We start from the raw sequence: 57,671 nt of genomic DNA, 5'->3' as shown, positions 1-57,671 counted from the left end.
TTATTTCAACATCCATTGGATTTCCATCAATGTTCTTAACTGCCGTGAGTCTGGACACTAAAGCGTCTATTTCAGACTGTTCTATTCTCCGGGCAAAACTTTCCGTTAAAACACATGACATCGTTACACCTCATTATTGATTATTGGTACTTTAATTTCACGCACACCTATTCATTTCAATATGATCCGTTAACAAAAGTATGCAAATAGAATCCCTCTCAATAATACATCATTTTAAAATTTTTTAAAAATAAAGTATATTAAAGCATGCTACATTCATAATGGAATAAACAATATTAATGCAGAAGAAATCATTTCTATGAAGTTAAAAACACTTCTAAACTATCGTATGGCTTATGCAAGTGATGTTGATCCGAATAATAAAGAAGAACAAGTCATTATTATTTGGATCAACTTGTTCTTCCTTCATGAATGGGATTTTATTTCCCCCTCTTAATTCAACTTTTCACATGCTGTCTTCGGTACCAGTTCTTGAATGCAACGGATTTGTACTGACCTTCTCCTGTTTGTCGGGAATAAAAATAATGGTAGCAATAAAAAGACCAATCACAATCATAAACAAACAAATACCAAGCAATCCTAGATTATAAATGGGTTGAAATTCTATAGATAACCCTAACGTAATCAATAAACTTACACACAATGCATAGTAGCCTTTTTTTGCATTGGAAAATAGATAACTAACTTGATATGTTCCGGCTGTTTGTACTAGGGTAACCAGTACAATTGTCGCTATATTTGCAGACATACCAATCCACACGGGATGAATATTCAAGTAGAATTCGTCCGGTTTCCAACCACCAAGCTGATACCAGAGCGTACCGGAGACAAATCCCGCGATCATCGAAGCAATGACAGCTTCTTTTGTTGCCAATCGCCAAAATAACACGGCAACAACTGGAGCAAACGTGGCGGAATTTCGCATCGTCCACGCCAATACGTTCCACCAGGCAGATTGTTCGGTTCGCAACATTCCGAATGTAATCATTAAGCCGGTTAACACAAGTAACGATACCTTCGTATACGTGATCAATTGCTTAGGGGACGCGCTGGGATGTAGTGCACTGCCAACATCTTTTCCTAAACTTGTCGCACCAGAAAATTGACATGGTGCTCCCCAGCTTAATGCACAAGCCCATATCCCCAAGAAAAACAGGCCAACAAGCGGTGCGGGAAGAACTTCCATTAAATACTGAGGTAAAGCGACTAGCCCCAAGGTTTGTCCAGGGACAACAATCGCCGCTGATATTCCAAACAATGTTCCACATACAATGAATGGAAGCCCAAATATAACTGCGAGTTTTAAACCTTTTTGCCCCTCTTTAGGCGTACGGCAAGACAACGCCATTTGGAAAGCTGCCTGTGCCAGAATAACATTAACTAAGAATGTACCAAACCAAGCAACAATTACTTGAATGCCGACACCGTCGAATTGAAACATGTTCGGATTGGAAGAAGCGAATGAAGCTAGTCCATCTATACCTGGGTTAATGAAAAATGCAGTGATGCCGATGATAAACATTACGATAAACAAACCAAAATTGACTGTTTGAGTAAAGGCAATTGACCACATACCGCCTGCTTGTAAATATAAATATAAGAGAATCGCTGTAAATGCCACCGACATTGTTAAAGAAAAACCAGTGAATACATGCACGGCTGATGCAAATGCAATGGCAGTTGCAACCGACCACATTGGGAAAGTAAATGCAGTAATGGCACCGCCAATACCTAGTGCCTTCCTGCCAAAGCGATCACCGATTAAGCCAGTAACAGTCACCACGAGCTTTTCCCGAAATGGACCAATGATAACAAAGGCAATAATTAATATTTGTGTTGTTTCCGCAACCCCATACCAAATTGCCGATATCCCCGACAAGTATGACAATTCTACAATCGATATAAAGGTAGATCCGGAAAACAATCCAGTGATGCAAAATGCGACAATCCATTTGTTGAACGAGCGACCACCAATGAAATACCCTGTATCTTTATTCGCCCGTTTTCTAGATATATTGCCAATAAGTATTAACCCCAGTGTATAGATAATCGCAAACACGATTAGCCACCAACCATATGACGTCATAATAGTACCTCCAGTTTTTTGTTAGTTAATGCGAAACTATATAAGTAAAGTAATATGATCAATTTAATATGTTTTATGCCAATAAAAAACCTCCCCCCATTAATGAGAGAAGAATTTAAGGATACGTCCATTCTTCATCTCATCTTCAGAATACATCGTATTCTTCTGAAATTAGCACCGCGCCATATGCCGGTTGCTGAGACATCGCAGGGTCAGTCCCTCCGTCTCTCTGGATAAGATAAAAGCAATATAAAGTTGTTGTTATTATAAATGGCTAAATCATAATTGTCAATACAATCCGAAATATTTGCTTTTAAATATTCCAATCTGGTTAATCAGGAATAAATATTTCATGTTGTTCATGATTTTGATTTTGAAGGAAAAAAAGTATAGGACCATGACCATATAAAATCAACAATAAAAACTATCCCCCAAATCATCCCGATTGAATAAATTGTTTCGTTCGGATAAGGTGATTGTTCTGCAGTTCCTGCTTCGATCCATGAAAGATCACGAATATATTTGATCATTTCTTCCAGGCTACCCGTTCCATACATCCAAAACACGGATTGTACACCGACAAATACCACCAAATGTGCTATGGATGTCCAGCGGTATTTTTTTGCCAAATATTTCGGATTCTTATTTCTCTCCAAAATTTGGCGATCCTTTTCTGTCAACAGTTCTTTACCACGCCAGCCCCCAATTATCTTACGCATCCAGCGATCAAGCTTTTTGAAGTCAGCAATTCCAAATGTACATGCATAAATCACAAAAATGCTAATAATAATCTGGAAGGTGGAAATCTCTCCTGTTCTCTGATAGATCAAAACTGCGAGCAGTGCTTCGATAGCGATTAAGACAAGAAAAACAGCGATAAATAATGTGCTTGCCTTTTTCTTATCAAGAAAATACCGCACAACACCGAATAATAGAAGCGCCACCATGGATAACACTTCGATACTAATAAATATTTCCCATTGATACGTAAGAATGAACTCCATCAACCCACCGTTCCCCTTCCAATACAATAATAATCATAAGATTGCTGGTTGGCTTGTTTGCTAATTTTACCTCTTGATTTGTATATTTACTACTATCAATATAACGTATCAATCTTGAATAGTGAATAGAACTTGGAACTTTTTTCTGTTCTCTTGATAAAAGCATAGAAAAGAGGCTTTATGACGTGAAAAAGGAGCTCTCCTATCAAACGTTTAAATTTGACAGAAGTTCTCCTTTTCCTTGCATGCGTAACTATTATTCCAAGAAAACTGAACATGGAAATATAGCCTTTCGATTTGCTATAATTCAATTTATCAGCAGTTTGAACATTTTTATCAGCGATTTCTTCCAGTTTATCAGCGATTCACTATTTCAGTAAATCCTGATCTGTTCCCCTGTCCCGAATTAATCTTTTTCCTGTTTGATGGATGCTGTTGCACCTGGATGTTCCGGCCGTTTAAAGCCTTTGTCCAATCTTCCAGCATTTTCAATGTCTCCGGAAGCTTTATAGCCTGCAATTTCCATATTGGATGTTGTGCCATAGAAACCCATTCCACCAAGCTCTACATTCACATTTTCCTGTGTTGCTTCGGTTTGATTTTTTTCATCATTTTTATTTGCCATCATGCGCACTTCCTATACGGCTCATTGTCGTTTCTTCGTCTTTTTATTGTTGTACTTTTCCGTTGCGGTTAACGGTTCATTTGCAAATTCATGGTCAAAATCAGTTGATAAATTCTTCCTAACTGCCTGCTCATCACTCATGGCACCTGTGTTTTTATTTTTCTTCTCAGTCAATTTCTTTACACCTCCACCCATAGTTTTTTCAAAAACAAGGTGATTATCCATTTTGTTTATTTAACTGATCGATCGAGATGAACTTAAGGCACGATTTCAAAACGATGGGAAATTTGATTCAAGAAAGAATGCTGAGCTATCGAACGAATGATCTTTTCTTCGTTCGGCAGTTCACCCTCTTTCCGGATGACTATGTTAAGCTACTTCTCCGCGTTCAGTCTGGCGTGTTGCAAGCATAAAAAATACCACAGTGAAATTACTGTGGCAAAGATACACGTGATCATTATTTTTTATAAAGTTTCTTCCCAGCCAATCGCTCAATCAAGCTTGGGAACAACTGATACAGCTTTGCTCCAAATGCCATCCAGTGTGGTAAGTTAATCTCCCGCTTCTTTTGAAATAAATGCTTTATCACTTTTTTGGCTACCTTATCCGGATCAAGCATATAACGGGAGACATTTTTCTGGTATGAACCGGTTGGGTCTGCCTGCGTAAAAAAGTCCGTTTTAACCGGACCCAGATTAACTGCCGTAACGTAAATCTTTTTCCTTTCAACCTCTAAACGTAATACATTGGTAAAGCCCAAAACAGCGTGCTTCGTTGCCGCGTAAACCGCCGACTTTGGTGTCGCCACTTTCCCAGCAAGCGAGGCGATGTTGACAATATGACAAATTCGCCGGTTAGCCGAAAAATGCGGCAGCAGCTGTTTTGTACCATTAATAAGGCCAAAGACATTCAGCTGAAACATTCGCTCCAAATCGTCCCATTGAATCTCCTCGACAGCGGCAAACACACCTGCCCCTGCGTTATTAATCAGTCCGTAAATTTGCTGATGGTCTGCTACAATTTGTGCTAATACATCACTATATGCTTCATGATCGGTTACATCTGTTTGGTAAATGTAGGCCTTAACAGCAAACTCACCTTTCAGCTTTTCTTGCAATTTTTCCAGTTTATCACCGGAACGGGCGATCATAATCGGGATGCCGCCATGTTTAGCAATATGCCAGCAAAGATGCTCCCCGATCCCGCTTGATGCACCGGTAACAATAATACGTTTATTCTTTAGTATCTGTTGGTTCACTGACATCACCTATATTGTTTGATAGAAAAGTATGCCATCCCGCTTCGTTGCTTGCACTTTTCCCTCGTTTTCCAGAAAATCCAGCTGACCAATGGTCTCGGACATCGTTAAATCCAATTGTTTAGCAAATTGTTTTGGGAATAGCTGCTGGCAAATGTCAAATGGCGATTGTTCTTTCATACGCAGCATACTAAGCACCTTGGTCGCCCGCTGTTCTTGTTTCGCGCGTTGGGCAGGAATTAATTCTTCTATATTGTGAAACACCTCGCCATGACCAGGGTAAACAGTTTGAATCCCAAGCTGCTGGCATTTCTCTACATTATTTCGATACTGTAACAATGGCTTTGGCCGTTCCTTTTCCCCATAGTGCGGCGGTTCTAAAATTGGATTCGGTGTGATATGGCTGAGCAAGTGATCACCACCGATGAATGCTCCGTCACTTTCTCGGAAGAAGGATAAATGACTTTGAGCATGTCCTTTCGTCTCGATAACCTGCCATTCGTCATGACCCGGCAGCACATCTCCTTCATCAATAAAATCGGTTATTTTCCCGTCACCAAATAATGTCAACTCTGATTTCATTTTCTCCAAATGCTCTAAATATACGTCCGGTACACCAAATAATGCAAAATAATCTTTAAAAAATTGCTCATATTGCTTAAAAAACGTTTCATCCTTCATTAGCCAGGGGTTATTAAAGGCGTGCCCCACAATCGATTGGGCCCGTGGGAATTCTCCAATTAACCCGATATGATCCGGGTGATGATGGGTTAAAATATGTTGCTCAATATCATTTGGCGAATAGCCTAATTCTTTTAATTGAAATACAAGTGCTTCCCATGCCTCTTTCGTCTTCACTCCTGCATCGACAAGGGATAAGACGTCTCCTTTTAAGAGATAAACGTGTACATCTCCTACCGCAAATGGGGTGGGAACGGTTAGTTGATGAATGGTATCCTGTAATACTTTCATGTATATGCCTCCAAGTGAATGCTCATTCAGTTTCTATCTCTATTTTACCCTTTTTCACCATTTTTGTCACACCTATTACACTATTTGGAAGGATGCCAATCACCCATATCTTGTTTCATTCCTTAAATCCCCATGTATTCGACTATACCCTGAATTCATGATTCACTAACCTTCCATTATTTTAGGAATCGCCCAAGCACGTTTCCGATGGAAGCCGTATCATGGTAGTCAGTGTTGTGTGGATACCACAACACTGCAAAATAGAATAGCCAGATTTTTTACAAATTTCCTTTTACCCGAGAATTGACTTTTGGTTACATTTGCAAGACAATCAAAGTGAGGTGAAGCTTTTGACGACGAAAATATTTGCACATCGCGGAGCAAGTATGCATGCACCGGAAAATACGATGCCTGCTTTCCAATTAGCATATGAGCATGGTGCCGATGGAATTGAAACAGATGTGCAGCTGACCAAAGATAATATTCCCGTCTTAATTCACGACGAACAGGTCAAACGGACAACAAATGGAAGCGGATTTGTTAAGGATCTGACATTACATGAACTAAAACAATTAGATCTCGGTGCTTGGTTTTCCCCGGACTATCGCGGAACAACCATTCTTTCTCTGGAAGAATTCCTGCAATGGATCGAGCCTAAGTCGTTATACTTAAACATTGAGTTGAAAAATACTAAGATAAACTATAAGAACTTGGAGTCGATTGTACACGGTATGCTATCACGCTATCAATTATTAGATCGGACAACACTATCGACATTTAACCCTGTTAGTATCAGGCGGTTGCGCGAACATTATCATGATCTCGACATTGCCTTTTTAACATCCCGAAGAAATCGCAAGCTTGTTCGTAATACGAGGATACTTGGAGCAAATGCCCTGCATGTAAAATATCGGTTACTTCGTCCATCGCTCGTCGACGCCTGCCGTCAAACAAACATGGAATTACGCGTGTATACTGTAAATCGAGCCGTTCAAATGCATCGGTGCTTTACACTAAGAACGGATGGAATCATTACCGATGTGCCAGATCTTGCCGTACAACAACGAAAAATATACCAATCAGAGCAAACAAACTAGGAGGTTCATCATGGAGAAACTATTTACACCAATAACATTTCGGGGGATGGAACTAAAAAACCGTATTGTTATGTCACCGATGTGCATGTACTCATGCTACAACCAGGATGGAATGATTACGCCATTTCACTTCACACATTTAGTCAGTCGAGCTGTTGGTCAGGTTGGGCTGGTTATCACGGAAGCAACAGCCGTGCAACCGGAGGGTCGTATTTCCCCGCAAGATTTAGGGATCTGGGATGATAGGCATGTTGAAGGATTAACCAAGCTGAACGAGCAGCTGCATGCCTATGGTGCTAAAACAGGGATTCAACTGGCACATGCAGGAAGAAAAGCTGTTTTAGAGTCTGACATTTTTGCACCGTCTGCCATTGCGTTTGACGACACGTATAAGGTTCCAACCGAAATGTCCATTAAAGATATCGAACAAACGGTTAAGGCATTTAAACAGGCAGCGCGTCGTGCCAAAGCAGCCGGTTTTGATCTCATAGAAATTCATGGCGCACACGGCTACTTGATCAATGAGTTTTTATCCCCGTTGACAAATAAACGGACAGATCAATACGGCGGGACACAGAAAAATCGCTATCGTTTCCTTTCTGAAATTATTGATGCGGTTAAAACCGAATGGAACGGTCCAATATTTGTCCGAATATCAACTGATGAATATCATGAGGACGGCAATACGCTTGACAATATGCTTTATTTCACCAACGAAATGAAGAAACAACGCATTGATCTCATAGATTGCAGCTCGGGCGGTGTTGTTCATGCAAAAATCAACACATATCCCGGATATCAAGTACCGCGTTGTGAAGCGATCAAACGTGAGACGGCGATTGCTACTGGTGCCGTGGGCTTAATTACAACTGGCAAACAAGCGGAAGAAATCCTGCAAAATGAGCGAGCTGATATCGTCATAATTGGACGAGCCTTACTAAGAAATCCTTATTGGGCCAAAGCAGCAGCCGATGAACTTGGCTATGCCATCAACGCACCAACTCAATACAAACGCGGCTGGCGATAGGAGGCATGTAAAAATGGAATTAATCTTCCTTGGCACCGGTGCAGGTGTTCCATCAACCGAACGCAATGTGACTGCGATCGCGCTGGCCATGCAACAAGAAGCAAACAGCATCTGGTTATTTGATTGTGGAGAAGCAACCCAGCACCAAATCCTTAAAACATCGATCAAACCGCGTAAGATAACGAAGATCTTCATTACACATATGCATGGCGATCATATTTATGGGTTACCCGGTTTTCTGAGCAGTCGGTCGTTTCAGGGTGGTGACGAACTATTGACGGTCTATGGGCCAGCTGGAATCAAGGAATTTATCGAAACTAGCTTAAGAACTAGTGAAACTCGTCTGGCATATCGGCTTGAAATTGTGGAAATAGCAGAAGGACAAGTATTTGAAGATGACACATTCCTTGTTTATTGCAAAAAATTACAACATGGGATCCCCTGTTATGGATTTCGCGTGGAAGAAAAGGATAAACAAGGTGAGCTCATGCCTGAAAAACTAAAAGCAGTTGGTATCCAGCCTGGACCTATTTATCAGCAAATTAAAGCAAATCCAACGGTAACAACTGACGATGGAAAAGTGATTAAACGACTAGATTTTATTGGTCCCGATAAGCCCGGCCGAATTGTTTCCATTCTTGGCGATACTCGTTATCCTGAGCAAAATAAAGGATTTGTCAAACATTCCGATTGTCTTGTACATGAGGCAACCTTCGAGCAGGAAAAAGCCGATCTAGCCAGGGACTATTTCCATTCCACAACAGCGCAGGCCGCCCAACTTGCTAAGGATGCAGGTGTTAAACAGCTTATTTTAACGCATATTTCGTCACGTTACCAAAAGACGGATAATGCTCGATTACGTAATGAAGCATGTAAAATTTTTCCTAACACAGAAATTGCCAATGATTTTTTTCGTACGACCATTAACCCCAAACATTCGAGGAGTGATTAAATGGAAACAATGGAACGATTAGTCAATGAGCAACGGAATCTCTTTTTACGTAATGAGACACGATCTTATGCATTTCGGAAAGAACAGCTTAAAAAGCTGAAACGCATGTTAAAAAGCAGGGAAGCTGCTATCTATCAAGCGTTAAAGACCGATTTAAACAAGTCCAAACATGAGGCACTCACGACTGAACTTGGTATTCTGTATTCCGAAATCGATGTTGCGTTAAAAAATGTTAAGAGCTGGATGGAGCCGGAAAAAGTAGATGCTCCGGTCACACATAAGGGAACTAAAAATTATATTATGTCCGAACCATATGGGGTAACAGTGATTATTTCTCCATGGAATTATCCAGTTCACCTTGCATTGGCACCTGCAATTGGTGCGATTGCAGCCGGGAATACAGTTATCCTTAAGCCATCCGAATTTACAGAGAATACATCGGCATTGCTTACAGACATGATCAGTAAAACGTTTGATCGTGATTATTTTGCCGTTGTGGAGGGTGATAAAGATGTCAGCGAACAATTAGTCAAACAAGCTGTCGACTACATCTTTTTCACCGGAAGTTCGAATGTCGGCAAAATAATTATGCGTGAGGCCAGTGATAACCTTACCCCTGTTACGTTGGAATTAGGCGGTAAAAGTCCTGTGATCGTGAATCAGGATGCGGATATCAATCTAGCGGCAAAACGGATCGTCTGGGGTAAATTTACCAATGCCGGTCAGACCTGTGTCGCCCCTGATTATTTATATGTGCATGAAAATATAAAACCGAAACTGCTAAAGGCCATCCAAAAACACATAAAATCATTTTACGGAAAGAAACCGTTAAGAAATAACGATTACGTTCATATTGTAAACAAAAGACATTTTACTAGATTACAAGCTTTCCTATCCAATGGAAAAGTTGTTCATGGTGGAAATAGTGATCCATCGGTAAATGCCATCGAACCAACGATTCTGGATCATGTTACATGGGAGGATCCAGTGATGCAGGAAGAGATTTTTGGACCGATCCTGCCCATCCTGACATTCACCGATTTGGAGACAGTCATTAACAAGCTGCAGCAAATGGGAAAACCGCTCGCCCTGTACTACTTTGGCGAAAATGAGGCAGATCAGCAAAACGTCTTGCAGCAAGTCTCTTTTGGCGGCGGCTGTATCAATGATACGCTTTATCATCTTGCCAATCCCCACCTGCCATTTGGTGGCGTCGGAACCAGCGGAATGGGAGGTTATCACGGGAAATACAGCTTTGATACCTTCTCCCACAAAAAAAGCATTATGAAACAAACAACCAAATTTGATATGCCGTTTCGCTATCCAGGAAGTAAGTTTGCACATGCAGTGGTCAAGCGGATTATGAAATAGAAAAGTTAAAAACGCTTGGAGGATTTGTCCTTCAAGCGTTTTTGGTAAAACCTGTGACGGTGGACTTCGACCGAATTTCGCGAACATCAACCAAATTCGTGGAAACATTGACCGAAAACTACGAACATCAACCAAATTCAAGGAAACATCGACTTGTATCCGACAGCCGCAATCGCGAGACGATAAGAATCAATAAAATATTAGACGTATTCAGATTAACGCCTTCGCCTGACCCAACTGTTCACGTACCTGACTTTCCGCAGTACCGCCCATACTTTGTCGGGCATCCACCACATGCTTTGGTTCAAGGAAGGTAAACACATCCGCCTCAAATAACATACTAAATGATTGAAACTCGTCTAATGACAGCCCGAGCAAATACTTTTTTTGTTCGATCGCATACAGCACGACTTTTCCAATAATTTCATGGGCTTCACGAAACGGCATCCCTTTTGCTGCTAAGTAATCAGCAATATCTGTGGCATTGGAATAATCCTGATCAACAGCATGAAACATGTTCTCCTTGTTCACTTGCATTGTATCAATCATTGGTGCCAATAAACGCAACGATCCGTCAAGGGTTGTAACAGTATCCAGCAACCCTTCCTTATCCTCTTGCATATCTTTGTTGTAAGCAAGCGGCAGCCCTTTTAATACGGTCAATAAGCTAAACAAATTTCCATGCACACGACCCGTTTTCCCACGAAGAAGCTCTGGTACATCCGGGTTTTTCTTTTGTGGCATTATACTGGAGCCAGTGCAAAACGAATCATCGAGTTCAATAAAATTAAATTCCTGGCTTGACCAGATGATAAGCTCTTCCGAAAGTCGGGATAGATGGGTCATCAAAATGGAGGCAATCGATAAAAACTCCAGCACGAAATCACGATCACTTACTGCATCCAAGCTATTCGGATATATGGTGTTGAAGCCAAGTAATTCGGCCGTACGTTTGCGGTTGGTTGGAAACGTTGTCCCTGCTAGAGCACCCGCGCCTAGTGGGGACCAATCAACCCGTTTTAAACTATCAATCAATCGTTGTTTATCCCGTTCCAGCATCCAGAAATAAGCAAGCATATGATGGGAAAACAAAATTGGCTGCGCTCGCTGTAAGTGCGTGTATCCTGGCATGATAACATCGATATTAGTTTCTGCCTGATGAACAAATGCTTGCTGAACAGTGGTAATCAAATCAATCATGTCGTTTGTTTTTTTCTTCACATATAGGTGTATATCCGTTGCCACTTGATCATTACGACTTCTCCCCGTATGTAGCTTACCAGCAACGGGACCGATTTCCTCGATAAGCATCCTTTCAATATTCATGTGAATATCTTCATCTTCTACGGTATAATCAACCATTCCAGATTTGATTTTCACTTCAATGGTTTGTAGTCCGGCAATAATTTGCTGTGCTTCATCATTGGTAATGATTGAACATTCCGCAAGCATCGTGACGTGGGCAATGCTTCCTTCGATATCCTCCAGCGCAAACTGCTGATCAAATTCGATGGATGCGGTGAATGATTCCACCAGCTGATTGGTTGATTTAGTAAAACGTCCGCCCCAGAGTTTTGACATACGTGTCCCTCTCCTTTTATGTATGAACTTGCGGAAGCTCAAAAGAACTTCCGCAGCTGTTTATTTATATACTTTCTCTTTTTTATGAATTTCTGCATGCACTTTTGTTGGCAGTCCCCACAGCTTAATAAAGCCGACGGCCGCATTGTGGTCAAACATATCCCCTTTTTCATAAGTAGCCAACTCTTCATTATACAAGCTGTAATCGGATTGACGGGCAATCACCGTATGGTTCCCTTTAAATAATTTTACCCGGACTTTTCCAGATACCGTTTGCTGTGTTGCTTCTACAAATGCATCAATTGCCGAGCGCAATGGTGAATACCACAGTCCATCATAGATCATCTGTGCAAATTTCTGGTCGATGGTTTTCTTAAACTGTGTCACTTCCCGTGTATGGGTCAAAAACTCCATCTCCTGGTGCGCCTGGATTAGAATCAAGGCAGCAGGGTTTTCGTAAACTTCTCGGGATTTAATCCCAACTAACCGGTTTTCAATATGATCAATCCGGCCAACTCCATGTTTACCGCCTTCTGCATTCAGTGTTTCAATAATCGATACTAAATTCATTGGCTGGTCATTTAAGGCTACTGGAATCCCTTCGTCAAACGAAATATCCACATATTCTGCTTCATCCGGGGTTGCTTCTACTGGATTCGTCCAGGCAAAAGCCGCTTCAGGCGCGACATTCCATGGGTTTTCCAGGACGCCTGCTTCACAGGCTCTGCCCCAAATATTCGCATCGATCGAAAATGGATTATCCAGATCAACCGGAACCGGGATCCCTTTTTGGGCCGCATAGGCAAGCTCTTCATCTCTGGTCATTCCCCATTCCCGAACGGGTGCAACCACTTGCAAATCAGGATTTAGCGCCTGGATGGAAACCTCAAACCGTATTTGGTCATTTCCTTTACCGGTACAGCCGTGCGCAACAGCTACAGCCCCCTCTTGCTCCGCCACATCCACCAATAGTTTTGAAATTAATGGACGGCTTAAAGCTGACGATAATGGGTATTTCCCTTCATATAACGCATTTGCTTGTAATGCTGGCATTAAATAATCATTGGCCAGCATTTCTTTGGCATCAATCACAATCGCTTTGATTGCTCCTACATCCAAAGCTTTTTGCCGGACTGCTTCTAAATCCTTTTCTTCGCCTAAATCAATCGCCAACGCAATCACATCGTAATTATATTTTTCTTGTAACCATTTAATGGACACCGACGTATCTAATCCGCCGGAATAAGCCAATACAATTTTCCCTTCACTCATCTTTTATCCCTCCGTTTTCTATTTATCCAACAACATCTTCAGCAATGCTTTTTGGGCATGCAGTCGATTTTCTGCTTCATCAAAAACAACCGAATGTTTGCCATCAATAACATCTGCTGTTACTTCCTCACCGCGATGTGCAGGGAGACAATGTAAAAAGATATAATCATTCTTTGCTTTTTGACATAATTCTTGATTTACTTGAAAAGCTTGAAAGTTGCGTTCACTGCTTTCCGCTTCTTTTCCCATGCTTGCCCAGACATCAGTAACAATAATATCTGCATTACTTACAGCTTCAGATGGATTTTTACTACAGGTAAGTATCGTACTATTGTCTGCAGCTTCTTGTTTCATGGCTTGGTAAATCTGTTGATTGGGCTCGAAACCCGTTGGACAAGCAATTGCCATGTCCATACCTGTCTTCACTGCGCCCTCAATCAAAGAATGACACATGTTGTTATTCCCATCACCCAAATATGCCATCTTTAATCCCGCTAATTTCCCCTTATATTCATAGATCGTCAACAAATCAGCAAGCACCTGTGTTGGATGATGCAAGTCAGTTAAGCCATTAATCACCGGGATTGTCGCCTCGTTGGCAAATGTTTCGATAATGTCATGACCAAACGTTCGAATCATGAGTCCATCCACATATCTTGACAATACTTTTGCCGTATCGGTGCTTGATTCACCGCGTCCCAGCTGCATATCCTGTTTGCTTAAAAAGATCGCTTCCCCGCCAAGCTGGAGCATGCCGACTTCAAAGGAGACTCTTGTACGAGTAGATGCCTTTTCAAAAATCATCCCAAGTACCTTTCCCTGTAAATATGGCTTATGAATCCCCGCTTTCGTTTCTTCTTTTATTTTGATGGCTTCATCGAGCAACACCATGATTTCCGAACGACTGAATGTATTTAAGGCTAAAAAATCCTTCTGCTGTAATGTCGGTTGATTTTCCTTTATTGCTGTCAATGAACTTTTCAAATCAACATCTCCTTTTAAACGGTTATATACTGCTGATGATATTCCTGTAGTGATGTAACCGAATCATTTGTCAGATCCATGCAGTCGATGGCCACTTGTAATGTTTCTGCTGCAGTATATAACGCAACCTGATACGTAATGGCTAATGTTCGCATGTGCTGACCGCTTTTTTTCGTTTGTAAGCCATTGGGAATCACCACGGCCCCTGCCAATGGCTGCTTTGAAAATAACTGCTCTAATGTATCCTTCTCTCTATCAATTGGTCGATTCGATATCCCGTTCTCCGTTAAAAATCGGCTTGTTCCTTGAGTTGCCAGTAATGTGAAATACTTACTGGCCTGCTCAAGTATAGACAAGAGTAATGGTTTTTCCCGGTCGGCAATAGAACAAAACAGATACGGCTTTGCTGTTTCCCTTTTTAATCCATTTCCGTTTAGATCGATAGCTTTAGCCAATGCCTCCTGATAATTCGCTGCCAGACCAAGCGCTTCTCCCGTCGATTTCATGACTGGTGCAAGCTGTGGATCCACACCAACTAATTGTGCGGCTGAAAATACAGGTGCTTTTACTGCATAATAACCAATCGATTCAGGGAAACGATTATGTCCCAGCTTTTCCCCAAACTGAACGCGAATCGCTTGCTCGACCATTGGAACACCAGTCACCTTGCTAATCATCGGGATCGTTCGTGATGCTCTTGGGTTTACTTCAAGCACATAGATTTGGTCATCCGCAATCACAAACTGCATATTCACTAGACCGACGATATTGGCTTCGCGACAAATAGCTATCGCATAATCAATCAACTGGGCCTGCTTTGCTTTTGTTAATTGAACTGGTGGCATTACCGCTGTGCTGTCTCCAGAATGAATACCCGCTCGTTCCACATGCTCAGCAATTGCTGGTATCCAGCAATGCGTCCCATCACTAATGACATCCACTTCCGCTTCCAAGCCTAGTGTATATTTATCCACGACAATTGGCCATATCCGCTGGTCTGTATCTGTAAGCATTTGTATATACGTATCAAGCCTTGCTTCCTCATGTAAAATATACATCGATTGTCCGCCAATGACATAGGAGGGTCTGACGAGTACTGGATAACCGATTTTTTCAGCACAAGCCTTAATTTCAGAAGTACTAAACGCCATTTCCCCTTCGATATGCGGAATATCGATTTGTTTCAATAGCTGATAGAAATGCTCTCGATCCTCTAGTAAATCAATGCTTTTCGTCGATGTTCCATAAAGGGTCACCCCTGCTTCGGTCAATTCGTGTGCTAGATTGATCGCCGTTTGCCCACCGAATTGAATCATGACACCTGCTACTTGTTCGTGCTCGATTATCGCCAGTATATCTTCTGTGGTAAGAGCTTCAAAGTATAATCGGTCGGCAACCGCGCTGTCCGTACTAACTGTTTCCGGGTTGTTGTTGACAATAACTGTCGTATAGCCTAATTTTTTCAATGCATAAACAGCATGCACCGAGCTGTAATCAAATTCCATTCCCTGTCCGATTCGTATCGGTCCTGAGCCTAGTATTAAGACCTTTTTCGGATCGTTTTGATCGGCTTCTTCCGGATTCACTTCCTGTTTCCAGGTAGAATAGAAATAAGGGAAGTGATTTTCTGATTGAACGACCTGATAATGAACAATTAAACCGTTATCCTTCTGTAACTCGCGAATTTCTTGTTCCGTCGTACCCAGGAATTTGGCTAACCCCGTATCACTGATTTGCAGTTGTTTAGCTTCTGTTAATTGCTCTATCGTAAGGCTTGCCAATGATTCGTTTGTTAAAGCTTGCTCAACGTTTACAATTGCTGCAATCTCCACTAGAAAAGGCCGGCTAATGGACGTATACTGATAGATTTCCTCGACGCTTTTTCCTTGGCGAAATGCTTCGGCAACCGCAAACAGCCGCAAATCTGTCGGTTGTTGCATATGTTTTTGTAAAACAGCGTAATCCTTTCCAGAAGTAAGCGGATGTTCTAGGGAGTACAAGCCATTATCCAATGAACGAACAGCCTTATTCAGTGCTGCAGCAAAGGTTTTATCAATAGCCATTGTCTCCCCGGTTGCCTTCATTTGTGTACCGAGCTTTCTTTCTGCGTCTGGAAATTTATCAAAAGAAAACCGCGGGATTTTAACGACTGTATAATCAATGCTTAGTTCATGTACCGGCGTTGTCTTCGTTGGAAAATAACGATCCAGGTCCTGACCCAGCGCACATTTGGTGGCGATCTTCGCGATTGGACAGCCGGTTGCTTTTGATGCTAATGCTGATGAACGACTAACCCTTGGATTTACTTCAATAACCGCATAATTATTTGAATCTTGTTCTAAAGCCATTTGGATATTACAAGCACCAATAACACCAAGATTGCGAATAATCGTAACCGCTGCATCACTAAGCATCTTATGTTGCTGTTTGGTCCATGTTTGCGCTGGAGCAACTACGATGGAATCTCCGGTATGGACACCAACAGGGTCAACATTTTCCATACTGCAAACAACCACACAATCATCATAAATATCACGAATCACTTCAAACTCGATTTCCTTCCAGCCTTTGATGCTTTTCTCGACCAGCACCTGGTGGATCGGGCTTAATTTTAACCCATTTATGACAATTGCCTCTAGCTGTTGTCTATTTTCAGCGAAACCGCCGCCCGTACCGCCGAGTGTATATGCCGGGCGGACGATGACCGGGTAACCGATTTTTTCCGCATAAGCTATCGCATCTTCTAGGGTTGTCGTAATATATGAATCCGGAACCGGCTCATGGAGCTGCTTCATAAGTGAGCGGAACTTCTCACGATCCTCACCATTTTGAATCGATTCGATCGACGTACCCAATAATTGCACATGATATTTTTCTAATAGACCCGATTGAACGGCATGTAATGCCAAATTCAGTCCCGTTTGCCCGCCGAGTGTACCAATCATGCCGTCTGGCCGTTCCTTTTGAAAAATCATTTCAAGGCTTGACAGTGTCATTGGTTCCAGATAAATACGATCGGCTACTGCTTCATCCGTCATAATGGTTGCCGGATTATTATTCAGCAAGATAACTTCCATTCCTTCTTCTTTTAAAGCTAAGCACGCTTCTGTTCCAGCGTAGTCAAATTCAGCTGCCTGCCCGATAACAATCGGTCCAGACCCAATAACGAGAACCTTTTGAAGCTTATCGATAACAATCTCCTCCCATACCGGTTACGAAAACACCTTTTCTAATGCGTTGCGAAATTTTTTCTTAAACAACAATATATCTTCCTCTGTAATTGTCAATGGTGGCAACAAGCGGAGCACCGTTGTACCCGCTGTTAGTATCAGTAATTTTTCCTCAATGGCTGCCTTGACTACATCACTTGCTGCATCACCGACATCCATACCAATTAACAGTCCACGGCCGCGAATGGATTTGATTTGCGGAAAGTCTTGTTTTAGTTGCTCCAGGTATGTCATTAATACGTTGCTTTTCTCTACGCCTTTTTTTATCACTGGTGTGTGTAATAATTCATCCAATGTTGCCAATCCAGCTGTTACTGCCAAAGGATTCCCGCCAAACGTGCTGCCATGTGTGCCTGATTGAAATACGTTCGCTACTTCTTTTTTCGCCATCATCGCCCCAATCGGAAAACCGGACCCTAGACCTTTTGCCAGCGTGATAATATCCGGTTCAAATCCGTACTGTTGATAGGCGAATAATGTACCTGTCCGGCCCATTCCTGTTTGTACCTCGTCAACAATTAATAGGATGTCTTCTTCCGTGCAAAGGGTTACTAGTTCTTTGATCCATTGCTGGTCAGCTGGAATCACGCCACCTTCTCCTTGTACGAGTTCAAGCATCACCGCAGCAGGCTTGATTTCTTTCAGTTTACTTAAACTACCCTGGTCATTATAAGTGAGGTACGTAAATCCACTTAATAACGGAGCATAACCGGTCTGAATTTTTTCCTGCCCGGTTGCACTTAGTGTCGCCATCGTCCGGCCATGAAACGATTGCTGGAATGTGACAATTGTTTTTCGTTTTGTCTGATAGAGCCGGGCAAGTTTGATCGCTGCTTCATTCGCCTCGGCCCCACTATTACAAAAAAATGCTTGATCCAAACAGCTATGTTCGGTTAACACTGCTGCTAATTGTTCTTGTTTGTCGATGTGGTAAAGGTTCGAACAATGCCACAGATTTTCCAGCTGTTGTGTCACCTTCTGTTTGACTGTATCTGGCACATGCCCCAAATTACATGTGGCTATCCCTGAGGTGAAATCCAGATATTGCTGGTTAGCTGTATCCCAAACGTAACTGCCCTTTCCCTTCACAAGATGAACCGGAAATCGTTTGTATGTTTCCATTAATGGGGAAATTGCGGTATTGGTTGTCATAGGATCCCTCCTTTTTGTTCGTTCGCCATTGCCTGTTTATCATGTAATGTAATGGATGTGCCAATCTTTTTACCATCAGCCAGATAGAGGAGACTGTCCTTAGTCAGACCATTAAGGATCACAACACGTTCGATCCCTTGTTGCAAACACTGCATCGCCGCCTGTACTTTTGGAATCATTCCACCGTAAATGTCTCCTGATTCAATCATTGACTGCACATCTTCTGCATTTAACTGGTGGATAACATCTCCATTATGTAAAACTCCTGATACATTGGTAATTAAATACAATGGTGCGTTAAGTGCCTTAGCTATTGCAGCAGCAGCTAAGTCGGCATTGATATTCCAGCGCTGCCCGTTGCGATCAGCGGCTATCGGTGAAATTACTGGAATTTGCCCTTGCGCCAGCATTCCTTTCAATAATTTTGTATTAACTGATGTAACTTCCCCAACAAATCCTAGGTGCTGTGTTCCGCTTAAGCGCCGAGCCTCTAGCAATCCTCCATCGACACCACTTAAACCAATGGCATTCCCTTCACTTACTTGGATATTTCGGACAATATGCTTATTCGTTGACCCCGATAAAACCATTTCCACTACGTCCAATACAGGCTCTGTCGTTACACGCATACCGTCAACAAACGATGTTGTAATATCCAAATCTGCAAGTAACGAAGAAACCATCGGACCACCACCATGTACAATAACCGGATCTACATGATAGTCTTTTGCCAATGTTACGATATTTTCATAGAAAGCTTTCGGAAGCTGCTCCAGAACACTTCCCCCACATTTCACAACTAAATATGCCACTGTCTCTCTCCCCTTTTAAGTTCGGTAGGAAGCATTGATTTTTACGTAATCGTAGGAAAGATCGCATCCCCATGCCATTGCTTCCTGTGATCCGCTATTCAAATTGGCCAGAATTGTAATTGTCTCGTGCTGCTGTAAATAATCGTGCACCTTGCTTTCGTCAAAGGCTATGGGTAAGCCTTGATCAATAATCATCGTCTGGCCAAGTGAAATCGATAGTTTACCAGGGTCAAAGGCGGCATCACTGTATCCCATCGCACAAATAATCCTGCCCCAATTGGCGTCTGCTCCAAACACTGCTGTTTTTACAAGGCTAGAGCCAACAATTGCTTTGCCAACTTTGCGCGCATCTTGGGTACTCGCAGCACCTGTAACTTGCACTTCAATTAATTTTGTTGCGCCTTCACCATCTCTGGCAATTTGTTTAGCCAGCGATTGACACACAAAAGTTAGCGCCTCGGTGAACAAAGTAAACGGCTCTTGATCTCCTAATGTGATCGTTTCGTTAGCAGCTAAGCCATTTGCCATCACCATTACCGTATCATTTGTGCTTGTATCGCCATCAATAGTGATGCAATTAAACGTTTGGTTAACAGCCGTTCGTAGTGCCGAGTCTAATGCAACCGGTTCGATCGCTGCGTCTGTTGTGATAAATGACAGCATGGTTGCCATATTGGGATTAATCATTCCTGAGCCCTTCGCTGTTCCGCCAATCGTTATCAGCTGTGAATCTAGTTCCAGTTGCACGCAAGCATGTTTTGTAAAGGTATCCGTCGTCAGAATCGCTTTTGAAAAATCTGCTGAAACTGACTTTTCAAAATCAATTGCGTTTACGCCTGCCTTTAATTTTTCCATCGGCAATTGATCGCCAATGACCCCAGTTGAATTTACTGCCACCAGATGATCGGCTACAGCTAGCTTATCTGCCAGTAAATGGCGCATATCATAAGCATTTTGTAAGCCCTCATCACCGGTACATGCGTTGGCAACTCCGGAATTAACCAGCAGCCCTTGAATTTTCTGTTCCGTGGCAATACTTTCCTTGGTGACTTGCAATGGGGCTGCTTGGAAAACGTTTGTTGTGAATACAGCCGCTGTAGTTGCCGGTACCTCTGAATAGAGCCAGCCAAGGTCATCTCGTTTGTATTTGATACCACAGTGAAGACCCCCGGCATGAAAGCCCTTGGCTGACGTAATACTTCCTTCTACCTCGCTTAACTGCACCAATTGTGTCTCCATATTGCCCTCCTTCTATGGGTAAACCGGAATCATATCAAGTCCTGTCCGTTCATCCCATTTATTTAGTAGATTTAGATTTTGAATTGCCTGCCCGGCTGCACCTTTTACAAGATTATCAATAACGGAAACCACGATTAGCAAGTTCGTTCGTGGATCAACAGCAACACCAATATCACAATAATTTGTGCCATAGACTTCCTTTGTTGTCGGCCATGTTTTTTCCGGTCTAACACGTACAAAGGGTTCATGATGATAGGTTTCTTGATATAACTGTACGATATCATGATCCGTTAAAGATTCACGTAAAGGCAGATATGTTGTACATAAGATCCCACGCGTCATGGGAACGATGTGCGGGGTAAATGTTAGTGATACATCCTTCCCACAAATGTCGGAAACAATTTGTTCGATTTCCGGTGTATGCTGATGACTTGCCAGCTTGTAGGCTTTGGTATTTTCATTGACTTCTGAAAACAGCGTTGCCTGTGCTGGTTTACGTCCCGCACCAGATACCCCAGTTTTTCCATCAATAATGATCGGTCCGTTTTTACGAATGATTCCTGCTTTCAAAGCGGGCATCATCCCAAGTATGGCTGCGGTAGGATAACATCCTGGATTAGCAATAAACGTTTGTCCTTTTATTGCTGGCCGATACAGTTCCGGAAGCCCATAAACCGCCTGCTTTAAATATTCCGGCTCAGCTGGTGACTTTTGGTACCATTGTTCGTATAAACTCCCCTTTTTTAAACGGAAGTCACCGGAGAGATCAATACACGGAATGCCTGCCTTTATAAAGGCGGGGGCGATCTCTTTGGTTACCCCAGAAGGTGTCGCGAAAAACAAACCATCCACTCGTTTTTTAACCTCCTCCTTATCCAGCTTTTCCAGTGGGAGGTCTAAAATGTTATGTATGTGTGGGTACTGATCAGCAATGTTCTGGCCCTGAGTGGAATTAGATACGAGCAATTCCACTGTTACCATGGGATGATTGTGCAAAAGCCGAATTAATTCGGCACCCCCATATCCATTTGCACCTACAATTCCTACCTTCAAATCTGTCAGCCCCTTATTCATTGATTGTGTATTATTATAATTAATATTGTATAAACATGCAATAGGTTTTATGAAAAAAATTCACTTTTTCTAAATGGATGATGTTTTGAAATATAACGAATAACATTATCCATTAAAACGAAGGGTTATTTTCTCATTATTCATTTTCAGCTGGTATTCATAGATTTATGAATTCGTTTTCGCTGTTATATATATCGAGAATAAAAATAGCAGGGAATTTAATTGCATTCCCTGCTATTTTATGTTGAATTTCGATACTAAACTCTAAAAAATCTCGAGTGAAGCTCATCGTCTATAATCATCCAAAAAATCCTTTTGAAAACTGGTACGCGGCTGATCTTCCTTGACCGGAGTACCCAGGTGTTTAAATGGACTTTTCCCATATTTTTTAGTCAATTCATCAATCGCAGTATAAAGCTTTTCTTTCCCTGCTTCCTGCTCATAGGTGAATAAATCAAGCTGGTGGACAATATTATGTTTCTCTTCTACATCCTGCACGGTAATACCAAGCAGACGAATCGGTTCTAAATTCCAATGCTTCTGAAATAGTTCATTCGCGGCATCCAGAATTGCTGCTTTCGTTTCAATATAGAAGGTTAACTTTTTACTTCGCGTTATTGTTTTGCGATCGTGATAGCGAATCATAACTTGTATACTGCTTCCCACCGCTTGCTTACGCTTCATTCGCCGTTCCACATTTTCAGCAAGTGCGTGCATGAGACTGCGGATTTCCGCCTCATCGGTTGTATCAGCCGGCAATGTCTGGGAGCTGCCAATACTCTTGAATTCATTGACCGCATCCGGGTCAACCGGCCTTGAATCCATACCATTGGCCCGGTTTTGTAACCGTTCGCCATTGATACCTAAAATTTGTTTAAGCTGATAAACATCATGGCGGGCCAGGTCTCCAATTGTCACGATATCAATCGCATTTAATTTCTGCGCCGTTTTTTCTCCTATGCCGTACATCTCGCCCACGGAAAGTGGCCATAATTTTTGCTGCAAATCACGCTTACGTAGAATCGTAATTCCCATCGGTTTTTTCATATCTGATGCCATCTTTGCTAAAAATTTGTTCGGAGCAATCCCGATGCTGCATGGCAAATCCAGTTCATCTTTCATTCGTTTTTGCAGATTGTTTGCAATGGTAATTGGATCCCCAATTGCCTCACATGCGGTTATATCCATGTAACCCTCATCAATGGATACCGGCTGCACATATGGTGTAATAGCTGCAAGCATTTTAAACATTTCTGCTGAAGCAGTACGATATCGGTCAAAATTCGGTCGCATGACAATCAAGTCCGGGCATAGTTTTCTTGCTTGCCATAGTGTCATGGTTGTTTTGACTCCTTTTGCGCGGGCCTCATAGCTGCTTGTCACTACGATTCCCTTTCGTTCCTCCGGATTTCCCGCAATTGCCAGTGGCTTCCCTTTTAGTTTAGGATTATAGGCCATTTCAACGGAGGCATAGAAACAATTCATATCAATATGAAAAATCACACGTCCATTTTTCGGATACCATTGCGACATCTTTTTCACCCTTTACGAACGGTTGTTTCTTTTATTATAACACATATAAAGAGGACTGGAATATTCCAGTCCTCTTTATATGTGTTATATTGTCGACATTGCCTACTTCGCTGCCTCTTGCGCAATCGCGGTGATTAGCTCAGCAACTTTCACCAATTCATCAACCGGAATTCGTTCGTTTGTTGTATGAATATCTTCATAACCAACAGCTAAGTTAACGGTTGGAATACCAAAGCCTGCAATGACATTCGCATCACTGCCCCCGCCACTTTGTAACAGGTTACTTTCCCGGCCAATTGTTTTAGCAGCACGGCGTGCAACCTCAACAACCTGGTCTCCGTCTGTTTGTTTAAAACCAGGATACATGACTTTGACATCCACTTGTGCACTGCCCCCGAACTCCGCCGCCGTTGTTTCATACGCATCTTTCATTTTAGCCACTTGTGCCTCCATCTTTTCAGGAACGAGTGAACGTGCCTCGGCCAAGATTTCAACGTAGTCGCAAACAATATTTGTCTGCTTACCGCCTTCGAATCGGCCGATATTTGCAGTTGTCTCGTCATCAATCCGGCCTAGTGGCATTTTGGAAATTGCTTTGGCTGCAAGCGTAATCGCTGATACGCCATTTTCCGGTGCCACACCAGCATGTGCGGTTTTTCCTTTCATCACGGTAAATAGCTTTGCTTGTGTAGGTGCTGCAACAATAATATCCCCAACGGTTCCATTACTATCAATTGCATAACCATATTTCGCTTTCAACATCGATTGATCCAGTGCTTTGGCACCGACTAAACCAGACTCTTCACCCACGGTAATGATAAATTGAATATCACCGTGCACGATCTCATTTTCTTTTAAGACACGAATCATTTCCAAAATGGCAGCTAATCCAGCCTTGTCATCTGAGCCAAGAATAGTCGTACCATCAGAGACGATATACCCATCCTTGATCGATGGTTTAATTCCATTTCCCGGAACAACGGTGTCCATATGAGAGGTAAAATAAATCGTATCCGCACTGTCTTTGTTTCCTTTTAATTCACAGATAAGGTTTCCTGCACCATGTCCGGTCTCCGATTTACTATCATCTTCTACAACGTCCAGACCTAAATCGGTGAATTTCTGCTTCAGCACTTCTGCTATTTTACTTTCGTGACCAGTTTCTGAGTCAATCTGTACCAGTTCCATAAACTCATTGACTAAACGATCCTGATTTACTTGAATCATATGATGATCTCCTTTATCTATCTTCTTTATATGCGTTCGTATCCCTCTTTACAATTTATTTGTAATTAGAGGTTAACATTATTATTTTACCGCGTTTACACTTGTCCTAAGGGCCGTTTAACGATAAAATACAATTAGTATTTGCCAATAAAGGGGGATTAACTATGGCACAAAAAAAACATTCCAAGCAACAGAAACGGTTTAAATTTGTTGTTTACCTCATGATACTAGCGATGCTATTGACATCACTTACAACAGGTCTAGCCTTGTTCCTATAAAGTTGCATGCTTTGCAACAAGAACCTCCTGTCCACACATCATTTTTTCATTGTACCATATCAAGAAGACTGGTTTAACGAGCAGGTTGGTTGACACCGGTCTTCTTATTTTTCTTCACGTCGCTAGCTTTAAATTTCTTTTTCAAAAGTAAATAATCCTCAATATCATGCAGTAAGCGAAACAGATTGGCCCGTGTTTCGAATTCGTCTTGTGTTGTCGGCAGTGGCTCTTCATCAAATTCTTTCTTTAACGAATCCAGTTCATCCAAAAATAGTACCGCAGTGTTGCCAGGGTGGACCGAATCGGATAATTTCTCAAAAAAATGAGCGATTGGTTCCGAAATGGTTACCGTGTTTGGCAGTCTTGTGACAAGTGGCAGCATGCGTTGTAATAATTCGAACTGTTTAGCCCGCATGGTAAAATAATCCTGATATGGGTGTTTTTGCCTTAGTAGGTGATTCTCCATGTCCCGTGCAACGAGATCATTCGCCTCTTGAAGGATTTGCTCTACGCCGGTGAGTTCTTTCCCATCCCACGATTGGTTTTTATCCCGTATGTATAATGCAATCTCTTTTAAAATCGTTTGAAAATTTTCTTCCAATCTCTGTTGCATTCGATGTAACTTATTCTCCAAACTTGGCATGTATAAATTCACCAATAAACCTGTTCCAACCCCTACCAATATTAATAAAAATTCTTCCATAATAAATCGAGTTGAAATATGCCCTGCGCCATACAGTTGTAAAATAATTACAGAACTGGTTGCAATCCCCTGTGATATGTTTAATAGTACCGTTACAGGAATAAAAAGCGCCAGCATGATCCCCACAGATATCGGGTTATACCCAATCGTTTCAAAAAACACAAAAGAAAAAATAATCGCTAGTGTACACGCTAAAAAACGATCCCAGGCACTCAGAACCGATCGCTTTCTGGATGGCTGAATACACAAAATGGTTAAAATTCCTGCTGAAACATAGTTGGTTACACCAAGTAACTGAGCAAGAATAATCGCGATTGGTGTGCCTAATGCAGTTTTAATGGTTCGATAGCCAATTTTCACGGCGGAAATCTCCCTTAATGAAGAACTTTCTACAATTCCTTACCGATTAAAATGAGGCTGACCCGTTGTACATGAGACAGCCCCACCAAATGATGCTTAACTATTTATACTTCTTCACAGTTTTCATCAAAAACATGTTGCAGCTTACCCATTACATCCATCGCTGTAAACCCTTCAATGTCATGACGCTCCAGCATAGTAACAATTTTACCATCCTTTAAAAAAGCAAATGATGGAGAGGAAGGTGGATAGCCTTCAAAATACTCTCTTGCCTTATCTGTAGCTTCCCGATCTTGTCCCGCAAAAACGGTAACTAAATGATCTGGTCGTTTATCATAATGAATGGCGTTTGCTGCAGCTGGACGAGCAACACCGCCGGCACATCCGCATGTAGAGTTAACCATCACCAAGGTTGTCCCTTTACGATTAAGCGCATCGTCGACTTGTTCTGGGCTTGTTAGCTCTTCGTACCCAGCTTCGATGATATCCTTGCGGGCTGCATCGACAACATCATTCATAAAAAGATTAAAATCCATCTGAACATCCATCCCCTTAATTGATTTATTGGTAATTCCTATTCATAGCTTACCAATTTTACCAAAAGATTTCAATTCAAGTGTCTAGAGTTTGTCGGGTTCATTACAAGAAGTCTTTCTCATTCTTTGTATAGATTGTTGAAATCTTGACGGCGGTCCAAAATAGATTCTGCTTTTAATGCGGACCCTTCAGTCTTGGGCCAACATGACGTTGATTATTAAGGCGTTACAACAAAGCTTCGTGTTGTTTAGCCTTCCATCCTTTTTACCCGTTAGGTCTTACACTGGCCACGGTTCTCATTCTACGATGGAAGGCTGCCTAAAGAGCGGGCTTTCCGTTCAGTACGAAAAGGGTATCTGCTGCATCCGTAAAACGTTATCCTTTATCACGATTGTATTCGATAGTCACAAGAAAATGGTAGTTCATCAACTACTCTGCCTTCGCTAATAGACTGAAGTTGTATCCTTATTCATATGCTCCAATATGGCTTTTACTCGTGCCAGGAACCTTCCACACACAAGGCCATCCAGAATTCGATGATCTAGTGATAATGATAGATTTACCATGTCTCTGGCAGCAAACATATCATTAATAATCATCGGGCGTTTTACAATGGACTCCACTTGCAGAATGGCTGCTTGTGGATGGTTAATAACACCCATGGAATGAATGGAACCAAATGAGCCTGTATTATTTACGGTAAATGTACCACCTTGCATATCATCGGCTGTTAGCTTGCCAGTTCGTGCCTTGCCAGCTAACTCGTAAATATCTTTCGCAATGCCTTTGATACTTTTTTCATCCGCATGCTTAATTACAGGGACAAATAACTTATCTTCACTTGCTACCGCGATCGATAAGTGAATATCTTTCTTTTGGATGATCTTGTCGCCAGCCCAGGTACTGTTTAATTGTGGGTATTCTTTTAACCCTTGCGCAACTGCCTTGACAAAAAAGGCAAAAAATGTCAGACCAAAGCCTTCCTTTTGTTTAAAATCATCTTTTATATGATTGCGATACGATACAAGATCCGTTACATCCACTTCCACTGTCATCCAGGCATGCGGTATTTCCTGTTTGGAGCGAACCATGTTTTGTGCGATCGCTTTACGCACCCCGGTAACCGGAATTTCAATATCCCCGGACTGTGGTGTCTTCGCCGACGTTGTTGGCTGCTGATCCGTTTCTTGTGCTGGTTGCTTCGGTTCAGGTTGCGACTGGCTCATTTTTTGTGCTGTACCGACAGAAGCAATCAGTTTTTCTATATCCTTTCTAGTAATCCGACCGCTTTTGCCACTTCCATTCATTTTAGTTAAATCAATATCATGTTCCTGTGCCATCCGCAATACAGCTGGGGAATAGCGAGTTTTCATCGATTGGTCTGTGTCTGAGCCAACTGATTTCCCATCTGGTTTCGCTGGGCTTGTATCCGTTTTAGATTCCTCTTGTTCATTCGCAGACCCGCCTTCCGTGTCAATATAACACATCAGTTCACCAACCTCGATTGTATCTCCTTCTTGAGCAACCAGTTCCTTGATTACCCCGGTAAATGAAGATGGCACTTCCGCGTTTACTTTATCCGTCATTACCTCGGCGATTGGATCGTATTTATTCACCTGATCACCAACACCTACCAGCCAGGAGCTAATCGTACCTTCCGTAACACTTTCTCCCAGCTGTGGCATATTAATTTTTTCAGTGGCCATGTGATCCCTCCTTTATCAACTCTTGCAAAAACACTTGTATTTCATCAAAACTCCGCCAGATCGCGCATTGCTTTTTCTACTTTATCTGGATTGACCATAAAATATTTTTCCATTGTTGGCGCATACGGCATCGCAGGAATATCTGGTCCAGCCAGACGCTTAATCGGCGCATCCAAATCGAACAAACAGTTTTCGGCGATGATGGCAGCAACCTCGCCAATAATACTCCCCTCTTGATTATCCTCCGTAATAAGCAGCACTTTTCCCGTTCGTTTCGCTGCTCCAATGATGGCCTCTTTATCAAGTGGGTAAATCGTCCGCAAATCAACAATATGCGCATCAATTCCCTCTTCAGCAAGTTTTTCAGCTGCTTGCAGGGCAAAATGAACACACAATCCGTACGTAATGATCGTGAGGTCAGAACCTTCTCGCTTCACATCCGCTTTTCCAATTGGCAAGGTATAGTCTTCATCAGGTACCTCTCCTTTAAGCAGCCGATATGCCCGTTTATGTTCAAAAAATAAAACCGGATCGTTACTGCGGATTGATGCTTTTAATAACCCCTTTGCATCATACGGCGTTGATGGCATGACTATCGTTAATCCCGGCTGGTTGGCAAACACCGCCTCAACCGATTGCGAGTGGTATAAGGCCCCATGAACCCCGCCACCATATGGAGCACGGATTGTGATAGGACATTCCCAGTCATTATTGGACCGGTAGCGAATTCGGGATGCTTCGGAAATAATTTGATTGACAGCAGGCATGATAAAATCGGCAAACTGCATCTCTGCCACTGGACGCTTGCCATACATCGCCGCGCCAATTCCCACACCGGCAATAGCTGATTCTGCGAGCGGGGTATCCATCACCCGCATGTCACCAAATTCTTCGTATAACCCTTTCGTGGCACCGAATACACCGCCCTTTTTACCAACGTCTTCTCCCAAGATAAATACTTGTTCATCGCGTTGCATTTCTTCTTTTAAAGCTGATGTTACAGCCTGAATATACGACATTACTGGCATAATAATCTCCCTCCCTACACTTCATAAACAAATTTCAAGGCTTCTTCTGGATCGGCATATGCCGCATTTTCTGCATAGTCGGTTGCGTCATTGACCAATACTGAAATTTCTTCATGAATTTCCTTTTCTAGTTCCTCGGTTAGAATACCTGTTTCTTGTAAATATGCTGCAAACGTTACGATAGAATCTTTTTTTCTTGCTTCTTCCACTTCTTCACTCTCTCGGTACTGCCGGTCATCGTCATCACTCGAATGGGCAGTAAGTCGATACGAAACAGCCTCAATTAATGTTGGTCCTTCTCCATTTAAGGCTCGTTTGCGCGCTTGTGTTACCGCCTCATATACTGCCAAGGGATCATTACCATCCACCGTAACACCTGGCATGCCATAACCTACGGCGCGATCAGATACCTGTTCACAGGCCAATTGGCGCTCAATTGGTACAGAAATTGCATATTTGTTATTTTCCACCATGGTGATAACTGGCAACTTATGTACCCCAGCAAAATTTAATGCTTCATGAAAATCACCTTGGTTGGATGATCCTTCTCCTAAGGTAACAAGGGACACAATATCTTTTTGGTCCATTTTTGCTGCAAGTGCAACACCGACTGCATGTGGAACTTGTGTCGTTACGGGAGATGAGCCAGTAATGATCCTGTTTTTCTTTTGACCAAAATGTCCAGGCATCTGACGTCCACCCGAGTTTGGATCTTCTTTCTTGGCGAATCCGGATAGCATTAAATCTTGTGCCGTCATTCCAAAAGATATAACAACACCCATATCCCGGTAATATGGTGCCACATAATCCTTGTTGCGATCTAATGCAAAAGCTGCACCGACCTGGGCTGCTTCTTGCCCTTGACAGGATATAACAAATGGGATCTTCCCCGCACGATTCAGCAACCACATTCGTTCATCAATTTTCCGGGCCAACAGCATTGTTTTAAACATATTCAATACCTGTTCATCTGAAATTCCTAACGCTTCATGGCGGTTTTTTGACATGAGAAACGCCTCCTTTTACTTACTGTATTCTATTATTTGTTTCGACTAAACGTTTGCCTATATTAAGGGAAGTTTCAGCAAAACTATGAGCCTTGTCGCAACGTATAAAAACCCCAAAATCCTGTAATCTTCCGCCCAGCTTTAACGCTTTTTCTGTTAGCCATGAATTTGCTTTCCATCAACCGCAAGTGCGGCTTCTCCCATTATCTCTGATAAAGTGGGATGCGGGTGAATGCTTTCTGCAATTTCCCATGGTGTTGCATCAAGTACTTTAGCTAGTCCGGCCTCAGAAATCATATCCGTCACATGCGGACCAATCATATGCACACCTAATAGATCATTATTCTGTTTATCGGCAATGATTTTTACGAAGCCATCCGATTCTCCAAAGACGAGTGCCTTGCCAATAGCTTTAAATGGAAACGTGCCGACCTTGATGGATTTTCCTTGTTCAGTCGCCTGCTTTTCGGTCAAACCTACACTAGCTATCTCTGGACTGGCATAAATACAGGTTGGTATCGTGGTGTAGTCAATTGACTGTGGGGTTTGATCCGCCATATGCTCCACGGCAACGATCCCTTCATGTGAAGCAACATGTGCTAACTGCATTCCGCCAATACAATCCCCTATTGCATAAATATGGGACTCTTTCGTTTGATAATAGTGATTAGTCTGAATGACTCCGTTATCTGCCACAATATCCGTATTTTCCAATCCAATATTTGTTGTATTTGCCTTCCGTCCGACAGCAACAAGCATCTTTTCGGCAGCAAAATCCTTCACTGTCCCATTCACATCTGCTTGAATTTGGACACCATTTTCAATGGATAATGAATCGGCTGCTACTTTTGCGCCTGTTACAATCGTGATTCCTTTTTTCTTAAGTAATTTTTCCGCTTCTTTGGCAATCGCTATATCTTCCGTCGGCAGGATGTGCGCTACATATTCCAGTATCGTTACATCTACACCAAAATCAGCAAGCATCGAAGCCCATTCGATGCCAATCACACCACCACCGACAATAATGATCGACTTTGGCAATTCCTGCATTTGCAGTGCCTCATCCGAGCTTATGACATTGTGTCCATCAATCGGTAATCCAGGCAAAGAATTCGGGGATGAACCGGTAGCAATTAAGACATTTTTTGGGATAATCATTGTATTTTCATCCCCGTTTGCATATTCTACGGAAATCGTCCCAGGCATCGGCGAAAAAATACTGGGTCCTAGAATACGGCCGAACCCTGCATAGACATCAATCTTGCCTTTTTTCATCAGCCCTTTTACCCCCTGATGAAGGGTGTGAACAATATCAGCCTTACGATTCTGTACCTTGGCGAAATTCAGTGTGACATCATTGGCTTCAATCCCATACAAATCGGCTTCCTTTGTTTGCCTAAATACCTCTGCACTCCGAAGCAGCGCCTTTGACGGAATGCATCCACGATGAAGGCATGTTCCTCCAAGCTCATCTTTTTCAACGACGGCAACCTTCATTCCTAACTGCGCACCACGAATGGCGGCGACATACCCACCAGTTCCCCCACCGAGAACGGCAAGATCATATTCTTCTGCCATAAACTCCATTCTCCTTTTGCTATATAATAATCTATCTTGGATAAAGTGAAAATTTATTCAGCGGGAGGATTCGACGCACAGGACGTGCTAGTGCAGGCATTGTCACAAGACGTGAAAGTTTTAGCGTGCCCTTTATCCCCCTCACTGAATAGAGGAACAAAGGCTAAGTTTACAAAATTCCTGTTGCAACGCCTTTGTGACCTACGTCCTACAGACCCGAACAGAATTGGACCTTTACGGCGGTTGACCCCCCACTTATCTTTTTTCGTTGCCCCTCAAAATCTTGAAGTGGAGGTCTTACTGCCCGTTAAGGCGGGATATATTTTTGCTGATTCTTCATGGCGCAGCACCCGCAATACGCCCTCATTAAGTGCCTGCAACTCATTTTCTCCTGGGTAAACAAACGTGTCAGCAATCCAATGTACCCGCTGCGAAATCAAGTCAATGAATGATTTCTCATATGCAAGATCACCTGTTAACACAATCGCATCCACCGCACCTTTTAAAACAGTACTCATCGAACCAATCTCTTTGGCGATTTGATAAGCCATGGCATTGTATATTGCTTCTTTTGTATTTACATGCGTCGTATCGGTGTTTAAGTAGGCTTTTAATCCACCCTGACCGACCAGCTTCGCCATGATTTCATTCAGATTATATTTACCTGAAAAGCATAATGAAACTAAATCACCAGCTGGAACGGTTCCGGCACGTTCAGGCGAAAACGGGCCGTCTCCATCCAATCCATTATTTACATCAACCACTTTTCCTTTTTTATGGGCACCAACCGTTATACCCCGCCCCATATGAATAACGACCATGTTCATTTGTTCATAGCGTTTTCCGGATTCTTTCGCACAGCGTCTCGCGGCCGCTTTTTGATTTAAAGCATGAAAGATACTTTTTCTTGGTATTTCTGGAATTCCCGAGATTCTGGCGATATCCTCCAATTCATCGACGACAACCGGGTCAACAATATAGGCTGGAATATTTAATCCCATAGCGATTGTATAAGCAATCAATCCACCAAGGTTAGACGCATGTTCTCCATAATAACCGCTTTTCAGATCGGCAAGCATAGCAGTATTTACTAGGTATGTACCACCTTCAATTGGCTGGTGCAGTCCACCCTTACCACAGACCGCTCGTAGCTTGGAAATATTGATACCTTCATAATCCAGTTGTTCTAGGATCATTTCTTTGCGGTATAAATATTGATTCGCAAATCGCTGATAGCCAGCCAATTTCTGTTCGTCATGATAGATGGCCTTTTCAAGAATACACCTATCATTATCAAACACTCCGATTTTCGTTGCATTTGACTCTGGATTTACAATTAAGGTGCGGAATAGGTGTTGCACACAAAAGTTCCTCCCATTACCTTCGACTTAACGTATGATGTCCATTTAATAAGAATTGACTGCGTGATTTACTGACAGAGGCAATTCGCTCCTCTGCCATCCGATCAGCCGCAACATAGGAAGGGATTTGATCGCGATTGGAGATTTCAAATACCTTCATCAGGCTGTCATATATGGTTTCTACCTTTCTCATAGCCCGATTTTGATTGTATCCATTCAATTCGTCAGCTACATTGATAACACCGCCTGAGTTAATTACGTAGTCAGGAGCATAGATAATTCCTTTTTCATGAATAATATCACCATGTTCAGGCGTTTTTAATTGATTATTCGCTGAACCGGCAATTACTTTTGCTTTTAGTTGCGGAATCGTTTCGTCATTAATCGTTGCCCCAAGCGCGCATGGTGCATAAATATCACATTCTACTCCGTAAATATCATTTGGGTCAACTGCTTTGGCTCCAAATGCCTTCACAGCACGATCAACCGCTTGTTCATTTATATCGGCGACAATCAGATTTACGCCTTCTTTATGCAGATACTCACAAACTGTGTAAGCGACATTTCCCACGCCTTGTACAGCAACGGTCTTTCCTTCCAGCGAATCGGAGCCAAACGCAGTCATTGCTGCTGCTTTCATGCCTTTATATACCCCGTATGCGGTGACAGGAGATGGGTTGCCGGACGAGCCATACTCAGGAGAAACTCCGGTTACAAAATCAGTTTCCATATGAATTAAATCCATGTCATCAACCGTTGTTCCAACATCCTCAGCTGTTATATAACGGCCATTCAGGCTCTGAATATATCGGCCGAACGCGCGAAACATCTCTGGACTTTTATCTTTTTTCGGATCACCAATGATTACCGTTTTACCACCGCCAAGATTTAATCCTGCCGCCGCATTTTTATAAGTCATTCCCTTTGCTAATCGTAACGCATCCTCAATTGCTGCTTCTTCAGAATCGTATGTCCACATTCTTGTTCCGCCCAAAGCTGGTCCAAGCGTTGTATCATGGATCGCGATGATTGCTTTCAACCCTGAATTTTTATCCTGACAAAACACCAATTGTTCGTAATCGTATTCTTCCATATACGTAAATAATTCCATTTTTTATATCCTCCTTAAACAGTTTGAATACTAGCCACACAAATTTATAGTATCCACCTGATCGTTTCACTCTTATTAATGCAAATTCCATGCCAAACCAAGATTATTGTAAGCGCTTCATTTGTCACAAACTTCTTTATGCAACATCTTGCGTTTATGAAAAATCTTGCAGGTTACTTTTTTCAATTTGATACTTTTTCATTTTATAATAAAGATTTCGGATTGATACGCCCAATACTTTTGCTGTTTTGGTTTTATTATAGTTATTCTGTTGATATATTTGTTCGATATACCGCTTCTCGTAGTCTTCTACTGCATGCTGCAGGGACAGAGCTTGCTGTTGCGTTACGGAATCAAAAGTATCTGATCTGGTTTTAACTGTATCCAGGTCAGGGATATGTCCCAATTTGATTTCTTCCTCATTCATGTCCATATAGATCATGGCACGTCCAATCACATTCTCTAATTCCCGAACATTTCCGGGCCAGTGATATTCTTTTAACTGTTGCAATGCCTCCTTTGAAATGGACCGAACATTTCGCCCGTAATCTTGATTGATCTTTTCAATCATGTGGTCAATCAATAGTGGCAAATCGGTTATTCTTTCTCTTAATGTAGGGATATAAATCGGCAAACGGTTTAATCGGTAATACAGATCCTCCCGAAACGTTTTTTTCATGATTGCTTTTTCCAGGTTAACATTGGTTGCTGCGATGATCCGGATGTTAATCGGAATTGGATCTGTACCGCCAACCCGCACAATTTCATTTTCTTGTAAGACTCGTAACAGTTTCGCCTGCATGTGTAAGGATAGCTCGCCGATTTCATCTAAAAAGATACTTCCCATATTAGCCTCTTCAAAAAGGCCACGTTTTCCACCGCGTTTTGCGCCGGAAAACGCCCCTTCTTCATAACCAAATAATTCACTTTCCAAAATGGATTCTGCGATGGCCGCGCAATTAACACGAATAAATTTATTATGCTTCCGATCACTTTCATTATGAATAGCGTGGGCAAAGAGCTCTTTACCTGTCCCAGATTCCCCGCGCAGCAGTACAATTGCCGGTGTACGTGCACCAACCTTCACCTGTTCAAGTGCTAATCGCATTTCCTGGGAATTACCAATGATATCATCAAACGTATATTTCGCCTCTAAATTACGGATGATCTGTCTTGCACGTTTTAATTCGTTAGTCAACGCTTTAATTTCAGAAACATCGTGTAATACACCAACACTGCCTTTTATCTTGCCATCAACAATCACTGGGGCAACATTGACTAACACATCACGCTTTGTAATGCCGACTTTCATTCGAACACCCCGGACAGGTCTACGGGTTTTCAGTACTTTCATGTGCATGCTTTCACCTTCTGAAATGTCTACACTCGCTGGTTTGCCGACAATATCCGTTTCCTTTAATCCGGTAATTCGTGAATATGCGGGGTTAATCATGATCCCTACCCCATTTTCATCAACAACTGAAATCGCTTCGTCTGACGAGTAAATAATGGCTTCCAGCATCGTTTTTATTTCAGTTAGGTCTGTATTTTCCTCTGCCAGCGTCATCACTTCGGTAATATCTTTAAAAACGGCAAATGCACCAATTAACGCGTTATCTGCATTAATTAATGGAATTCTGGTCGTAATTAGACGCTTGCCATTTTCTAAAATTAACTGCTGATTAACCTCTTTTTCTCTGCTATGTAATACATGGGGAAGCCTGCTTTGGGAAATGAAATCCGTAATTGGTTTCCCCTCAAATGTTTTCCTAGGTATTTCCATGATCCGTTCGGTACTCTTATTAACGAATTGGACAATTTCTTGATTATCAATCACAATCATACCATCGCGAATATTATTAAGGATCAGACGTTGATTAACCATTTGCATTTTTATCCGGCGCAATAACCTATCCTTTTCATCTAATAACGAAGCGACGAGGTATGCAATCGATCCTGGAATAACTACGGTTTTCCCCGTGCTCGATTGCATTAATTCATCAAGTACCAATTCATCTCCGGTTGCTTCAATAACCATATCAATATCTCGTTCAATCCATTCTCTCCAGTCCATCGCTGTTGGAATCTGATAACTAGCCGCAAGTTGGATCCCCTTTGCAGTTTGGTCATGATCAACAACTGCTGCAACCTCCATCTGGTCGGCAGCATATACCATTTTCAATAAAGCGCTTCCACCCTTGCCCGCTCCGACAATTAGCACCCGTTTCATTTGACCCCACCTTGCAATTTTTTGCATATTGTTATGATACGATAATCTGCACAATTTGGCAAATCAGACGACTACATTTCTATTTTTCCTATTTTTTGTTATACTACCGTTAGATAAAGTAAAGCGAATGTTCAGTAGGGATCCTTTACCTCCCTGCCGGTGGGATAAAGTTATTATGTAGGCGGTATGAAGGCTGAAAATATCATTACGATTAGTCCTTTGAACACCGTTAAAGGAGAAAACACCATGCGAATTATTGCTGTATTATTATTAATCATTCCCGGAGTAGTGGCAGCCTATGGAATTAAACTTATGCGTGATGCATTATTTAATGAACTGACGAATGTCTTTCTACACGTCGGTCTGCAATTTTTTATTGGGGTGATCTTTTTCGTTATCGGAATCGGATTTATTGGCGGATTCATCGTACACCGCGACCGTAAACGGCAAGCAGCGAAACGGGAGATAATAAATAAAAGATGACTAATTTTGGTTAGTTGTCTTTTTTTATACACAAATCGTCGATAATATGTTACTATTTGTACCATTATTATAAATTTTTATATTGGAGCGATATTATGAAAGTAGCAAAATTTGGAGGAAGTTCCGTTGCGAGTGCGGAGCAGGTAAAAAAAGTAGGCGAAATAATAAAACAGGATCCAGCTAGAAAATTTATTGTGGTCTCTGCACCAGGAAAACGTACCAAAGAGGATATCAAAATCACGGATACATTAATTGAGATTACAACGAACTACTGTCAGGGAAAACCTTATCTTGATTTACTTCACCTAGTAAATGATCGTTTCACCCAAATTCTTGAAGAGCTGCAACTTTCGTCAGCTATTGCGCGCGAGCTTTTTGATACAATTGAGGATGTATTGGCAAGCGGCATAGCAAATTCGCTAAAGATTGACACTATCAAATCGTTAGGCGAGGTTTTCTCTGCGAAAGTGCTCGAAGCATATTTATCAGCGATTGGTCTTGATGCTACATACCTTAATCCAGAAACGGCCGGAATCATCGTGAGTGATGAACCAGGTAACGCTCAAGTACTGGATGAGAGCTTTGGTCATTTATACGAACGCCGAAAACAAACAGGCATCCACATTATTCCCGGCTTTTTCGGATATACAAAGACAGGGAAATTAGTCACATTTTCCCGGGGTGGATCGGATATTACCGGATCCATTGTAGCTGCCGGCGTACAAGCTTCTTTATACGAGAATTTTACGGACGTTGATTCGGTTTATACGGTTAATCCAACGATTGTCCAGCAACCGAAGGAAATTACAACGATCACGTACAAAGAGATGCGTGAATTATCTTATGCCGGATTTTCCGTTTTCCATGATGAGGCGCTGATCCCAGCATTTAAAGAAAGAATCCCTGTTTGTATAAAAAACACAAACAACCCTAGTGCGCCAGGAACAATGGTTGTAGCTGAGAAAGAACCAACCGAACAGTGTGTAGTTGGGATTGCCGGAGATGGCGGCTTCTGCAGTCTGTACGTCAGCAAATACCTCATGAACCGCGAGCTTGGGTTCGGCCGTAAATTGTTGCAAATCTTTGAAGATGAACACATTTCCTTTGAGCATGCACCGTCTGGCATTGATGATATGTCGGTTGTCATCCGGCAACACCATTTTACAAAAGAAAAAGAGCGAAAAGTTATTCAACGGATTGAGACAGAATTGCATGTCGATACCATTAAAATTCATCGTGACTTAGCTATGGTGATGGTCGTTGGAGAAGGCATGATCAGTACGGTCGGCGTTGCCCAAAAAGCGACAAAAGCCATTACCGAGTCAGGTGTGAACATTGTCATGATTAACCAAGGATCATCTGAAGTTTCCATGATGTTCGGGATTCAGGAAGTAGATCTTGAGCGCTCCGTAAGATCACTGTACCAGGCTTTCTTTGCCTGAGCCATTAAACATAAGATAAAAATAGTACGATAAGCTTGGTTGCATCAAGTTTATCGTACTATTTTCATTTCAGCATCAACTCGCCTTGTGCTCCAGCCGTAATCGGTCAGCAACCATTGCGATAAACTCACTATTCGTTGGTTTTGCCTTGGAGATGTTGACCGTATAACCAAACAATGCTGAAATGGACTCAATATTTCCCCTGCTCCAGGCTACTTCAATTGCATGACGAATGGCCCGCTCCACACGTGAGGCTGTTGTGTTAAACTTTTTGGCAATGTCCGGATATAACACCTTTGTAATTGATCCTAATAACTCTATATCATTGTAGACCATAGTAATGGCTTCCCGTAAGTACATATATCCTTTAATATGTGCAGGAACCCCAATTTCATGAATGATATTGGTAATGCTTGCTTCTAGATCCTTCTTTTTCTGTTCCTTTTTGTTAAATTTCTTCTGCTTGGTGTGAGGAATCCCGCTACCTTGTACTTGGCGAATCTGATCTGCCAAATTATCCAAATCAAATGGTTTAAGTATAAAATAAGATGCACCAAGGTCAACTGCTTTTTTCATGACCTCTTCCTGCCCAAACGCGGTGAGCATAATGACACTTGGTTCATGCTCCCGCTCGGTGCCCCGTAATTGATTTAATACAGCTAATCCATCGACATGAGGCATGATAATATCTAATATAAGAACATCTGGATCGATGTCCTCCAACAATTCCAAACAATCACGGCCATTATAGGCAGTACCGGTCACCTCGATATCCTGCTGCCCATCAAAATAATCCTCCATTAATTGAATAAGCTCTCTGTTGTCATCCACTAAACATACTGATATTTTTTCCACAAACTTGTTCCTCCTTCATCTATTTCAGGTCTCCACGTAATGTATTCGACATGAGATTTAAATATCCTCTTTTTATTTAAAAAACTTTAATTTTTACGGAAAAAACTTTAATTATCTCTGTTTAGCTTGAATTTACGACTTCATTTGATAAAAAATCCTAAAATACGACAAATCGATGTCAATTTTGTCGAAAAATATTTAATACCCACATGCGGTAGAAGAACGAAGATGCTGGAGCCGGACGATGAACTACAGGCTGCAAATCAGCTCAACGTTGCGACAGGACGTCACGATTTAGCTAACATCCCTCTGGCATGAGCAGAATAGCCAGATTTCTTTACCTAAAATTAAATACCCAAAAGCATTGTTTTCAATACTTTTGGGTATTTGCATGAGTTAACTTGCTTTTTCTTTTGGGTCATTTAATTTTATACCAGTCTCTTGTAGCATCCATTCAATATGGACCCCATAACCCGAAGTTGGATCATTTACAAACACATGCGTTACGGCACCAATGACTTTCCCATCCTGGATAATTGGACTGCCGCTCATGCCTTGTACAATCCCTCCTGTTTTTTTCAACAATTTGGGATCTGTGATTTTAATGATCATTCCCTTCGTTGCCGGACTTTTTTGCGGAACACTGCTGACAACTTCAACATCAAATGGTTCCACCTTTTCACCATCGACAACTGTCAGTATTTTTGCCGGTCCTTCTTTAACTTGATGGGATAAAGCAATTGGCATAGGTTTGTCATAGATGCCATTTTTTATTGACTTATTCAGCTCCCCAAAAATACCAAATGGACTATTTTTTGTTATATTTCCCAATTTATCTTCATTTACCGAAAACTTTGCTTGCTTTTCTCCTGGTGTACCGTTATTTCCTTTTTCAATGGATGTTACATTGGACCCAACAATCGTTCCGTTATGCACTTGGATTGGTTTTTGCGTATCCATATCAGAAATAACGTGACCTAATGCACCATATTTCTTCGATTTTGGTTCATAAAAAGTCATTGTACCTATCCCTGCAGCAGAATCGCGAATATATAAACCAATTTGATATTTCTTATCTTTCTTATCTTTAACAGGATGAAGCGTTGTATCGATCGTTTCCTTGCCTCGTTTCAGTGTTACATCTAGATCCTTCCCTTTTTTACCAGCTTCTTCGACATACGGCTTTACATCGGTCATTTCATTGATCGGTTCTCCATTTATTTTTAAAATTACATCTCCAACTTTTATATCAGCTTGTTCACCCGGAGACATAGAACCAGTCGTCCCTTTCACTAAATGATGTCCAACTACCAATACACCTAATGTATGGAGCTGAACACCGATCGATTGACCGCCTGGAACAACCCTTATATCGTCTAAAACAGAGAGATCGACTTTTTTAACCGGAAATCCTGCGACATTATAAACTAAATGGCTTTTTCCGGTTTTTGTAGCCTGAAATTTGGAGGAGTCTAAAGCTTGAACATTATCCTTATTATCAGCATGAATCTTTACCTTATCACCTAGAGCAGGAACGTTAATCGGAGCTTGATTCTTAAAGGTAACCAGTTGATTGGGAATGGATAGGTATTGCTTCAATGGTGTGAAAAACGGAACTGCTAAAATGGTTAACAGAAGCAAAACACCAGCCATTATTCGTATTTTATTTGTGTGCTTCAATCAATTCACTCTCCTCATTCCTTGCCCATACCTTTTTCTTTCTGTATTTCTAATTTGACCTTATAGGGTCTTTTTTAAACTGGGGAAAGATAAGAAAAGCTGTGTAACATTTCCTGTTGAAAAGTTGATAAAGAAATGTATGATTCCTCTGGAGCAGCGAAAACAAGATTTGTTTCTTATATGTATGTTTATGGTATACAAAAAAAGCCAGGCAGTATATTATCTGGCTTTTTCGGAAAAATTATCCGTACTTAGGTGGATTAGTAAGCATGTGTTTTTGTTTTGTAATTAGCTGCAAGTTCCAGCAGTTCCTTTGCATGGTCCTTTGCTGTGTCGGTCAATTTTGTGCCGGTGATCATCCGGCTTAGCTCCTCTGTCTTTTGCTCCAATGTTAACTCTGAAACAGCGGTTTGTGTCCGCTGGTTTTCTGTCAACTTCTCAATTAACTTATGTGTGTCTGCCATTGCCGCAACTTGCGGCAAATGAGTAATACATAATACTTGCGAATCCGTCGAAATCCGAAAAATCTTCTCGGCAATTGCTTGAGCAACACGACCGCTTACCCCGGTATCCACTTCATCAAAAATCACACTTGTCACACCTTGATGTTTCGCAAAAAGGCTTTTCAATGCAAGCATAATCCGTGATAGTTCTCCGCCCGATGCGACTTTGGTTATATCTTTAAGCGGTTCCCCAGGGTTAGTAGAAATAAGAAATCGTACATAATCATATCCATTTTTAGTTAATTTAACATGATTTGTTGTTTCAGATTCATCCTTTTTCGTATCAAATGCGACCGCAAACGTTGCTTTATCTAAATACAGCTCGGTTAGCTCCTGATGAATATCATTCGTCAGCTGATCAGCAGCCTGCTGGCGAATATCATGCAAATGTTTTGCTTCCAGATAGGCGTCCTGTTCCAACTCGCTTATTTCCTCGGCTAAATGAGTCAAGTGTGAATCCTTATTGGTAATTTGCTCTAATTCCTCTTCAATTTTCGCCATATAATCCAATATATCATTGACAGTTGATCCATATTTTTTCTTCAGCCGATTGATTTCATTTAGCCGCGCTTCTAATTCATTTAACCGTTCTGGATTATATTGCAGTGTTTCACTGTAATTGCGTAAGGCTATGGTTAATTCTTCCACCATATAATAATGATTGGACAACTCCTCTGATTTTTCAGCAATAAAGCTGTCATAGGTTTGATTTTCCTGCAGCTTCTGATTTGCTACACTTAGCCACTCCAATCCCTTTTGTTCCCCATATAACGCGTTATATGCATCCTGCAGAGCCTGATAGATACGTTCAAAATTGGCAAGTCCTGCCCGTTCTTCTTCAAGTATCTCATCCTCATTCGGGGTTAATTCCGCTTTTTCCAGCTCGTCCATTTGAAACGCTAGCAAGTCAAGCCGATGCGCGGTTTCCTGTTCATTATTACTTAATGACTGGTAGCGTTGCTTTAAATTACGCAGTTTCTCAAATAATTGGAGATAAGCCTGTTTGGCCTGCAACGTTACCTCTGGATCATATAAATCAAGTAAATCGATATGATTGTCTGGATCCATTAAGCTTTGCGTTTCATGCTGACTGTGAATATCAATCAATGTTTTCCCGAATTCCTTCAGGATAGCTAATGTCACCAATTTTCCATTTACCCGGCAAATGCTCTTGCCATTGGCAGTTATCGTCCGGTGTAAGATAACCATGTCATCCTGAATCTCAATTCCGTATTGTTTACCAATGCCATAAATGGGATGATTTCGATCGTCTAAATTGAATAATCCTTCGATTTCCGCTTTTTTAGCTCCATGACGAACAAACTCAACCGAGCCGCGTCCTCCGGCGAGCAGTTGAATCGCATCAATAATAATGGACTTCCCTGCACCTGTTTCACCAGTTAACACAGTAAGTCCCTCATGAAAGGTCAATGAAATATGATCGATAATCGCAAAGTCATGAATGGATAATTCCGTAAGCACGTGACGTCTCCCCTTAAAATAAAATACGAAGTGTACCCCTTTATTTCTTTAAATTATAGCATACTTAAAAAACGATCCTTAATAATTCGCACTTCTTCCTCGGTTCGGCAAATGATTAAACATGTATCGTCTCCACATATCGTTCCCATAATCTCCTGCCAATCCAAATTATCAATCAGTACTCCCAACGCTTGCGCATTTCCGGGTAACGTTTTGAGCACAATAAAGTGACTTGCATGATCAATTTTAACAAATGCATCCATGATTAAGCGCTTTAATTTATCTAACGGGTTAAACCGTTGATCAGCTGGTAAACTGTATTTATACGTACCAGACCCAGTGGCAACCTTAACGAGATGAAGCTCTTTAATATCCCGGGAAACCGTTGCCTGGGTAACATTAAACCCGAGATTTTTCAAACGATCCACTAACTCATCTTGTGTCTCGATTTCCTTTTCTGTTATTAATTCACGGATTTTAATATGACGCTGTATTTTACTCATCACTAAATCGATCCCCCATTTGTGAACAAGTTGATGTAACGGACAGGACAGTAAAACTCCCACTGCAAAAGTTTAAGTTGCACTCGCCACAGGAATCAACTGCATAATAACGATCCAATTCTGTTCCGGCCTGCAATAAAAACGTCTGCATTCAAATCGAAAACTCCCACTGCATGCAGTGTTACTTTATTCAGCTTATTGGACCGTTCTACTTCTGGCTATGATTGGTTCTGTTCGGTAAAATTGCGATGGGCCTCGACTACTAATTGGTTTAATTCGCTATCCGTTATCGTTTTACCTGATCTGTCATTATGCCAGCCAAAGTAAGCCAAAAATTCGATATTACCATCGCCTCCAGTAATTGGTGAATACGTGATGTCATAAACTTGATAGCCTTCTGTTACCGCAAAGGAAATAATGGTTGATAAAACCTGAAAATGAATGCGTTTATCCCGGACAATCCCTTTCTTACCAACTTGTTCGCGTCCAGCTTCAAATTGCGGTTTAATTAGTGCAACAATATCACTGTTGCTGGTCAGTAATTGTTTTAAAACAGGGAGAATCAGCTTTAACGAGATAAATGACACATCGATCGTTGCAAAATCAGGCTTCCCCTTAGCCAGCATGTCCGGTGTAACATAGCGGAAGTTCGTTCGTTCCATCACAACAACTCGATCGTCGTTGCGTAGTTTCCAATCCAATTGGTTATAACCAACATCGATAGCATAACTCATAACCGCTCCCTGTTGCAAAGCACAATCGGTAAACCCTCCTGTAGACGATCCGACATCCACCATCGTCCGATCTCTCACAGAAATAGAAAAATCGTTCAAAGCTTTTTCGAGCTTCAGACCGCCCCGTCCAACATACGGAAGTTGTTTTCCCTTAATTGTTAATGGAAGGCTTTCATCAACCTTCACGCCCGGTTTATCCATCCGTACTTGATCCGAAAACACCACTCCAGCCATAATTAACCGTTTTGCTTTTTCGCGTGTCTCTGTTAACTTCCTTTCAACTAATAAAACATCCAATCTTTTTTTTGCCATGTATATAGTCCTCTATTTTGTCGATTTTTTTTTCGTTTCTTTTGGCAAGATGCGAATTTTGAACCGTTGTTCCAGGAAAGCAATCACTTTCCCCGTGTAAAATATAATGTTCGTGGAAGCATGAATCGCGAAATATTTTCCGAATGCCTTCCCACCGACCGTGATTGCGGCTACCAGGCTCGTCAATAAAACGGACAAACTAATTTGCATCGGGGAACCCTCGCTTTTATCTAGCAGATTTGCAATTTGCAGCACAACAATAGCAGACGCTGTCCCACTGACAATTCCAGAAATGTCCCCAATAACATCATTGCAAAAGCTGGCAAATTTATCTGCATTACGAATAATTTTGACCGACTCTTTTGCACCATTCACCTTTTCAGCGGCCATAGCGTGAAAGGGCTTCTCATCTGCCGCTGTCGCAGCAATGCCCAGCATATCGAATATAACCCCGATGAAGACAATCATTAATACGATCATCAAGCCAACCATCCATACGACATCACTCATCAATGATTGCGATACAATTGAAAAAACAGCCGCTAACACAAATGTGATAACGGCAATTGTTAAGCTAAATTTAATCGAGCTTCTTATATGTGACTTCATTCTTTACCCCATTTGATTTATTAGAAAATATTCAAAGGGAGTAAACGACGATTCAATGGTTCGTTTTCATTTCCCTTTTTGAACACTCTTCATATGTATAACCGGAATGGTCGTATAAAAAATTAAAACTGCGGCTTAGGTCCAGTAGGTTTTCCCAAATGGTTACCCTATGTTGCCATTGAGGCGGTTCCCCTTTAAAACCATCTTAGCTTGTCACCATGAGCTAGACTGGATTACCACTTAGTCCACACTATAATCTCTTTTATACGTCCATTAGAACAGTCTAGGAGATTTCCTCAACAGCCTTTAACCGTTCCCTAGCCTCTTTTGCAGTCCCGATTTCATGGAGAAATAAATAACAAAACCAGTGGCCACCTGATTCACTATTTTTAAATCCAATCCTCTCGAATACCACTCAAGGCAGGCTACGCTGCTTGTGAGTTGTCCCTTGCCTCACATAAGCAGGTTCATACCCCATTCCATAATGAGTCCTAGGCTTAGTCCTCACGACAGAGATGGGCCTCCGCGGTAATAGGGTCAACGCCCACATGCCTTTGTGGATCGCCCTAAAACCTTAACTCCCAGCACCGACCCAAGGCTGGGCGCCTCAAGCCGACACAAGGAACTTCATCGATGTGCCCTTTAGCAGATTTTTAGGCCTGCCTTCAGGAGCGGAGGGCTGACTAGAATACTGCACCATTCCGTACTAATCTCAGTATACCATGTTTTATGCAAAAAATCCACTTTGTTACCGATCTCGACTGCTAAAATAATTCGTTAAATCCATCAGGTATGAGTTGTCTGCTCCGGCTTTTTCGAGTGCACGTTTTGCTTTTTCTACATAAAACCGTTTTTTCTCTTTTGCACCTTCAAGTCCCAACAATTTAGGGTAGGTGCTTTTGTGATTGTTCTCGTCACTTCCAACCGGCTTACCGAGTTTATCTTCATCCCCGATGACATCCAAAATGTCATCCTGAACCTGAAACAGCAGGCCTAAGCTGCAGGCAAATTCATACAAATGGTCTAGCTGTTTCGTTGTTGCGCCACCAATATAGGCGCCTGCAATAATTGCAAAGACAATCAATTCGCCCGTTTTTCGCGCATGAATTTCTTCCAAGGCTTCCAAGGCCACCGAAGTGTTTTCCGCCTCCATATCAAGCATTTGACCAGCAACCATGCCTTTTGGTCCACTAGCTTGTGACAGCATTTTGATTAACTTGACTTTTTGCGTTTCACTTAAAAGCGGATCGTCGGCAATGATCTCAAAACTATAGGTTAACAGCGCATCGCCCGCTAAAATTGCGGTCGCTTCATCAAAGACACGATGATTTGTCGGCTTCCCCCGGCGAAAATCATCATCATCCATCGCCGGCAGATCGTCATGGATCAGCGAATACGTATGAACCATCTCCAATGCGATGGCCGCTGATAACACGTTATTTTTCTCAACATTATACGCTTCAAAACTTGCTATAACTAAAATTGGACGTAATCGTTTTCCGCCAGCTTCTAACGAATACAGCATAGCTTCTTTTAATCGATTAGGGATTTGCAAATGATTAAGATAACGTCTTAGCTCTTCATGAATGATAGCCTTATTCTGTTCAATGTACTTGTTTAGTGTTTGCGGCACGTTATTCTTCCTCCTGGATGGTAAAGGGTTCCGTTTCTCCTTGTTCATTGATTATTTTAGTCATTTTGTCTTGAACCTGTTTCAATTTATCATTACATAATTTGGATAATTTCATGCCGTCTTGATAATAGGAAATTGCTTTTTCCAAGGGCACGTCGCCTTCTTCTAAACGCTCCACAATTTTCTCTAATTCCAGCATTGCCTCTTCAAAAGAAACTTCTTCATGCGTCGTCTCCATGATCTTCCTCCTCTATATTCGTTACGTTACAAGCCAGCAATCCGTCAGCAAGCCTTACCGAAATCGAATCATTTATATTCACTGCTGTAGCCTTTCGAATAATTTGTCCATTGCTTGTATATGGAATAGCATAGCCACGCTTCATTGTTTCCAGTGGGTTTAATAACGCCAATTTTTCAATAATATTGGTAAACTCCGCCGATTTTCGCTCCAGAATTTGTTTCATAACTGTTGTATGCTGTTTGGTTAGCTGTTTTAATTCTTTTTCTAATTGAACAAGCTGCGTTCGTGGATGCTGACTGGCTAATCGCTGGTTAATCAGTTGCAGTGATCGTTGTTTATCGATGACAATGTGATCAAGCGCCTTATCTAACCGTTCTACCTGTTTATCCAGTTCCTGTTCTTTTTGCACAACAAGCTGCTGGGGGTAGCGAAACGCATAGGCAGCCTTTAACCGGTTTAAGTGGAGGTCAGCCTGGGATAAATGTTGCTGCATTGCTTTGGTTAACGATCGTGTAAACCCCTGAATTTTATCGATTAATTCTAGCTGTGCAGGAACAGCTAATTCTGCAGCACCGGTGGGCGTTGGAGCACGCAGATCCGCAATGAAATCACTAATCGTCGTATCTGTCTCATGACCAACAGCAGATATAATCGGAATTGATGAATTGAAAATTGCCTGAGCAACGACCTCTTCGTTAAAACTCCAAAGTTCTTCAATCGACCCACCACCACGTCCGACAATCAACACATCACATGTCGCTTGTTCATTCGCATACTCAATTGCTCGTCTAATCGATTCGGCTGCATTTTTCCCCTGAACTAGCACTGGTATTACCGTTGTTTCAACAATTGGATACCGCCGCTTGATGGTAGTAATAATGTCGCGCACCGCAGCACCGGTTGGTGAAGTAATTACACCGATATGTTTCGGATACTTCGGTAGAGCTTTTTTTAAATCCTGGTCAAAATACCCTTGCTTATGTAACTTTTCCTTTAACTGCTCAAAGGCCAGATATAACGCACCAATGCCATCAGGCTCCATTTGCTGGATATACAGCTGGTACTGTCCATAAGGTTCAAATACACCGATTTCTCCTTTTATAAGGACCTTCATGCCGTTTTCAGGTCTGAATTTTAGCCATCTATTATTCCCGGCAAACATTACCGCTTGAATACGGGAATGTTCATCTTTAATCGTCAAGTACATATGACCGCGGCTGTGATGCTTAAAATTGGAAATTTCCCCTCTTAGCCAAATTACTTTCAAATGTGGATCGGTATCGAATTTACGCTTGATATATTTCGTCAGCGCAGTGACCGTTAAATACTTGTCGTTCACTGGTCAGCCTGTCCAATCGCAGCTTTAATAGTATTCTTCAGCAGCATAGTTATGGTCATTGGTCCGACACCTTTTGGCACGGGGGTAATATAAGAGGCTTTCTCCTTGGCACTTTCGAAATCAACGTCACCAGTGAGTGAACCGTCTGCCAAGCGATTGATCCCAACATCAATAACAACGGCTCCATCCTTTAAATAATCGGCATTTATCATATGCGCTTTTCCAAGGGCAACAATTAAAATATCTGCTTGTTTTGTGTAATACTGTAAATCCGTAGTTTTGGAATGGCAATACGTTACCGTGGCATTTTCGTTAAGCAAAAGCTGTCCAACTGGCTTCCCGACAATATTGCTTCTGCCAATAACCACGGCATGCTTTCCCGCAATCGGGATATGGTGTGATTTTAGCATCGTGATAATCCCATATGGGGTGCAGGATAAGAAGGTATCTTTCCCAGTCATCATGCGTCCAATATTAATTGGGTGAAAACCATCGACATCTTTCGCCGGATCTATTGCTTCAATAATTGCTTGTTCGCTAATATGTTCAGGTAACGGTAATTGAACCAATATGCCATGTACCTGCTGATCCTGATTCAGTTTGGCAATTAAATCCAGCAACTCTTTTTCCGTCGTTTTGGAAGAAAGCTCGATAATTTGTGACGAAATCCCCGTTTCCTTTGATGCCTTTTTCTTTCCATTCACATAGGATCTGGAGGCCGGATCTTCTCCAACCAGAACCACCGTTAAATGTGGTAGAATCCCGTTTTTTCGCAATCGGTCTACTTCTTCTTTCATCTCCGCTTTAATATCTGCAGCCAGCTCTTTTCCGTTTATTACTTGTGCTGTCACATTCTCATCCCCTTTAACTAAATCGTAGCAACAACTGTACAGTTAACTTACAATGCAGCGAAACCTTCATTTTCCGCCGATTGGACTACGCCCCGGTAATACGTGATAAAACGCCATTCACAAATTTGCCGGACTTATCATCCCCGTATGTATGTGCCAATTCGACAGCTTCGTTGATGGATACCTTCGTTGGTACATCTTCCAGGTATCGAATTTCAAACGTCGCGATGCGCAATATGGTTCGCTCGACCGTAGCAACCCTGGCAATAGACCATTTTTCCAAACAACCCGAAATTATCGTATCGATCTGTGTTTTATAATTCCTGACACCTTGCACAAGTTCCTTTAAAAAGGCATCTTGTTCTACTTGTTCATCAAATTTACTTCCGGGGTCAAGTTCATTCATGTCCAACTGAAATAAAATTTGAAATGCTTTCTCTCTTGCTGCATGACGTTTCATCAAAACATAGCTCCTTTTACGATATCTCTTCAAATAATAACATGATTAAAACCGCAATGCTAGAAAAAGAAAGACCGGGGTAAAGGGAACAGTCCCCATTACCCCGGCACGCTTGAACAGCTATTCTTGATCTTCTGCTGCTTCGTTACTTTCCATTTGTATCCCAACGACATGGATATTGATTTCGGCAATTTCGAGTGCAGTCATATTTTTAATCGTCTGTCTAATATTTGTTTGTAGTTTCTGGGCAATCTCTGGAATAGCTACACCGAAGTTAAGAACAACATAAAGGTCAATGACGATTCCTGCATCTGTTAATTCGACCTTTACTCCTTTTCCATGTGACTTCTTGCCAAATCGTTCCACTACACCAGTAGCAAAATTGCCCCGCATTGATGACAGACCATCTACTTCGGATGCTGCAATTCCAGTTATAACCTCAATTACTTCCGGCGCAATCTCGACCGTCCCAAGACTTGTATCATCACTAACATCTAACAATGGCTGCTCACTCATCGAATCACTCCTGTTCATTCAATTTCTTCAATCGGATTTTCTTCCAGGAATTTCGTATTAAAATCGCCCCCGGCAAACACGTCATGATCCATAATGATGCGATGGAATGGAACTGTCGAATAGATCCCTTCAATTACATATTCATCTAATGCTCGTTTCATTCGTTGAATGGCTTCGTTCCTAGTCGCACCATAGGCAACCAATTTCGCAATCATGGAATCATAATATGGTGGAATGGTATATTCTGGATACGCTGCGGAATCCACGCGAACCCCTAGTCCACCCGGCGGTAAATACATCTCGATTTTGCCTGGTGATGGCATAAAGTTTTTAAATGGGTTCTCTGCATTGATGCGGCATTCGATTGCCCAACCGTCAAAAGTAACCTCATCCTGTGTAACGGAAAGATCTTTCCCATTAGCGATATTGATTTGTTCTTTAATCAAATCGATACCTGTTACCATTTCGGTTACAGGATGCTCTACTTGAATACGGGTATTCATTTCCATAAAGTAAAAGTCGTTACTGGTCCGGTCAAAAATAAATTCAATCGTACCTGCGCCAACATAATCCACTGCCTGTGCTGCTTTCACAGCCGCCTTCCCCATACGTTCCCTAATTTTTGGAGTAAGGGCAGGTGATGGAGATTCTTCCACCAATTTTTGCAATCTCCGCTGAATAGTACAATCGCGTTCCCCTAAATGAATCACATTCCCTTGCTGATCCGCTATAATTTGAATTTCAACGTGGCGAAAATCTTCAATAAACTTCTCTAAATATACACCGGCATTACCAAAAGCCGTTTCCGCTTCTTTTTGGGTAATCCGAATCCCTTTGAGCAGATCCTCGCGGTTTTCAGCAACACGGATACCTTTACCGCCGCCCCCCGCAGTCGCTTTAATGATAACCGGATAACCAATTTCTTCAGCTACCCGAATGGCCTCCTCTTCGGACTCAACAATACCGTCTGATCCAGGAACGATCGGCACATCCGCCTTTTTCATTGTTTCTCTGGCTACATCCTTGATGCCCATTTGTTGAATGGCTGTTGGGGATGGACCAACAAACGTTACATTACACGCTCGGCATATCTCAGCGAAATCTGCATTCTCAGCTAAAAAACCATATCCTGGATGTACAGCATCGACCTCAGTCATGGTAGCAACACTCATAATATTGGTGATATTAAGGTAACTGTCTTTACTGGCTGTTGGTCCGATACAGTATGCTTCATCCGCAAGTTTCACATGTAGTGATTCCTTATCCGCTTCTGAATAAACAGCAACAGTTTCTATGTTCATTTCCTTGCACGCCCGAATAATCCGAACGGCAATTTCTCCTCTGTTTGCGATTAACAGTTTTTCAATCATGGTTTACGTCCCCTTACTTCGTCTTTACTCGGAATAATGGCTGACCGTATTCCACTAGCTCTCCGTCATCCACTAAAACTTCGACGATTTCGCCATTTACTTCTGCTTCTATTTCATTAAATAATTTCATTGCTTCAACAATACAGACGACCGTGTTCTGTTTCACTGTGCTACCCTTTTGCACATACGGATCCGCTTCTGGTGATGAAGAAGAATACAATGTCCCAACCATTGGCGATGTGATCTCGTAATCATAATCTACAGATTGTTGCACAGCGGCATCTGATTGGGACTCAACTGTTGGTTTTGCTTCTGCTTTTGGCGATGAGCTCAACTCTGGTTGTTCCACGCTTTCTGCTGGGCTTATAACCTGTTGTACGGGTTGAATAGCTGTCACACCGTTCGCTTTTTTCATGGAGATCGTTGTTCCTTCTGTTTCATAGGTGAATTCATCGATGGATGATTGATCGATCGATTTAATTAATTCTTGAATTTCTTCTACGTTTAACATGTCCTGGCACCCCTTCACTTACAGTACATCAATAAATGATGCCTGTTCTTATACCAAATTATAATAACAGGTACTAATAGCTTTCTTTAAATATTTTACGATAAAGCATTGGCAAACATCAACCCTAAAATATTGATATCTTGAAGGGTCGTATCTACGTAAATGGCTTGAATGGATTTGATTCCAACTCCCTATAATATTTTTAATTATAACAATGATGACATTAGATTGCGAATCAAACAGGTACCATGTACGCAATTATTACAGTAACAAGTTGCAAAAATTAAAACTCCTATCTAAATTAGATAAGAGTTTTATGGTTCCTATTTCCTTTTACTCTTGTGATGGCTGGTGATTCACATCAACTGGAATTTCGCCGAATTCATCTCGTACCATTTGCATGATATTCAAGGCTTGGTCTTGTGGCAGTTCATCCGTGATGACATTAACATGCACGATACCGTTGTCTTTTTGATCAAACCGGACAAGTACATCCTGATAATCTGATGAAGAAAGGATGGTTTCTTCTAGCATCGTTTCTTTTGATTGCTGCTGTTCGATTGCATCTATATCATCATATGCCTTGTTTTTCTCCTCTGTAGTGGCTGAATTAGAAGCCACTACATCCTCTAATCGGGAAACTTCCTTACTGCGTTTATCTTGCATTTCCAAACGTAGATTTTCAAATAGCTGATCTGAACCCAAATTGGTTACATCATCCACTTTGGCATCGTCTCCTCCAGCTTCTTCTGTAGCAGCAGTTTCATCTGCTTGTTCTTTTCCATTTTCCAAAAAAGCTACCTCATTTGAATTCGATGATGTCATGTAGTAAAAGCTCAGCACAATCATCAAACTTAGCATTGTCAATAACCAAACCGTTTGTTTTTTTAGCATATTATATCCTCCCCTATTTTTTTGGCATTACAGACACCTGATGGACTGGAACATTAAGCACTCGGGCAACTGCTTCGATCACCCACTTTTTTACGGTGGCATGGTCAACCCCTTTCGCTACAATAAACACGCCCCGTACATCCGGTTTTTTCGTTTGAATTAATAACGGTACTTCTTTATCTCCCTGTCTGACAAGGACGGTCTCTGTTTCCTGGGAATCATCTTCCACTTCTCTTGTGCCGCCATTTTTATCGGATTCATCCGTCGTCTGCTGGCCGGTAATGAGATTTTTCTCATATACCTTTACCTTTGAAGAATCGAGGTTAACCATTACTTCTGCTTCTGATACCCCCTGAATCTTGTCCAGCATTGTTTCAAGATCTTTTTCATACGTGGCTTCTAACTCACCAACGTCTGTGGTGGTGGATTCCTTTTTGGAAAATGTACTGGTAGACTCCTGTTCAGGCTGATCTGGTTGGATCGCACTCTCTTTTCCTTTGTCAGATGATGCCGTAAATGCATTACTAATAATGACTAGCAGCAATCCTAACAAACCAATGACGATTAAATACTTTATTTTCTTGGGTGTTTTTTTTACATCGACATTTGCATCTTTGCTAAAGAATTGTTTAAGTTTCTCGATCAAGGTGACCCTCCTTCCATACAATAGTCAATTTGTCGTCATCGATCTCCCATACATCGTGTAATATATGTTTGATCCCCTGCACATCTTGCTCGTCGTCATCGGCTACTGGCTTGTCGGTATTTATGTCGACATCATCAACAATATCCACTGCTCCCTCCTCTTCTTCCATCTGACCAAGATATACAATGACCTCGTCCAAATTTTCATATGATGGTTGTTCGTCATTGGATTGAAACTGAAAGTCAATATCAACGATTGCTGTTTGATACTCCTCTTTCAGCCGATCCTTTGCTAAATCTTTTAGTTGGACAGCCATTTCTTCTAAAATATATGCACGTTGACTGGCTTGTATTTCTTTTTTTTGCATTTTGATAGAATTTTCCATGGAATCCTGCTGTGCTTCTTCCTTACTAAGCTTGGAAAGAGAGGTTTCCAGCGCTTGATCCAGATTGATATCAAACAAATAAAAAACCGGTTTTAAAAAGAGTAAGATCAAGATTAATCCAACAACAAGTTTGATATATTTCTTCATGCTTGTAGCTGGTATTAACAAGTCGATAATCATCGCCACAATCAGAAAGATAACAATTTGGGTAACCCATTTTATCAATAAATCCATGTATCCACCCCTAGCGCAGCAGTAAGGTTATATTACTAGCGACAACGATAATGACAATCGCCAAAAAAAACATTAAGGTCACAGCTAACAAGGCAGCTAATATATAAAACATATGTTTGCTGATTACATTCAAACAGGTAATCACCGGACCATCGCCAATCGGTTGCAGAACAGCTGCAGCAATTTTATAAATGAATGCAATCGCCAGTATTTTAATAACGGGAAACAGCGCCAGAAATACAACAATGACCAATCCAACAATCCCAACAGCATTTTTCAAGAGTAAAGAAGCACTTAATATGGTATCTGCCGCATCGGTAAAGGTCCGGCCCACAATCGGGATAAAGTTTCCCGTGATGAATTTGGTCGTTTTCATCGCCACGCCGTCCTGGATTGCACTTGCCGCACCTTGTACAGACATGACGCCAAGAAAAATAGTCAGGAATACTCCGAGCACACCTAATGCTACTGACTTGAATAAATTAGCCAAATGGGTTACCTGGTACTGTGCATTTAAACTACTAATAATCATAAGCAGGGCCGATAAAAAAATAAGCGGCAAAATAAACTTCGATACAAGCACCCCGCTGACATAAATTAAAAATACAATTATCGGGTGAAAAAAAGAGACGGAAACAACATTGCCAAAGGTCGCCATTAACCCTAGCACAAGCGGTAGCAAGGCGATAAGGAAATTACTCATCGATTCAACCGCCTCTTTTGTATAGGAAAACGCCAGATAAAAGCTGTTTAACGCTAAATACAGCAATACCAAATACACGATAAAATAGGCTATTTTACTGACAGTATTCTGCTCAAAGGCAGTCTGAACTGTTTGCAGTAATACCGAAAACAGGGTAAGCATGATTAAGAGTCCGAGCAGCTTTCCATTCAGAATGATTTCATAGAACAAATATTTCACAATGCCTGACAACATCGATTTAAAAGAAAGAGAGCCATTATTTTTTAAAAACTCGTACAGGCTTGTTTTCTCCAGTTCCGGTATGTACCCACGATAATTCTTAACAAGCTGATCCCAGTACTCCTGTATTCCATCCAGCTTTACATCGTCAAGAATAGAAGACTTCAATTCAGATGCATTAGGTGCATCTGGTAAATCTGAATCTGGTATATCCGGATTGTCAGGAGACGCAAAAACAGGTTTTCCATTCATAACGGATATGAATAAAATAAGGAACACAACGGCAACCGTTCGCTTAGCTAATCTCATCCATCTACCCATACTCCTTTACGACATATTATGTGGTCGGTAAAAAGTTTAAGATGGCCTCAATAACTGCGGTGATAATTGGGATGGCCAATAGTAAAATAAACACTTTTCCCGCTAATTCAATTTTAGACGCCACAGACCCTAGTCCCGCGTCTTTGGTGATGCTTGCACCAAGTTCAGCAATATAGGCAATCCCAATAATTTTTAAGATTGTCTCCATATACATTCCATCAATATTTGCTTTATTTCCTAACGACTCCAGCACGGAAAAAATAATACCAATCTGATTGATAATCGCCAGAAAAATAATAATTCCGGTGATTAAAATTAAAAAGAAAGCGATGGACGGGTTTAAATCCTTCAGCATAATATATAAAATGCTTGCGACAATACCAAGGGTTACAACCTGTAAGATATCCATGTATCCCTACCCCTGAAACAGAAAGACTGACTTAATCTCCTGGAATAAATCGGCCAGACCCTGGATAACAATGATTAAAACTAAAATAAACCCAACCACTGTTGCAAGATGGGCAATGTCCTCTTTTCCCATTTGTTTCATAATGGTATGGATGATTGCCACAATGATCCCGATCCCGGCAATTTGAAATAATATGGATGCATCATTCAGCATAGAAGTACCCCTTTCCTTGTGGTAGTTGCGCTTGTCGCTCACAAGAATAGCAAGACAATAAATAGTCCGCACAAGACGCCTAAACTTTTTGCCATTTTACTGTATTTATATTGATCATCTCTTGCTTCGGCCAGTTCCCGGTCCAAGTGGCTTGTTGTTAGTTGAATGTGTTTTTGTTGCTGGGTAAAATCGTGCTGTCCCAAGGTTTGTCCAAATTGGATTAAAATTTCCTGTTCAATTTTTCCTAAACTGGACGTTTGCATTAACACATCAATTTCTTGTTTCCATAAATGATTTAAATCAACCCCATCTTGCTTCATCCCTTCACTTAACGCCCGAAAAAATGACTGAAGCGGATTTGGTATTTGCTTCGCGATTGTATGAAATGCCTCTTGCAATGGTAACTGACTATATAAGATTTCGGCTTCCAAAATTTGCAGCGCATTTTTAAGCTGCCGAATATGTTTGGGACGATCATCTAATCGTTTACTTATTTCAAATCCTATCCATGTGGTCATACTAACTAAGAGAAGGGCTCCAATCCATTTCATACGTTGTCACCCCAGATTTCCTAAAGATAATTTTTTCTTTTTGATTGTAAATGGTTTGAATCTGTCCTGGGGTTTTTTGTTTATCCAGAACAACGATTCGGTCAAATACGTGATGGTCAAATAATGGTTGCAGCGAGGGACGTTTTTTTAATTCAAATAAAGCCTTTCCGTGTATGGTGCAAATGACCACGACACCTGCATGGATAGCTTCCATTAAAGCATGTACATCTTGAGCACTGCCAATTTCATCAACAATCAGGATATCCGGTGACATAGAACGAATCATCATCATCATACCTTCCGCTTTTGGACAGGCATCCATAACGTCGGCCCGAAAACCTAGATTGTGTTGCGGAATACCCTTTAAGGAAGCAGCAATTTCCGACCGCTCGTCGATGACCGCTACCTTTTTAGCCGGAACATGATTCCAGCCTGTAGCAAGTATTCGGGTTAGATCACGAATAATGGTGGTTTTCCCCGTTTGTGGCGGGCCGACAAGCAGTGTATTTTGGTAAGTCTGCTGATACAAATATGGCCACAAGGCGTTAGCTGCACCAATTTTTTCTTTTGCAATTCGGATATTCATGAAGGCAATGTGTTGAATCGCTTTGACAGCACCATGTAAAGTATTTACTTTACCAGCTAGTCCAACCCGATGCCCGCCTTGAATGGTGACATATCCATCACGTAATTCATCTTCCATCCGATATAACGAAAATTCGCTGATTTGATTGAGTACATGCATGCCATCTTGATGACTTGGCTTTACCCTAGACAGCCACTCAGTCTGGTTGTCAAAGACCAATTCAATAGGCTGACCCAAGCGAATGCGGATTTCCTGTAACACATCCCATCGTTGGCCTACCTTTGCTTGTACCGTTTTTCGAATAGGTTGCGGAAATAAACGCAGAATTTCTTCCATAGCAAGTCCTCACCTTGTATTAGCTTTATATTAAATGTATGTGGACCTCGTGAAAATATGACTCATGGAGAAATACGTTTTCATTATGTTTAACCTCCTAAAAACAGGGATCAGGACATCTGAAAAAGTTTTTTATAGCTTGTCACTATTTGCATAAACTCCCTCAGATAGATCCATTTTACTAGTAAATGCTCGCTTATTCGCAGGATTTCAAATCCCTTGTAAGGATAATGA

55 protein-coding genes, 1 pseudogene and 1 riboswitch (1 of these 57 running past the window's edge) are annotated in these 57,671 nt (G+C 41.6%); of the genes and pseudogenes, 7 read left to right on the top strand and 49 right to left on the bottom strand.

Going from position 1 to position 57,671, the window contains the following annotated elements; translation table 11 throughout:
• The 7 genes and pseudogenes from WMZ97_RS18900 to WMZ97_RS18870 form a co-directional block, all read right to left on the bottom strand.
• Positions 1-121, bottom strand: a pseudogene (locus tag WMZ97_RS18900) (GNAT family N-acetyltransferase); it reaches 678 nt to the left of the window's first position.
• Positions 122-466: 345 nt separating this feature from the next.
• Positions 467-2,107: a sodium:solute symporter family protein gene (locus WMZ97_RS18895; RefSeq protein WP_343273647.1), complete on the bottom strand. Its 1,641-nt coding sequence runs from the start codon at positions 2,105-2,107 to the stop codon at positions 467-469.
• 136 nt (positions 2,108-2,243) lie between these two features.
• Positions 2,244-2,347, bottom strand: a riboswitch (SAM riboswitch).
• Between the two features lie 119 nt (positions 2,348-2,466).
• A complete protein-coding gene (locus WMZ97_RS18890) occupies positions 2,467-3,111 on the bottom strand; it encodes a hypothetical protein (RefSeq protein ID WP_343273653.1) in 645 nt (214 codons plus the stop codon).
• A 406-nt stretch (positions 3,112-3,517) separates the two neighbouring features.
• Positions 3,518-3,739, bottom strand: a complete 222-nt coding sequence (locus WMZ97_RS18885; RefSeq protein ID WP_343273646.1) for a hypothetical protein — start codon at positions 3,737-3,739, stop codon at positions 3,518-3,520.
• An 18-nt stretch (positions 3,740-3,757) separates the two neighbouring features.
• Positions 3,758-3,910, bottom strand: a complete 153-nt coding sequence (gene sspO, locus WMZ97_RS18880) for a small acid-soluble spore protein O (RefSeq protein ID WP_343273645.1) — start codon at positions 3,908-3,910, stop codon at positions 3,758-3,760.
• Positions 3,911-4,193: 283 nt separating this feature from the next.
• The gene (locus tag WMZ97_RS18875) at positions 4,194-5,000 is read right to left on the bottom strand and encodes an SDR family NAD(P)-dependent oxidoreductase (RefSeq protein ID WP_343273644.1); all 807 of its coding nucleotides are present in this window, start codon (positions 4,998-5,000) and stop codon (positions 4,194-4,196) included.
• Positions 5,001-5,003: 3 nt separating this feature from the next.
• Positions 5,004-5,966: an MBL fold metallo-hydrolase gene (locus tag WMZ97_RS18870; RefSeq protein ID WP_343273643.1), complete on the bottom strand. Its 963-nt coding sequence runs from the start codon at positions 5,964-5,966 to the stop codon at positions 5,004-5,006.
• A gap of 350 nt (positions 5,967-6,316) precedes the next feature.
• On the opposite strand from WMZ97_RS18870, the gene WMZ97_RS18865 reads away from it, so the two are divergent.
• The 4 genes from WMZ97_RS18865 to WMZ97_RS18850 are packed head-to-tail and all read left to right on the top strand — an operon-like array spanning position 6,317 to position 10,413.
• Positions 6,317-7,063, top strand: a complete 747-nt coding sequence (locus WMZ97_RS18865) for a glycerophosphodiester phosphodiesterase (protein ID WP_405027722.1) — start codon at positions 6,317-6,319, stop codon at positions 7,061-7,063.
• 10 nt (positions 7,064-7,073) lie between these two features.
• On the top strand, positions 7,074-8,090 hold the full coding sequence (gene namA, locus WMZ97_RS18860; protein WP_343273642.1) for an NADPH dehydrogenase NamA: 1,017 nt from the start codon (positions 7,074-7,076) through the stop codon (positions 8,088-8,090).
• 13 nt (positions 8,091-8,103) lie between these two features.
• Positions 8,104-9,042, top strand: coding sequence for a ribonuclease Z (gene rnz, locus WMZ97_RS18855; protein WP_343273641.1), 939 nt, complete (start codon positions 8,104-8,106; stop codon positions 9,040-9,042).
• Entirely contained in the window at positions 9,043-10,413 is a 1,371-nt protein-coding gene (locus WMZ97_RS18850; RefSeq protein ID WP_343273640.1) for an aldehyde dehydrogenase, read from the top strand.
• 210 nt (positions 10,414-10,623) lie between these two features.
• Here the strand turns inward: WMZ97_RS18850 and argH are convergent, their stop codons facing one another.
• The 10 genes from argH to WMZ97_RS18800 form a co-directional block, all read right to left on the bottom strand.
• Positions 10,624-11,994: an argininosuccinate lyase gene (argH, locus tag WMZ97_RS18845; RefSeq protein ID WP_343273639.1), complete on the bottom strand. Its 1,371-nt coding sequence runs from the start codon at positions 11,992-11,994 to the stop codon at positions 10,624-10,626.
• 60 nt (positions 11,995-12,054) lie between these two features.
• Positions 12,055-13,266 carry an argininosuccinate synthase gene (locus tag WMZ97_RS18840; protein ID WP_343273638.1) on the bottom strand — a complete coding sequence of 404 codons (1,212 nt, stop codon included), beginning with the start codon at positions 13,264-13,266 and terminating at the stop codon, positions 12,055-12,057.
• 18 nt (positions 13,267-13,284) lie between these two features.
• The gene (gene argF / locus WMZ97_RS18835; RefSeq protein ID WP_343273637.1) at positions 13,285-14,250 is read right to left on the bottom strand and encodes an ornithine carbamoyltransferase; all 966 of its coding nucleotides are present in this window, start codon (positions 14,248-14,250) and stop codon (positions 13,285-13,287) included.
• Between the two features lie 14 nt (positions 14,251-14,264).
• On the bottom strand, positions 14,265-17,441 hold the full coding sequence (gene carB / locus WMZ97_RS18830) for a carbamoyl-phosphate synthase (glutamine-hydrolyzing) large subunit (protein WP_343273651.1): 3,177 nt from the start codon (positions 17,439-17,441) through the stop codon (positions 14,265-14,267).
• A gap of 21 nt (positions 17,442-17,462) precedes the next feature.
• Positions 17,463-18,632, bottom strand: coding sequence for an acetylornithine transaminase (locus tag WMZ97_RS18825; RefSeq protein WP_343273636.1), 1,170 nt, complete (start codon positions 18,630-18,632; stop codon positions 17,463-17,465).
• Positions 18,629-19,444 (bottom strand): acetylglutamate kinase, encoded by an 816-nt coding sequence (argB, locus tag WMZ97_RS18820; protein ID WP_343273635.1) that lies wholly within the window; start codon positions 19,442-19,444, stop codon positions 18,629-18,631. Before argB ends, WMZ97_RS18825 begins: the two co-directional genes overlap by 4 nt.
• Positions 19,445-19,459: 15 nt before the next feature.
• A complete protein-coding gene (gene argJ / locus WMZ97_RS18815) occupies positions 19,460-20,683 on the bottom strand; it encodes a bifunctional glutamate N-acetyltransferase/amino-acid acetyltransferase ArgJ (RefSeq protein WP_343273634.1) in 1,224 nt (407 codons plus the stop codon).
• A 12-nt stretch (positions 20,684-20,695) separates the two neighbouring features.
• Entirely contained in the window at positions 20,696-21,736 is a 1,041-nt protein-coding gene (gene argC, locus WMZ97_RS18810) for an N-acetyl-gamma-glutamyl-phosphate reductase (RefSeq protein ID WP_343273633.1), read from the bottom strand.
• Positions 21,737-22,042: 306 nt separating this feature from the next.
• Entirely contained in the window at positions 22,043-23,290 is a 1,248-nt protein-coding gene (locus WMZ97_RS18805) for a DNA polymerase IV (protein ID WP_343273632.1), read from the bottom strand.
• 102 nt (positions 23,291-23,392) lie between these two features.
• Positions 23,393-24,517: a M20/M25/M40 family metallo-hydrolase gene (locus WMZ97_RS18800; RefSeq protein ID WP_343273631.1), complete on the bottom strand. Its 1,125-nt coding sequence runs from the start codon at positions 24,515-24,517 to the stop codon at positions 23,393-23,395.
• Between the two features lie 164 nt (positions 24,518-24,681).
• Between WMZ97_RS18800 and prli42 the strand changes: the two genes are divergently transcribed.
• Positions 24,682-24,795 (top strand): stressosome-associated protein Prli42, encoded by a 114-nt coding sequence (prli42, locus tag WMZ97_RS18795; protein WP_343273630.1) that lies wholly within the window; start codon positions 24,682-24,684, stop codon positions 24,793-24,795.
• A gap of 73 nt (positions 24,796-24,868) precedes the next feature.
• On the opposite strand, the gene WMZ97_RS18790 is transcribed toward prli42, so the two are convergent.
• From WMZ97_RS18790 to WMZ97_RS18750, 9 genes are all read right to left on the bottom strand, one after another.
• Positions 24,869-25,858, bottom strand: a complete 990-nt coding sequence (locus WMZ97_RS18790) for an aromatic acid exporter family protein (RefSeq protein ID WP_343273629.1) — start codon at positions 25,856-25,858, stop codon at positions 24,869-24,871.
• A 104-nt stretch (positions 25,859-25,962) separates the two neighbouring features.
• A complete protein-coding gene (locus WMZ97_RS18785) occupies positions 25,963-26,394 on the bottom strand; it encodes a BrxA/BrxB family bacilliredoxin (protein ID WP_343273628.1) in 432 nt (143 codons plus the stop codon).
• Positions 26,395-26,838: 444 nt separating this feature from the next.
• The gene (locus tag WMZ97_RS18780; protein WP_343273627.1) at positions 26,839-28,101 is read right to left on the bottom strand and encodes a dihydrolipoamide acetyltransferase family protein; all 1,263 of its coding nucleotides are present in this window, start codon (positions 28,099-28,101) and stop codon (positions 26,839-26,841) included.
• A 44-nt stretch (positions 28,102-28,145) separates the two neighbouring features.
• Positions 28,146-29,129, bottom strand: a complete 984-nt coding sequence (locus tag WMZ97_RS18775) for an alpha-ketoacid dehydrogenase subunit beta (RefSeq protein ID WP_343273626.1) — start codon at positions 29,127-29,129, stop codon at positions 28,146-28,148.
• Between the two features lie 14 nt (positions 29,130-29,143).
• Positions 29,144-30,136, bottom strand: coding sequence for a thiamine pyrophosphate-dependent dehydrogenase E1 component subunit alpha (locus WMZ97_RS18770; protein ID WP_343273625.1), 993 nt, complete (start codon positions 30,134-30,136; stop codon positions 29,144-29,146).
• Between the two features lie 156 nt (positions 30,137-30,292).
• Positions 30,293-31,714, bottom strand: coding sequence for a dihydrolipoyl dehydrogenase (gene lpdA / locus WMZ97_RS18765; RefSeq protein ID WP_343273624.1), 1,422 nt, complete (start codon positions 31,712-31,714; stop codon positions 30,293-30,295).
• A gap of 275 nt (positions 31,715-31,989) precedes the next feature.
• Complete coding sequence (buk, locus tag WMZ97_RS18760; protein WP_343273623.1) at positions 31,990-33,075, bottom strand: butyrate kinase; 1,086 nt, start codon at positions 33,073-33,075, stop codon at positions 31,990-31,992.
• Positions 33,076-33,091: 16 nt separating this feature from the next.
• A complete protein-coding gene (locus WMZ97_RS18755; RefSeq protein ID WP_343273622.1) occupies positions 33,092-34,186 on the bottom strand; it encodes a Glu/Leu/Phe/Val family dehydrogenase in 1,095 nt (364 codons plus the stop codon).
• Positions 34,187-34,340: 154 nt separating this feature from the next.
• Complete coding sequence (locus WMZ97_RS18750; RefSeq protein ID WP_343273621.1) at positions 34,341-36,416, bottom strand: sigma 54-interacting transcriptional regulator; 2,076 nt, start codon at positions 36,414-36,416, stop codon at positions 34,341-34,343.
• Positions 36,417-36,602: 186 nt separating this feature from the next.
• Here WMZ97_RS18750 and WMZ97_RS18745 point away from each other — a divergent pair, with 186 nt between their 5' ends.
• Both WMZ97_RS18745 and WMZ97_RS18740 read left to right on the top strand, forming a co-directional pair.
• The gene (locus WMZ97_RS18745; protein WP_343273620.1) at positions 36,603-36,899 is read left to right on the top strand and encodes a DUF2627 family protein; all 297 of its coding nucleotides are present in this window, start codon (positions 36,603-36,605) and stop codon (positions 36,897-36,899) included.
• 95 nt (positions 36,900-36,994) lie between these two features.
• Positions 36,995-38,341: an aspartate kinase gene (locus tag WMZ97_RS18740; protein WP_343273619.1), complete on the top strand. Its 1,347-nt coding sequence runs from the start codon at positions 36,995-36,997 to the stop codon at positions 38,339-38,341.
• Between the two features lie 75 nt (positions 38,342-38,416).
• Here the strand turns inward: WMZ97_RS18740 and spo0A are convergent, their stop codons facing one another.
• The 23 genes from spo0A to spoIIIAA all read right to left on the bottom strand — a co-directional run bounded on the left by spo0A (position 38,417) and on the right by spoIIIAA (position 57,437).
• Positions 38,417-39,142: a sporulation transcription factor Spo0A gene (gene spo0A / locus WMZ97_RS18735; RefSeq protein WP_405027723.1), complete on the bottom strand. Its 726-nt coding sequence runs from the start codon at positions 39,140-39,142 to the stop codon at positions 38,417-38,419.
• A gap of 450 nt (positions 39,143-39,592) precedes the next feature.
• Complete coding sequence (gene spoIVB, locus WMZ97_RS18730) at positions 39,593-40,876, bottom strand: SpoIVB peptidase (protein ID WP_343273617.1); 1,284 nt, start codon at positions 40,874-40,876, stop codon at positions 39,593-39,595.
• 260 nt (positions 40,877-41,136) lie between these two features.
• Positions 41,137-42,861, bottom strand: a complete 1,725-nt coding sequence (gene recN / locus WMZ97_RS18725) for a DNA repair protein RecN (RefSeq protein ID WP_343273616.1) — start codon at positions 42,859-42,861, stop codon at positions 41,137-41,139.
• 53 nt (positions 42,862-42,914) lie between these two features.
• Positions 42,915-43,364, bottom strand: a complete 450-nt coding sequence (gene ahrC, locus WMZ97_RS18720; protein WP_343273650.1) for a transcriptional regulator AhrC/ArgR — start codon at positions 43,362-43,364, stop codon at positions 42,915-42,917.
• Positions 43,357-43,515 carry a hypothetical protein gene (locus WMZ97_RS18715; RefSeq protein WP_343273615.1) on the bottom strand — a complete coding sequence of 53 codons (159 nt, stop codon included), beginning with the start codon at positions 43,513-43,515 and terminating at the stop codon, positions 43,357-43,359. Before WMZ97_RS18715 ends, ahrC begins: the two co-directional genes overlap by 8 nt.
• 67 nt (positions 43,516-43,582) lie before the next feature.
• A complete protein-coding gene (locus WMZ97_RS18710) occupies positions 43,583-44,416 on the bottom strand; it encodes a TlyA family RNA methyltransferase (protein WP_343273649.1) in 834 nt (277 codons plus the stop codon).
• 6 nt (positions 44,417-44,422) lie between these two features.
• The gene (locus WMZ97_RS18705) at positions 44,423-45,019 is read right to left on the bottom strand and encodes a hypothetical protein (protein WP_343273614.1); all 597 of its coding nucleotides are present in this window, start codon (positions 45,017-45,019) and stop codon (positions 44,423-44,425) included.
• 748 nt (positions 45,020-45,767) lie between these two features.
• The gene (locus tag WMZ97_RS18700) at positions 45,768-46,652 is read right to left on the bottom strand and encodes a polyprenyl synthetase family protein (RefSeq protein WP_343273613.1); all 885 of its coding nucleotides are present in this window, start codon (positions 46,650-46,652) and stop codon (positions 45,768-45,770) included.
• Between the two features lies 1 nt (position 46,653).
• On the bottom strand, positions 46,654-46,890 hold the full coding sequence (locus WMZ97_RS18695; RefSeq protein ID WP_343273612.1) for an exodeoxyribonuclease VII small subunit: 237 nt from the start codon (positions 46,888-46,890) through the stop codon (positions 46,654-46,656).
• Complete coding sequence (gene xseA, locus WMZ97_RS18690) at positions 46,874-48,232, bottom strand: exodeoxyribonuclease VII large subunit (RefSeq protein WP_343273611.1); 1,359 nt, start codon at positions 48,230-48,232, stop codon at positions 46,874-46,876. The genes WMZ97_RS18695 and xseA overlap by 17 nt, the downstream gene beginning before the upstream one ends.
• Positions 48,229-49,083 carry a bifunctional methylenetetrahydrofolate dehydrogenase/methenyltetrahydrofolate cyclohydrolase FolD gene (folD, locus tag WMZ97_RS18685; protein ID WP_343273610.1) on the bottom strand — a complete coding sequence of 285 codons (855 nt, stop codon included), beginning with the start codon at positions 49,081-49,083 and terminating at the stop codon, positions 48,229-48,231. The genes xseA and folD overlap by 4 nt, the downstream gene beginning before the upstream one ends.
• Positions 49,084-49,168: 85 nt before the next feature.
• Positions 49,169-49,543 carry a transcription antitermination factor NusB gene (gene nusB, locus WMZ97_RS18680; RefSeq protein WP_343273609.1) on the bottom strand — a complete coding sequence of 125 codons (375 nt, stop codon included), beginning with the start codon at positions 49,541-49,543 and terminating at the stop codon, positions 49,169-49,171.
• Between the two features lie 120 nt (positions 49,544-49,663).
• Positions 49,664-50,059, bottom strand: coding sequence for an Asp23/Gls24 family envelope stress response protein (locus WMZ97_RS18675; RefSeq protein WP_343273608.1), 396 nt, complete (start codon positions 50,057-50,059; stop codon positions 49,664-49,666).
• Between the two features lie 14 nt (positions 50,060-50,073).
• A complete protein-coding gene (accC, locus tag WMZ97_RS18670) occupies positions 50,074-51,429 on the bottom strand; it encodes an acetyl-CoA carboxylase biotin carboxylase subunit (RefSeq protein WP_343273607.1) in 1,356 nt (451 codons plus the stop codon).
• 13 nt (positions 51,430-51,442) lie between these two features.
• Positions 51,443-51,940, bottom strand: a complete 498-nt coding sequence (accB, locus tag WMZ97_RS18665) for an acetyl-CoA carboxylase biotin carboxyl carrier protein (RefSeq protein WP_343273606.1) — start codon at positions 51,938-51,940, stop codon at positions 51,443-51,445.
• Between the two features lie 333 nt (positions 51,941-52,273).
• On the bottom strand, positions 52,274-52,834 hold the full coding sequence (locus tag WMZ97_RS18660) for a SpoIIIAH-like family protein (protein ID WP_343273605.1): 561 nt from the start codon (positions 52,832-52,834) through the stop codon (positions 52,274-52,276).
• A gap of 13 nt (positions 52,835-52,847) precedes the next feature.
• Entirely contained in the window at positions 52,848-53,480 is a 633-nt protein-coding gene (spoIIIAG, locus tag WMZ97_RS18655; RefSeq protein WP_343273604.1) for a stage III sporulation protein AG, read from the bottom strand.
• The gene (spoIIIAF, locus tag WMZ97_RS18650; protein WP_343273603.1) at positions 53,464-54,099 is read right to left on the bottom strand and encodes a stage III sporulation protein AF; all 636 of its coding nucleotides are present in this window, start codon (positions 54,097-54,099) and stop codon (positions 53,464-53,466) included. Before spoIIIAF ends, spoIIIAG begins: the two co-directional genes overlap by 17 nt.
• Before the next feature lie 10 nt (positions 54,100-54,109).
• Positions 54,110-55,330 (bottom strand): stage III sporulation protein AE, encoded by a 1,221-nt coding sequence (spoIIIAE, locus tag WMZ97_RS18645; protein WP_343273602.1) that lies wholly within the window; start codon positions 55,328-55,330, stop codon positions 54,110-54,112.
• A 28-nt stretch (positions 55,331-55,358) separates the two neighbouring features.
• Positions 55,359-55,751, bottom strand: coding sequence for a stage III sporulation protein AD (gene spoIIIAD / locus WMZ97_RS18640; protein WP_343273601.1), 393 nt, complete (start codon positions 55,749-55,751; stop codon positions 55,359-55,361).
• 6 nt (positions 55,752-55,757) lie between these two features.
• Positions 55,758-55,964, bottom strand: coding sequence for a stage III sporulation protein AC (gene spoIIIAC / locus WMZ97_RS18635; protein ID WP_343273600.1), 207 nt, complete (start codon positions 55,962-55,964; stop codon positions 55,758-55,760).
• Positions 55,965-56,002: 38 nt separating this feature from the next.
• Positions 56,003-56,515 (bottom strand): stage III sporulation protein SpoIIIAB, encoded by a 513-nt coding sequence (spoIIIAB, locus tag WMZ97_RS18630; RefSeq protein WP_343273599.1) that lies wholly within the window; start codon positions 56,513-56,515, stop codon positions 56,003-56,005.
• Positions 56,484-57,437: a stage III sporulation protein AA gene (gene spoIIIAA / locus WMZ97_RS18625; RefSeq protein ID WP_343273598.1), complete on the bottom strand. Its 954-nt coding sequence runs from the start codon at positions 57,435-57,437 to the stop codon at positions 56,484-56,486. Before spoIIIAA ends, spoIIIAB begins: the two co-directional genes overlap by 32 nt.
• Between the last annotated feature and the right edge of the window lie 234 nt (positions 57,438-57,671).

The sequence above is a fragment of the Lentibacillus songyuanensis genome (assembly GCF_039548255.1).
Classification (GTDB): Bacteria; Bacillota; Bacilli; order Bacillales; family Amphibacillaceae; genus Lentibacillus_C; species Lentibacillus_C songyuanensis.
Note: the sequence above shows the minus strand (reverse complement) of the source record. Positions and strands in the feature narration are given on the sequence as shown.

Excerpts from the sequence above, each read along its gene's own strand:
- WMZ97_RS18895 (WP_343273647.1), bottom strand. The coding sequence starts at position 2,107 with ATGACGTCATATGGTTGGTGGCTAATCGTGTTTGCGATTATCTATACA.
- WMZ97_RS18890 (WP_343273653.1), bottom strand. The coding sequence starts at position 3,111 with ATGGAGTTCATTCTTACGTATCAATGGGAAATATTTATTAGTATCGAA.
- WMZ97_RS18885 (WP_343273646.1), bottom strand. The coding sequence starts at position 3,739 with ATGATGGCAAATAAAAATGATGAAAAAAATCAAACCGAAGCAACACAG.
- WMZ97_RS18875 (WP_343273644.1), bottom strand. The coding sequence starts at position 5,000 with ATGTCAGTGAACCAACAGATACTAAAGAATAAACGTATTATTGTTACC.
- WMZ97_RS18870 (WP_343273643.1), bottom strand. The coding sequence starts at position 5,966 with ATGAAAGTATTACAGGATACCATTCATCAACTAACCGTTCCCACCCCA.
- namA (WP_343273642.1), top strand. The coding sequence starts at position 7,074 with ATGGAGAAACTATTTACACCAATAACATTTCGGGGGATGGAACTAAAA.
- rnz (WP_343273641.1), top strand. The coding sequence starts at position 8,104 with ATGGAATTAATCTTCCTTGGCACCGGTGCAGGTGTTCCATCAACCGAA.
- WMZ97_RS18850 (WP_343273640.1), top strand. The coding sequence starts at position 9,043 with ATGGAAACAATGGAACGATTAGTCAATGAGCAACGGAATCTCTTTTTA.
- argH (WP_343273639.1), bottom strand. The coding sequence starts at position 11,994 with ATGTCAAAACTCTGGGGCGGACGTTTTACTAAATCAACCAATCAGCTG.
- WMZ97_RS18840 (WP_343273638.1), bottom strand. The coding sequence starts at position 13,266 with ATGAGTGAAGGGAAAATTGTATTGGCTTATTCCGGCGGATTAGATACG.
- WMZ97_RS18825 (WP_343273636.1), bottom strand. The coding sequence starts at position 18,632 with ATGACAACCAATACCGCAATTTCCCCATTAATGGAAACATACAAACGA.
- argJ (WP_343273634.1), bottom strand. The coding sequence starts at position 20,683 with ATGGAGACACAATTGGTGCAGTTAAGCGAGGTAGAAGGAAGTATTACG.
- WMZ97_RS18805 (WP_343273632.1), bottom strand. The coding sequence starts at position 23,290 with ATGTCGCAATGGTATCCGAAAAATGGACGTGTGATTTTTCATATTGAT.
- WMZ97_RS18800 (WP_343273631.1), bottom strand. The coding sequence starts at position 24,517 with ATGATTCAAGTAAATCAGGATCGTTTAGTCAATGAGTTTATGGAACTG.
- prli42 (WP_343273630.1), top strand. The coding sequence starts at position 24,682 with ATGGCACAAAAAAAACATTCCAAGCAACAGAAACGGTTTAAATTTGTT.
- WMZ97_RS18785 (WP_343273628.1), bottom strand. The coding sequence starts at position 26,394 with ATGGATTTTAATCTTTTTATGAATGATGTTGTCGATGCAGCCCGCAAG.
- WMZ97_RS18780 (WP_343273627.1), bottom strand. The coding sequence starts at position 28,101 with ATGGCCACTGAAAAAATTAATATGCCACAGCTGGGAGAAAGTGTTACG.
- WMZ97_RS18775 (WP_343273626.1), bottom strand. The coding sequence starts at position 29,129 with ATGCCAGTAATGTCGTATATTCAGGCTGTAACATCAGCTTTAAAAGAA.
- WMZ97_RS18770 (WP_343273625.1), bottom strand. The coding sequence starts at position 30,136 with ATGTCAAAAAACCGCCATGAAGCGTTAGGAATTTCAGATGAACAGGTA.
- lpdA (WP_343273624.1), bottom strand. The coding sequence starts at position 31,714 with ATGGCAGAAGAATATGATCTTGCCGTTCTCGGTGGGGGAACTGGTGGG.
- WMZ97_RS18755 (WP_343273622.1), bottom strand. The coding sequence starts at position 34,186 with ATGGAATTATTTACGTATATGGAAGAATACGATTACGAACAATTGGTG.
- WMZ97_RS18750 (WP_343273621.1), bottom strand. The coding sequence starts at position 36,416 with ATGAAACGGGTGCTAATTGTCGGAGCGGGCAAGGGTGGAAGCGCTTTA.
- WMZ97_RS18745 (WP_343273620.1), top strand. The coding sequence starts at position 36,603 with ATGAAGGCTGAAAATATCATTACGATTAGTCCTTTGAACACCGTTAAA.
- WMZ97_RS18740 (WP_343273619.1), top strand. The coding sequence starts at position 36,995 with ATGAAAGTAGCAAAATTTGGAGGAAGTTCCGTTGCGAGTGCGGAGCAG.
- spo0A (WP_405027723.1), bottom strand. The coding sequence starts at position 39,142 with ATGGAGGATTATTTTGATGGGCAGCAGGATATCGAGGTGACCGGTACT.
- ahrC (WP_343273650.1), bottom strand. The coding sequence starts at position 43,364 with ATGAGTAAAATACAGCGTCATATTAAAATCCGTGAATTAATAACAGAA.
- WMZ97_RS18715 (WP_343273615.1), bottom strand. The coding sequence starts at position 43,515 with ATGCAGACGTTTTTATTGCAGGCCGGAACAGAATTGGATCGTTATTAT.
- WMZ97_RS18705 (WP_343273614.1), bottom strand. The coding sequence starts at position 45,019 with ATGAAGTCACATATAAGAAGCTCGATTAAATTTAGCTTAACAATTGCC.
- WMZ97_RS18695 (WP_343273612.1), bottom strand. The coding sequence starts at position 46,890 with ATGGAGACGACGCATGAAGAAGTTTCTTTTGAAGAGGCAATGCTGGAA.
- nusB (WP_343273609.1), bottom strand. The coding sequence starts at position 49,543 with ATGAAACGTCATGCAGCAAGAGAGAAAGCATTTCAAATTTTATTTCAG.
- WMZ97_RS18675 (WP_343273608.1), bottom strand. The coding sequence starts at position 50,059 with ATGAGTGAGCAGCCATTGTTAGATGTTAGTGATGATACAAGTCTTGGG.
- accC (WP_343273607.1), bottom strand. The coding sequence starts at position 51,429 with ATGATTGAAAAACTGTTAATCGCAAACAGAGGAGAAATTGCCGTTCGG.
- accB (WP_343273606.1), bottom strand. The coding sequence starts at position 51,940 with ATGTTAAACGTAGAAGAAATTCAAGAATTAATTAAATCGATCGATCAA.
- WMZ97_RS18660 (WP_343273605.1), bottom strand. The coding sequence starts at position 52,834 with ATGCTAAAAAAACAAACGGTTTGGTTATTGACAATGCTAAGTTTGATG.
- spoIIIAF (WP_343273603.1), bottom strand. The coding sequence starts at position 54,099 with ATGGATTTATTGATAAAATGGGTTACCCAAATTGTTATCTTTCTGATT.
- spoIIIAE (WP_343273602.1), bottom strand. The coding sequence starts at position 55,330 with ATGAGATTAGCTAAGCGAACGGTTGCCGTTGTGTTCCTTATTTTATTC.
- spoIIIAD (WP_343273601.1), bottom strand. The coding sequence starts at position 55,751 with ATGGATATCTTACAGGTTGTAACCCTTGGTATTGTCGCAAGCATTTTA.
- spoIIIAC (WP_343273600.1), bottom strand. The coding sequence starts at position 55,964 with ATGCTGAATGATGCATCCATATTATTTCAAATTGCCGGGATCGGGATC.
- spoIIIAB (WP_343273599.1), bottom strand. The coding sequence starts at position 56,515 with ATGAAATGGATTGGAGCCCTTCTCTTAGTTAGTATGACCACATGGATA.
- spoIIIAA (WP_343273598.1), bottom strand. The coding sequence starts at position 57,437 with ATGGAAGAAATTCTGCGTTTATTTCCGCAACCTATTCGAAAAACGGTA.